This is a genomic window from Flavobacterium stagni (assembly GCF_004122105.1).
In the GTDB taxonomy this organism is placed as follows: domain Bacteria; phylum Bacteroidota; class Bacteroidia; order Flavobacteriales; family Flavobacteriaceae; genus Flavobacterium; species Flavobacterium stagni.
Genome location: NZ_SBKN01000009.1, coordinates 1 through 57,671, shown reverse-complemented (window position 1 = coordinate 57,671; position 57,671 = coordinate 1). Strand labels below are relative to the sequence as shown.

The 57,671-nt window shown below is 37.4% G+C and carries 59 protein-coding genes and 1 tRNA gene (1 of these 60 running past the window's edge); 15 read left to right on the top strand and 45 right to left on the bottom strand.

The window, feature by feature from the left end; all coding sequences use genetic code 11:
* Together EQG61_RS12845 and EQG61_RS12840 are read right to left on the bottom strand one after the other, a co-directional pair.
* Positions 1-1,036: the 5' portion of an FAD-binding oxidoreductase gene (locus EQG61_RS12845; RefSeq protein WP_129462352.1), read on the bottom strand. 368 nt of this gene lie to the left of the window's left edge; 1,036 of the gene's 1,404 nt are visible here — the first part of the coding sequence; it begins with the start codon at positions 1,034-1,036; the stop codon falls past the left edge of the window.
* A 63-nt stretch (positions 1,037-1,099) separates the two neighbouring features.
* Positions 1,100-2,005, bottom strand: a complete 906-nt coding sequence (locus tag EQG61_RS12840; RefSeq protein ID WP_129462351.1) for an AEC family transporter — start codon at positions 2,003-2,005, stop codon at positions 1,100-1,102.
* A 121-nt stretch (positions 2,006-2,126) separates the two neighbouring features.
* Between EQG61_RS12840 and meaB the strand changes: the two genes are divergently transcribed.
* On the top strand, positions 2,127-3,218 hold the full coding sequence (meaB, locus tag EQG61_RS12835) for a methylmalonyl Co-A mutase-associated GTPase MeaB (protein ID WP_164974941.1): 1,092 nt from the start codon (positions 2,127-2,129) through the stop codon (positions 3,216-3,218).
* 2 nt (positions 3,219-3,220) lie between these two features.
* Here meaB and EQG61_RS12830 read toward each other — a convergent pair whose 3' ends face one another.
* Together EQG61_RS12830 and EQG61_RS12825 are read right to left on the bottom strand one after the other, a co-directional pair.
* Positions 3,221-3,445 (bottom strand): hypothetical protein, encoded by a 225-nt coding sequence (locus tag EQG61_RS12830; RefSeq protein ID WP_129462349.1) that lies wholly within the window; start codon positions 3,443-3,445, stop codon positions 3,221-3,223.
* Positions 3,446-3,496: 51 nt separating this feature from the next.
* Complete coding sequence (locus EQG61_RS12825) at positions 3,497-4,873, bottom strand: MATE family efflux transporter (RefSeq protein ID WP_129462348.1); 1,377 nt, start codon at positions 4,871-4,873, stop codon at positions 3,497-3,499.
* 256 nt (positions 4,874-5,129) lie between these two features.
* Between EQG61_RS12825 and EQG61_RS12820 the strand changes: the two genes are divergently transcribed.
* From EQG61_RS12820 to EQG61_RS12805, 4 genes are all read left to right on the top strand, one after another.
* The gene (locus tag EQG61_RS12820; RefSeq protein WP_129462347.1) at positions 5,130-6,146 is read left to right on the top strand and encodes a T9SS type A sorting domain-containing protein; all 1,017 of its coding nucleotides are present in this window, start codon (positions 5,130-5,132) and stop codon (positions 6,144-6,146) included.
* Positions 6,147-6,307: 161 nt separating this feature from the next.
* Positions 6,308-6,808, top strand: a complete 501-nt coding sequence (locus EQG61_RS12815; protein WP_129462346.1) for an RNA polymerase sigma factor — start codon at positions 6,308-6,310, stop codon at positions 6,806-6,808.
* A gap of 2 nt (positions 6,809-6,810) precedes the next feature.
* Complete coding sequence (locus tag EQG61_RS12810) at positions 6,811-7,725, top strand: hypothetical protein (RefSeq protein ID WP_129462345.1); 915 nt, start codon at positions 6,811-6,813, stop codon at positions 7,723-7,725.
* Between the two features lie 37 nt (positions 7,726-7,762).
* Complete coding sequence (locus EQG61_RS12805; RefSeq protein WP_129462344.1) at positions 7,763-9,676, top strand: vWA domain-containing protein; 1,914 nt, start codon at positions 7,763-7,765, stop codon at positions 9,674-9,676.
* Between the two features lie 55 nt (positions 9,677-9,731).
* Here EQG61_RS12805 and EQG61_RS12800 read toward each other — a convergent pair whose 3' ends face one another.
* Complete coding sequence (locus EQG61_RS12800; protein WP_129462343.1) at positions 9,732-11,363, bottom strand: ABC-F family ATP-binding cassette domain-containing protein; 1,632 nt, start codon at positions 11,361-11,363, stop codon at positions 9,732-9,734.
* A 119-nt stretch (positions 11,364-11,482) separates the two neighbouring features.
* Between EQG61_RS12800 and EQG61_RS12795 the strand changes: the two genes are divergently transcribed.
* On the top strand, positions 11,483-12,670 hold the full coding sequence (locus EQG61_RS12795) for an MFS transporter (RefSeq protein WP_129462342.1): 1,188 nt from the start codon (positions 11,483-11,485) through the stop codon (positions 12,668-12,670).
* Between the two features lie 12 nt (positions 12,671-12,682).
* Here the strand turns inward: EQG61_RS12795 and EQG61_RS12790 are convergent, their stop codons facing one another.
* The 12 genes from EQG61_RS12790 to EQG61_RS12735 all read right to left on the bottom strand — a co-directional run bounded on the left by EQG61_RS12790 (position 12,683) and on the right by EQG61_RS12735 (position 24,508).
* Complete coding sequence (locus tag EQG61_RS12790) at positions 12,683-13,639, bottom strand: Fic family protein (RefSeq protein WP_129462341.1); 957 nt, start codon at positions 13,637-13,639, stop codon at positions 12,683-12,685.
* A 90-nt stretch (positions 13,640-13,729) separates the two neighbouring features.
* Positions 13,730-14,371 (bottom strand): DEAD/DEAH box helicase, encoded by a 642-nt coding sequence (locus EQG61_RS12785; protein WP_129462340.1) that lies wholly within the window; start codon positions 14,369-14,371, stop codon positions 13,730-13,732.
* Positions 14,372-14,395: 24 nt separating this feature from the next.
* Positions 14,396-15,559 (bottom strand): sigma-54-dependent transcriptional regulator, encoded by a 1,164-nt coding sequence (locus EQG61_RS12780; RefSeq protein WP_129462339.1) that lies wholly within the window; start codon positions 15,557-15,559, stop codon positions 14,396-14,398.
* A 52-nt stretch (positions 15,560-15,611) separates the two neighbouring features.
* Positions 15,612-16,913, bottom strand: coding sequence for an ABC transporter permease (locus EQG61_RS12775; RefSeq protein ID WP_129462338.1), 1,302 nt, complete (start codon positions 16,911-16,913; stop codon positions 15,612-15,614).
* 10 nt (positions 16,914-16,923) lie between these two features.
* Complete coding sequence (locus EQG61_RS12770; RefSeq protein WP_129462337.1) at positions 16,924-17,844, bottom strand: ABC transporter ATP-binding protein; 921 nt, start codon at positions 17,842-17,844, stop codon at positions 16,924-16,926.
* 164 nt (positions 17,845-18,008) lie between these two features.
* The gene (dnaJ, locus tag EQG61_RS12765; RefSeq protein ID WP_129462336.1) at positions 18,009-19,127 is read right to left on the bottom strand and encodes a molecular chaperone DnaJ; all 1,119 of its coding nucleotides are present in this window, start codon (positions 19,125-19,127) and stop codon (positions 18,009-18,011) included.
* 9 nt (positions 19,128-19,136) lie between these two features.
* The gene (locus EQG61_RS12760) at positions 19,137-19,727 is read right to left on the bottom strand and encodes a nucleotide exchange factor GrpE (RefSeq protein WP_129462335.1); all 591 of its coding nucleotides are present in this window, start codon (positions 19,725-19,727) and stop codon (positions 19,137-19,139) included.
* Between the two features lie 246 nt (positions 19,728-19,973).
* Complete coding sequence (locus tag EQG61_RS12755) at positions 19,974-20,882, bottom strand: TIGR01777 family oxidoreductase (protein ID WP_129462334.1); 909 nt, start codon at positions 20,880-20,882, stop codon at positions 19,974-19,976.
* Between the two features lie 224 nt (positions 20,883-21,106).
* Positions 21,107-21,844: a head GIN domain-containing protein gene (locus EQG61_RS12750; RefSeq protein ID WP_129462333.1), complete on the bottom strand. Its 738-nt coding sequence runs from the start codon at positions 21,842-21,844 to the stop codon at positions 21,107-21,109.
* Position 21,845: 1 nt separating this feature from the next.
* Complete coding sequence (locus EQG61_RS12745) at positions 21,846-23,594, bottom strand: PspC domain-containing protein (protein ID WP_129462332.1); 1,749 nt, start codon at positions 23,592-23,594, stop codon at positions 21,846-21,848.
* 2 nt (positions 23,595-23,596) lie between these two features.
* A complete protein-coding gene (locus tag EQG61_RS12740) occupies positions 23,597-23,929 on the bottom strand; it encodes a PadR family transcriptional regulator (protein WP_129462331.1) in 333 nt (110 codons plus the stop codon).
* 57 nt (positions 23,930-23,986) lie between these two features.
* Positions 23,987-24,508: a DUF4870 domain-containing protein gene (locus EQG61_RS12735; RefSeq protein WP_129462330.1), complete on the bottom strand. Its 522-nt coding sequence runs from the start codon at positions 24,506-24,508 to the stop codon at positions 23,987-23,989.
* A gap of 190 nt (positions 24,509-24,698) precedes the next feature.
* Between EQG61_RS12735 and EQG61_RS12730 the strand changes: the two genes are divergently transcribed.
* From EQG61_RS12730 to EQG61_RS12720, 3 genes are all read left to right on the top strand, one after another.
* On the top strand, positions 24,699-25,163 hold the full coding sequence (locus EQG61_RS12730; RefSeq protein ID WP_129462329.1) for a DUF4442 domain-containing protein: 465 nt from the start codon (positions 24,699-24,701) through the stop codon (positions 25,161-25,163).
* A gap of 33 nt (positions 25,164-25,196) precedes the next feature.
* Positions 25,197-26,030 (top strand): GIN domain-containing protein, encoded by an 834-nt coding sequence (locus EQG61_RS12725; protein ID WP_129462328.1) that lies wholly within the window; start codon positions 25,197-25,199, stop codon positions 26,028-26,030.
* Between the two features lie 62 nt (positions 26,031-26,092).
* Positions 26,093-26,170, top strand: a tRNA-Pro gene (locus EQG61_RS12720).
* 771 nt (positions 26,171-26,941) lie between these two features.
* Here the strand turns inward: EQG61_RS12720 and EQG61_RS12715 are convergent.
* Entirely contained in the window at positions 26,942-27,388 is a 447-nt protein-coding gene (locus EQG61_RS12715; RefSeq protein ID WP_129462327.1) for a hypothetical protein, read from the bottom strand.
* A gap of 121 nt (positions 27,389-27,509) precedes the next feature.
* On the opposite strand from EQG61_RS12715, the gene trxB reads away from it, so the two are divergent.
* The gene (gene trxB / locus EQG61_RS12710) at positions 27,510-28,457 is read left to right on the top strand and encodes a thioredoxin-disulfide reductase (RefSeq protein ID WP_129462326.1); all 948 of its coding nucleotides are present in this window, start codon (positions 27,510-27,512) and stop codon (positions 28,455-28,457) included.
* Positions 28,458-28,828: 371 nt separating this feature from the next.
* Here trxB and rho read toward each other — a convergent pair whose 3' ends face one another.
* Positions 28,829-30,697, bottom strand: a complete 1,869-nt coding sequence (gene rho / locus EQG61_RS12705) for a transcription termination factor Rho (RefSeq protein ID WP_129462325.1) — start codon at positions 30,695-30,697, stop codon at positions 28,829-28,831.
* A 190-nt stretch (positions 30,698-30,887) separates the two neighbouring features.
* Between rho and EQG61_RS12700 the strand changes: the two genes are divergently transcribed.
* On the top strand, positions 30,888-31,301 hold the full coding sequence (locus tag EQG61_RS12700) for a DUF4293 domain-containing protein (protein WP_129462324.1): 414 nt from the start codon (positions 30,888-30,890) through the stop codon (positions 31,299-31,301).
* 131 nt (positions 31,302-31,432) lie between these two features.
* Positions 31,433-31,984, top strand: a complete 552-nt coding sequence (locus EQG61_RS12695; RefSeq protein ID WP_129462323.1) for a porin family protein — start codon at positions 31,433-31,435, stop codon at positions 31,982-31,984.
* Between the two features lie 88 nt (positions 31,985-32,072).
* Here the strand turns inward: EQG61_RS12695 and EQG61_RS12690 are convergent, their stop codons facing one another.
* Positions 32,073-32,603, bottom strand: coding sequence for a metallophosphoesterase family protein (locus EQG61_RS12690; RefSeq protein WP_129462322.1), 531 nt, complete (start codon positions 32,601-32,603; stop codon positions 32,073-32,075).
* Between the two features lie 108 nt (positions 32,604-32,711).
* Between EQG61_RS12690 and truA the strand changes: the two genes are divergently transcribed.
* Both truA and EQG61_RS12680 read left to right on the top strand, forming a co-directional pair.
* Positions 32,712-33,470 carry a tRNA pseudouridine(38-40) synthase TruA gene (truA, locus tag EQG61_RS12685; RefSeq protein ID WP_129462321.1) on the top strand — a complete coding sequence of 253 codons (759 nt, stop codon included), beginning with the start codon at positions 32,712-32,714 and terminating at the stop codon, positions 33,468-33,470.
* Complete coding sequence (locus EQG61_RS12680) at positions 33,467-35,221, top strand: ABC transporter ATP-binding protein (RefSeq protein ID WP_129462320.1); 1,755 nt, start codon at positions 33,467-33,469, stop codon at positions 35,219-35,221. Before truA ends, EQG61_RS12680 begins: the two co-directional genes overlap by 4 nt.
* Positions 35,222-35,282: 61 nt before the next feature.
* Here the strand turns inward: EQG61_RS12680 and EQG61_RS12675 are convergent, their stop codons facing one another.
* From EQG61_RS12675 to EQG61_RS12660, 4 genes are all read right to left on the bottom strand, one after another.
* On the bottom strand, positions 35,283-35,849 hold the full coding sequence (locus EQG61_RS12675; RefSeq protein ID WP_129462319.1) for a tetratricopeptide repeat protein: 567 nt from the start codon (positions 35,847-35,849) through the stop codon (positions 35,283-35,285).
* A 33-nt stretch (positions 35,850-35,882) separates the two neighbouring features.
* The gene (locus EQG61_RS12670) at positions 35,883-36,380 is read right to left on the bottom strand and encodes a hypothetical protein (RefSeq protein ID WP_129462318.1); all 498 of its coding nucleotides are present in this window, start codon (positions 36,378-36,380) and stop codon (positions 35,883-35,885) included.
* A gap of 74 nt (positions 36,381-36,454) precedes the next feature.
* A complete protein-coding gene (locus tag EQG61_RS12665) occupies positions 36,455-36,871 on the bottom strand; it encodes a VOC family protein (protein ID WP_129462317.1) in 417 nt (138 codons plus the stop codon).
* 111 nt (positions 36,872-36,982) lie between these two features.
* Complete coding sequence (locus EQG61_RS12660; protein ID WP_129462316.1) at positions 36,983-37,534, bottom strand: hypothetical protein; 552 nt, start codon at positions 37,532-37,534, stop codon at positions 36,983-36,985.
* A 258-nt stretch (positions 37,535-37,792) separates the two neighbouring features.
* Between EQG61_RS12660 and EQG61_RS12655 the strand changes: the two genes are divergently transcribed.
* The gene (locus EQG61_RS12655) at positions 37,793-38,533 is read left to right on the top strand and encodes a winged helix-turn-helix domain-containing protein (protein ID WP_235829068.1); all 741 of its coding nucleotides are present in this window, start codon (positions 37,793-37,795) and stop codon (positions 38,531-38,533) included.
* Between the two features lie 86 nt (positions 38,534-38,619).
* Here EQG61_RS12655 and EQG61_RS12650 read toward each other — a convergent pair whose 3' ends face one another.
* From EQG61_RS12650 to EQG61_RS12550, 21 genes are all read right to left on the bottom strand, one after another.
* Positions 38,620-39,087 carry a DUF1572 family protein gene (locus tag EQG61_RS12650; RefSeq protein ID WP_129462315.1) on the bottom strand — a complete coding sequence of 156 codons (468 nt, stop codon included), beginning with the start codon at positions 39,085-39,087 and terminating at the stop codon, positions 38,620-38,622.
* 212 nt (positions 39,088-39,299) lie between these two features.
* On the bottom strand, positions 39,300-40,682 hold the full coding sequence (locus EQG61_RS12645) for an RCC1 domain-containing protein (RefSeq protein WP_129462314.1): 1,383 nt from the start codon (positions 40,680-40,682) through the stop codon (positions 39,300-39,302).
* Positions 40,683-41,015: 333 nt separating this feature from the next.
* The gene (locus tag EQG61_RS12640; RefSeq protein ID WP_129462313.1) at positions 41,016-41,549 is read right to left on the bottom strand and encodes an STM3941 family protein; all 534 of its coding nucleotides are present in this window, start codon (positions 41,547-41,549) and stop codon (positions 41,016-41,018) included.
* 152 nt (positions 41,550-41,701) lie between these two features.
* A complete protein-coding gene (locus tag EQG61_RS12635) occupies positions 41,702-42,244 on the bottom strand; it encodes a hypothetical protein (protein WP_129462312.1) in 543 nt (180 codons plus the stop codon).
* 155 nt (positions 42,245-42,399) lie between these two features.
* Positions 42,400-42,819, bottom strand: coding sequence for a DUF4288 domain-containing protein (locus EQG61_RS12630; RefSeq protein WP_129462311.1), 420 nt, complete (start codon positions 42,817-42,819; stop codon positions 42,400-42,402).
* Positions 42,820-43,003: 184 nt separating this feature from the next.
* Positions 43,004-44,149 (bottom strand): fibronectin type III domain-containing protein, encoded by a 1,146-nt coding sequence (locus EQG61_RS12625; RefSeq protein ID WP_129462310.1) that lies wholly within the window; start codon positions 44,147-44,149, stop codon positions 43,004-43,006.
* A gap of 14 nt (positions 44,150-44,163) precedes the next feature.
* A complete protein-coding gene (locus EQG61_RS12620; protein WP_129462309.1) occupies positions 44,164-44,706 on the bottom strand; it encodes a T9SS type A sorting domain-containing protein in 543 nt (180 codons plus the stop codon).
* Positions 44,707-45,002: 296 nt separating this feature from the next.
* Positions 45,003-45,404, bottom strand: coding sequence for a hypothetical protein (locus EQG61_RS12615; protein ID WP_129462308.1), 402 nt, complete (start codon positions 45,402-45,404; stop codon positions 45,003-45,005).
* Between the two features lie 194 nt (positions 45,405-45,598).
* Complete coding sequence (locus EQG61_RS12610; RefSeq protein ID WP_129462307.1) at positions 45,599-46,153, bottom strand: hypothetical protein; 555 nt, start codon at positions 46,151-46,153, stop codon at positions 45,599-45,601.
* 175 nt (positions 46,154-46,328) lie between these two features.
* Entirely contained in the window at positions 46,329-47,711 is a 1,383-nt protein-coding gene (locus EQG61_RS12605) for an RCC1 domain-containing protein (protein ID WP_129462306.1), read from the bottom strand.
* A gap of 176 nt (positions 47,712-47,887) precedes the next feature.
* Positions 47,888-49,021, bottom strand: coding sequence for a tetratricopeptide repeat protein (locus EQG61_RS12600; protein WP_129462305.1), 1,134 nt, complete (start codon positions 49,019-49,021; stop codon positions 47,888-47,890).
* Positions 49,022-49,085: 64 nt separating this feature from the next.
* Positions 49,086-49,664, bottom strand: a complete 579-nt coding sequence (locus tag EQG61_RS12595; protein WP_129462304.1) for a tetratricopeptide repeat protein — start codon at positions 49,662-49,664, stop codon at positions 49,086-49,088.
* Between the two features lie 157 nt (positions 49,665-49,821).
* Complete coding sequence (locus EQG61_RS12590; RefSeq protein ID WP_129462303.1) at positions 49,822-50,145, bottom strand: hypothetical protein; 324 nt, start codon at positions 50,143-50,145, stop codon at positions 49,822-49,824.
* A 173-nt stretch (positions 50,146-50,318) separates the two neighbouring features.
* Positions 50,319-50,873: a hypothetical protein gene (locus tag EQG61_RS12585; RefSeq protein WP_129462302.1), complete on the bottom strand. Its 555-nt coding sequence runs from the start codon at positions 50,871-50,873 to the stop codon at positions 50,319-50,321.
* A 167-nt stretch (positions 50,874-51,040) separates the two neighbouring features.
* Positions 51,041-51,403, bottom strand: a complete 363-nt coding sequence (locus tag EQG61_RS12580; RefSeq protein WP_129462301.1) for a hypothetical protein — start codon at positions 51,401-51,403, stop codon at positions 51,041-51,043.
* 173 nt (positions 51,404-51,576) lie between these two features.
* Positions 51,577-52,584 (bottom strand): STM3941 family protein, encoded by a 1,008-nt coding sequence (locus EQG61_RS12575; protein ID WP_129462300.1) that lies wholly within the window; start codon positions 52,582-52,584, stop codon positions 51,577-51,579.
* 167 nt (positions 52,585-52,751) lie between these two features.
* Complete coding sequence (locus tag EQG61_RS12570; RefSeq protein WP_129462299.1) at positions 52,752-54,029, bottom strand: hypothetical protein; 1,278 nt, start codon at positions 54,027-54,029, stop codon at positions 52,752-52,754.
* 185 nt (positions 54,030-54,214) lie between these two features.
* Positions 54,215-54,859, bottom strand: coding sequence for a dihydrofolate reductase family protein (locus tag EQG61_RS12565; RefSeq protein WP_206733891.1), 645 nt, complete (start codon positions 54,857-54,859; stop codon positions 54,215-54,217).
* Between the two features lie 254 nt (positions 54,860-55,113).
* Positions 55,114-55,611, bottom strand: a complete 498-nt coding sequence (locus tag EQG61_RS12560; protein WP_129462298.1) for a hypothetical protein — start codon at positions 55,609-55,611, stop codon at positions 55,114-55,116.
* A gap of 181 nt (positions 55,612-55,792) precedes the next feature.
* Positions 55,793-56,473, bottom strand: a complete 681-nt coding sequence (locus EQG61_RS12555) for a hypothetical protein (RefSeq protein ID WP_129462297.1) — start codon at positions 56,471-56,473, stop codon at positions 55,793-55,795.
* Between the two features lie 160 nt (positions 56,474-56,633).
* The gene (locus tag EQG61_RS12550) at positions 56,634-57,434 is read right to left on the bottom strand and encodes a hypothetical protein (RefSeq protein ID WP_129462296.1); all 801 of its coding nucleotides are present in this window, start codon (positions 57,432-57,434) and stop codon (positions 56,634-56,636) included.
* Positions 57,435-57,671 lie beyond the last annotated feature (237 nt).

The following is a 57,671-nucleotide window of genomic DNA, read 5'->3' as shown; positions in this document are numbered from 1 at the left end:
TATCTTCTTCTTTGTACACCGAATTGGCTTTTACGGCTTCAGCTACCGAACGACGCATTTTCCACAAAGCATTTTTTTGGTCTTCGGTATCTGCAAAAAGGACTTCATCGATTTCAAAATGTTCAACTACACTCAGAATTTTTTCGGCTTCCAACATAAGAATTTCGGGATAATTCCCGTCGACTTCAATCAACAAATGTGCTTGTACCTTTTCGGGAACTTGGACATTGATGCCTTCAACAAACTGGAGTGTCCAATCAATGGCGTCGCGCTCCATAAATTCCAAAGCACTCGGAACAATCCCTGCTCTAAAAATCGCCGAAACGGCTTCACAGGCTTCTTCCGCTTTGAAAAACGGCACCAACATGAGAACGTTATGACTGTTTTTGGGTAATAATTTCAAAACGATTTTGGTAATCACACCTAAAGTTCCCTCGCTTCCCACCATTAATTGGGTTAGGTTGTAACCAGTAGAGTTTTTCAGTGTATTAGCACCCGTCCAAATGATTTCACCGTTGGGCAATACCACTTCCAAATTGAGTACATAATCTTTGGTGACGCCATATTTTACAGCGCGTGCTCCTCCAGAATTCTCAGCGATATTTCCACCAATAAAACAACTGCCCATGCTGCTTGGATCTACGGGATAGAACAATCCTTTTTCAGCCACTGCCTCACGCAATACTTGGGTAATCACGGCGGGTTCAACGGTAACTTGTAAATTCTGTTCGTCGATTTCAAGGATCTGGTTCAATCGTTCTGTCGACAATCCAATTCCTTCATAAATACACAAAGCACCACCGCTTAAACCGGTTCGGCCCCCAATGGGTGTGGTGGGCATTTTATAATCATTGGCCGCTTTCAAAATTTCAGCAATTTCAAAAGCATTAGCCGGTTTTACGACAACATTGGGAGGGAAACTATAATCTTCGGTTTCATCATGTCCATAGGCTTTTAAAACCTCAACATCGGTCGAAATATAGGCACTTCCCACAATGGATTCTAAGCGGGAAAGTAATTCTAATGATAGCGCCATTTTTAATCTAATTATTCGTGTAAAAATAAAATTTTTGTTGGTAAAAAAGGTACTTTTTGGGGACTAAATCAGCAATAAATACCACAAATAAACGGTAATTAAGGAAACTGGAATTCCGATACCCACCATCAGATTACTCAATTTGGGTTTAAGCCCATAATTCGAAGCTAATATTGCCCCAGAAATCATGGGAGGCATGGCCGCTTCTAACAATGAAACATCGACGAGCAAACCGCTACCCGGAAACACTATTCGGTATAAAAAAACAAAAAGTAACGGTGTCAATACCAATTTAAAGACCAAACCCAGCGTTAGAAATCCCCAATGTTTGCTACGTTCGCCCAACTTTAACTGCAAACCCACCGATAATAATGCAACAGCAGAAACAGTGGCCCCTAATTGTTTGCAAACGCCTTGAAAGGAATCCGGAAAATCTACATGAAAAATTAATAATCCGACGGCAATCACAAAGGCGATGAACGGTGGGAAAAGGGCAACTTTATGCAAAATACTGCGTAAACTGGGTGCCCCAGATGAAAAGAAAGTGGCTGTAAATACACCCGCTGTAGATAGTACCACAAAAGTTCCTGGTTGATCAACCAAAATCGCTGCTTTTAAACCCGGTTCGCCAAAAAAAGCTTTCACCAACGGAAAGCCGACAAAAGAGGTATTTCCTAAACCTGCAGTTAAAATCAAAGCGCCAATGAGTTTTTTGGGCCAATGGAATAGTTTTCCCAATCCATAGAAAAAAAGGAAAGCGACCAAAAATCCAATCCACGGCACTAAAACCGGATACAATAACGATGCATTGAGTTCGATTTTAGGAATATAAAACAGCGTCATCGCTGGCAATGCTACATAGATGACATACTGATTTAAAGCTACATATCCGTTTTTGGGAAAGGCGGACACACGCTGCAATCCGATGCCAATACCGAGACAAATAAAAATGAGGAGAATATTTTCCAATTGCAAATCATTTGAAAGACAAAGTAACGGGAAAAAGGATAGAATTGAAATGAAAACTATCCTAAATTCGCGTTGCAAACCCGAAAGTGATTTTTGTATCTTTACGAAAAAGTTAGTCCCCTTGGCAAAATCGTCGAAACATACTTCAGCTTTACAGGAAGTGGATGGTATTCCTCAACCGGAATTCATCAGCCAAAGTGCCTTACAAAAGGCGATGGCTAAGCGTCGGATACAGCCCAGTGCCGACGAACTGTTAGCCGGAATTCTTGCTCATGATAAAACGGCGTTGAGTCGGGCCATCACTCTAATTGAAAGTACGAACCCCGACCATTTAACCAAAGCCAATACGGTAATCCAAGGTTGTTTGCCTCATGCTAATCGTTCGGTTCGCATCGGAATCACAGGTGTACCGGGTGTGGGAAAAAGTACGTTTATTGAAGCTTTCGGTTCGTATTTAACCCAATTAGGTAAAAAGGTGGCTGTGTTGGCTGTTGACCCCAGCAGTTCCATTTCTCACGGTAGTATTTTGGGGGATAAAACCCGTATGGAGGAATTGGTGAAAGATGAAAATGCATTCATCCGCCCCAGTGCTTCGGGAGATAGTTTGGGTGGCGTGGCCCGAAAAACAAGGGAATCGATTATTCTTTGTGAAGCGGCCGGATTTGACACAATCATTATCGAAACGGTGGGTGTGGGTCAGAGCGAAACTGCGGTTCACAGTATGGTCGACTTCTTTTTATTGTTAAAAATTGCGGGCGCTGGCGATGAATTACAAGGCATCAAACGCGGTATCATGGAAATGGCAGATGCAGTAGTGATTAATAAAGCGGATGGCGATAATGTGGCGAAGGCGAAATTGGCCAAAACCGAATTCAATCGTGCTTTGCATCTTTTTCCGGCCAAAAGTAGTGGCTGGACTCCGAAAGTTACGACTTGCAGTGCATTTGAAAAAACTGGAATTGATGCGATTTGGGAATTGATTTCCGACTATTTAACCTTAGTTCAATCCAATCAGTATTTTGATCAGCGCAGACAAGAACAAAATCAATATTGGTTAATGGAAACGATTAATGAACAATTGATGCAACGTTTCTATCATCATCCGGAAATTGCTCCTCTTTTGGAACAAAACAAAAAAGCGGTACAAAATCATGAGTTATCCCCTTTTGCAGCCGCTTCTATCGTTTTAAAAAAATATTTTAAAGAAGACTAATATTATTCAAATTCTTCCATTTCGCGATCGTAAAATTCGCCCGCTTGTTGGATTAAATCTTCCATTTCAGCTTCCAATTCGCTTTCGTCTTCATCATCAACATCATCAAAAATTTCGACCTCATCATTGGTCAAATTAATAATAAAACGGGGATAATCGAGGTGAATTACAAAAATATCATCTGGAAATTCGGAGTTGTCTGCGAGCACAAATTTGGGTAAATTCATGGTGAAAAGTTATAAATTATGAGTTATGAATTAAGAGTTGTAAAGACGGTTTTACTCGTTTTCACGAATTAACTTCTTGGTTAAATAATCGAAGCGAAGATACAAAAAAAGCGCTGCAAATGTGAGTCCGGCCAACAAACCAATCCACACCCCTACCGCTTTGAGTTCGGTATATTTCCCTAAATAATACGAAATCGGGAACCCCAAAACCCAATAGGCCACAAAGGTCATGTACATGGGGATTTTCACATCTTGCAATCCGCGTAATGCACCCAATACCACCACTTGGATTCCATCGGAAATTTGAAAAACGGCGGCTACTAGTAAGAGTTGGGAAGCAATTTTAATCACTTCTACCGTATCTTGAATTTGCATTTCATTCTCTAAATTCAGGAATAAATGGGGTAATACATTGTGAAAAATGACAAATAAAGTAGCAAAGATCATTTCGACCAAAAGCGTAAGCATAAAAACGGAGCGAGCGATAGAAAGTAACCCTTTATAGTCCTGCAATCCTTTTTGGTTGCCCACACGAATCATCGAAACTACACTAAGACCCATAGCAAACATAAACGTAAGCGAAGCCATACTTAAGGCAATTTGATTGGCGGCCTGACTTGTTTTTCCGATACTGCCGCACAACCAAATGGCAGCGGTAAAGAGTACTACTTCAAAGAGCATTTGTAAAGCGGAAGGAATTCCCAATTGAGCAATTTTCAGATACATTTCTTTTTTCAAGTTTTTCAATGAAAATTTTTGAAAATAAACCTTTAATTGCGGTTGACGAAGTAAAATGAAATGCATAAATACCACCATAGCAATACGGGATATTACGGTACCGAGTGCAGCACCAAGAATCCCTAACTTTGGAAAAATCCAAACCCCATAGATGAGTACATAATTAATTCCGATATGCAATATATTCGCCATAATGATGGCATACATGGAGTATTGGGTCATGGATAAACCGTCCGCAAATTGTTTGTATGCTTGATAAATGATTAAAGGTACTAAAGAAAAAGCGACCCATGTAAGAAACGGTTTTGCCAAAACAATCACTTCACGGGGTTGATCCAAAAGCTCCATAATCGGTTGTGCGAAAACGACCAATGCAAAAAGTGCCAAACCAATTCCGGCACACAATACCAAACCATGGTGAAAAACTGACCGAATATGATCGGTATCTTTTTCAGTATCTGCTTCAGCGATTAATGGTGTGAGCGCAGTAGAAAATCCGATACCCAATGACATGGCAATAAATACCAAACTATTACCCAAAGATACAGCCGCTAATTCTGTACTTCCCAAACGGCCCACCATAATGTTATCGACAATAGCAATCAATGTATGTCCGACCATACCCATAATTACGGGTAAGGCCAATCGAATGTTGTAATTAAATTCCTTGATAAACGTTTGTAAACTCATTTTGTTCAGTAATGGGTACAAAAGTACGTTGGATTGTGTTAGAGAAAAAATGGTTTACAAAAAAACACCTAATAAAAACTCGACCAAATGCAGGAAAAACATTATTTTATGTATTATTTTTCCTACAATTATGCAATTTCGACTTTAAATACTCGACAAACTACACTTTTGTAAGGTTATTCGTCTAATTTAAACATCATTTGTAAGATTATATTTATCTTTTAATATAATTTAGTCGTACCAAATCATCAAAATTATGCGAAAATTTACTTTACTTATCAGTTTTTGCTGTGCTATTTATGTACAGGCACAGAACATTTTTAGAGAAGACATGGGTACCTACACCACGAATGTCAGTTTATCAGGACAAGGCGGTTGGACCAATTCAGAAGATACTTACGGACTTGGATCGTGTACAACTACCAGTTGTACCAATTCAACAGTAGTGCAACAGACGGTTGGCTATTTAAATTGGGGTACAGCTAACCGATCTGTTGTATTAACTCCAAACGGTGATGGCTGTGGTATGCCTTTTACTAGTCAGTCAACTGGCTATGTTTATTTAGGTTTCGTATTGCGCTTAACTGATTGTTCGACAACGAATTATGAGTTTATGCGACTATGTGGCGGAAATTTGCAGACTGTTGCCATGAAAATCTATGTCAAAAAATTATCTTCGACACAATATAATGTAGGCATTTCAAAGAATGCAGGAAATATTGTTTGGTCCTCTACCAATTACAGTTTTAACACAAATCAGCTTATCGTTCTTAAGTATGGATTTATGAGTGGTGTTTCTGATGACTTATTAATGATGTATGCCAATCCAAACATTAACAATACCGAACCCTCACTTCCCAATGCAATCACAAACATTGGTGATGATGCAACATCCCATTTTGATCATCTGATTATTAATCAATTGAGTCCGAATGCCCCTTCAGGACGCATTGGTTTAATCAGTATGGCACGCAGTTGGACCACATTGAAATTTAGTGCGCTAGAAAATGAGTCGTTTACTGCCAATCAATTTATTATCAATCAAAATCCGATTGATCACACCATAACTATTCAAAACGGTGCTGAAAGCGATACGTATTCTTTGGAGTTTTATAATTCCATAGGACAACGAGTATATACTACAAGTGTTGAACTGTCGAGTGGAAGTGTAACACCCATCGATGTTAATACTCCGTTAGCAACTGGAATGTACCTTGTTCAAATCATAAATAAAGAAAAAAAGAAAGTAATTAAAAAATTGATGGTTAATTAAGAAAACCTCCTTCGGGAGGTTTTTTTTTGTTCCTACCTGATTGATTTTAAATATTTTTGAAAAAAAATCAAATCGTTTCCAACCTTTTGAAAAAGATTTGCCTCTTTATTTAAAAAGACACCCTTGTGATTGAAGAAAAATTAATAATAGGTTGCAAAAAGATGCATCGTGATGCCCAGCGTCAAGTCTATGATTTGTTGGGGCCTCGCTTATATCGCCTTTGCAAACGCTATCTCAAAAAAGAGGAGGAAATTGAAGAAGTATTGGCCGATGCCTTTTACATCATTTTCACCAAAATAGATCAGTTGAAAGAAAATAAAGCTTTTGAAGGTTGGGCCAAACGCATAACCGTTAATGAATGTTTGCACCAACTCAAACGCAACGTTAATTTTAATTTATACTTGGAAGATAGTGTTCAGCATCCTGCTGTGGAAGCCTTACAAGAACAGGCTTTACTGGAAGAAGATTTGCTAAAACTATTAGCGTTACTGCCAGAAGGGAGTCGGACCATTTTTAACCTTTTTGTTATTGAAGGCTACGGGCACAAAGAAATTGCCGAAATGCTGAAAATTTCAGAGGGAACCTCAAAATCACAATTGAATTTCGCCAAATCCAAATTAAAGGAATTGGTTAACCTACATTACTATCAACAGGCAAAATAATCATGGAGAATAACGATAAATTTTTCGAACAATATAAATCACTAGCTGATACTCCAGAAGACAATTCTTTTCCAGGAAAGGAATCGATTTGGGATCGTGTCGAATCAAAACTCGATCAAAAAGCGCTTACCAAGGAAAATAAAACGTGGAAGAAAATTGCGGTGGCGGCATCGGTCCTTTTGGTAGTTTCCTTGGGGATTCTGACCTACAATCAATCCTCGACATCGTTACAACCGGTTTCTAATCAACCAATACTGCCAGAAAATCAAACGGTAGTGCATCAAGAAAAACAGGATGTTGAATCTTCAAGGGAGTCAGATGATAAAAATTCAGTCATTGTAAATGATAAAGACAATGTTTTAGATCAACAATTGCGTCATCCAGAATCTGTGGCCTTAAGCGCATCACCTACTGCAGAAATGAGTGCGCCCACTGTTTCTAATGAATCTGTTCAACTACCTACTACGCCAAAATTTGAAATTCAAAATGCAAAATCGTTGGCCAATCAAGGCTATTTTAACAGTGCGAGCAGTGTTGATTTTGCATACAAAGACGATCGAAAATTTGTAGCCAGTTTGAAAGAACAGGATTCCAAATTTGTTATTCAAGGTAAGTCCAAAAAAGACGATCCCTTGGTGGTTGTCGATGGAAAAGCAGTTGCCGATTACAATGCGGAAGATGCAGAATCCATTGTGTATTTAAAAAATCCGCTCTATATCATTAACGGTACAGAATATACGGAGCAAGAAGTTTTTGGTCCCAATCCCTCTTGTCCGTATGCCCCAATCAAAAATCAAGAAATCGAAAGTGTAACGGTACTGCAGGCCGACAAAGCTGTCGATACGTATGGTAAAAAAGGAGAAAACGGTGTCGTAATTATCACAACTAAAGACGGGAAACCCAACCCCAAGAAATAGCCGTATTCCCCAATTGTTTAACTAAAAATCTAACGCCATGAAACATGTAAAACATCTTTCATTAGCCCTTGCTATGCTTATTAATTTCGTAGCGGTTGGGCAATTAAAAACGATCACTGGAGTAGTAACCGATGGCAAAAATTCGTTGCCAATGGCGAATATTCAAATTAAAGGTACCCGTGTTGGGACCCAAACCGACTTAGATGGAAAATTCAGTCTTCAAGTCAGTGAAGGCGCTACCCTAGTTGCTTTCTTTTTGGGCTATACGTCCAACGAAGTGACTATTGGAAAAGCCAATCATTATGTAATCGTATTAAAAGAAGAGGCAAAAGTATTGGAAGAAGTCGTGGTGCAAGGGTATCGAAAGGTATCTAAGAAAAAAACAGTATCCGCATGTACTACTCTAGTTTCGAGTAAAACTATTGAAAACCGTCCCAATGCCAATAGGATGATTCCTTTACAAGGGCAACTTGCGGGTGATTCTGCACAATCCACTGATCCGAATAGGGATATAAAAGATAGAAAAGGTATCAACACCAACCCCGATGAATCTTATGGCGCTTTAATAGAAAATGTATTTGAAAGTCCGGTAGCCAACCCGCTTTCCACCTTTTCCATTGATGTCGATAATGCTTCGTACACTAACATTCGCCGAATGATAAACAACGGACAAAAAGTACCCAAAGATGCCGTTCGTGTGGAAGAAATGGTCAACTTTTTTAAATACAATTATAGCCAACCCACGGGCGAACATCCATTTGCGATTCATACCGAATACAGTGCATGTCCCTGGAATACCAACTCCAAACTATTGCGTATCGCCTTACAAGGAAAAACGATTGAAAGTCAGTCCCTACCCGCTTCCAACTTGGTATTCTTAGTGGATGTCTCGGGTTCGATGAATGATGCCAATAAATTGCCTTTGGTTAAACAATCGTTGAAAGCTTTGACATCGCAATTACGTAGTGATGATAAAATTGCCATCGTGGTTTATGCAGGTGCGGCTGGATTGGTTTTGCCTCCAACGTCGGGAAAAGAAAAAAATAAAATCATTGAGGCCTTAGACCAACTTTCCGCTGGGGGAAGTACGGCGGGAGGTGCCGGAATTGAATTGGCGTATAAAGTAGCGCAAGAGAATTATATCAAAGGTGGCAATAACCGTGTCATTATCACAACCGATGGCGATTTTAATGTGGGCTATAATTCAACCAGCGACTTGGGACAATTGATTGAAGAAAAACGCAAAACGGGAGTATTTCTCACCTGTTTGGGCTTCGGCATGGGGAATTATAAAGACACAACTTTGGAAACGTTGGCCGACAAAGGGAATGGCAATTATGCGTATATCGATACAGCTCAAGAAGCCAATCGATTTTTGGTAAAAGAATTCAAAGGATCCCTGTTTGCGATTGCTAAAGATGTGAAAATTCAAATCGAATTCAATCCCGCCTTGGTGCAAGCCTACCGTTTAATCGGCTATGAAAACCGAAAATTGCGCCCCGAAGATTTTAAAAATGATGCGATTGATGCGGGTGAATTGGGCAGTGGACACACCGTTACAGCCTTTTACGAAATCATCCCTACTGGAGTAAGCTCTAGCTTTTACACCGCAGCAGATCCGTTGAAATATGCTTCAAAAGTCGAAGTAGATACCCAATTGCATCAAGAATTGGCTACGGTGAAATTTCGCTATAAAAAACCAGAAGAAGAGAAAAGTATCGAAATGACGCGCGTGATTCAAAACAATCCGGGCAACTTATATAATTCATCTACTGACTTCCGTTTTGCCACAGCAGTAGCTTGGTTTGGATTGTATTTGAGAGATTCGAAATTGATTCAAAACAATACCGTTGCCGACATTTTAGACTTAGCCAATAATGCTATTGGAACCGATAAAGAAGGCTATCGCTATGAATTTATCCGATTGATGGAGAGCCAACAAAATAATTAGTTAGGGTTAATTTTTGGTTAGTAAAAAGGCCGGGAGCAAAACTTCCGGCCTTTTTTTATTTTTCAATTTCTTTCAAATTTTCCATTTTCTTGAAAGCTAAGAATCCTTTGATGTCTTCAAAATGTTCGCGAACGCGTTTGTTTCCAAATTCGAAAACTTTGGTTACTAATCCGTCCAAGAAATCACGGTCGTGGGATACTAAGATCAACGTACCATCAAAATCCTTTAAAGCATCTTTGATAATGTCCTTGGTTTTCATATCCAAGTGGTTAGTAGGCTCATCCAGAATCAAGACATTCACGGGTTCTAACAACAGCTTAATCATCGCTAAACGCGTACGTTCACCACCTGACAATACTTTTACTTTTTTATGTACATCATCACCTCCAAACATAAAAGCACCCAAGATATCTTTTATTTTGGTTCGTATCTCTCCCACAGCAATGCGGTCAATGGTTTCAAAAACCGTCAATTCACCATCCAATAAAGCCGCTTGATTTTGGGCAAAATAACCTACTTGAACATTGTGTCCAATTTCTAATTTCCCTTCAAAATCAATTTCTTTCATAATGGCTTTGATCATGGTGGACTTTCCTTCCCCATTTTTACCCACAAAAGCCACTTTTTGTCCGCGTTCAATTACCATATTGGCATCATTAAACACGACATGATCGTCGTATTTTTTGGAAAGATGTTCGACCACTACTGGATATTGTCCACTTCGCGGCGATGGTGGAAATTTCAAGCGTAAAGCCGAAGTATCCACTTCATCCACTTCGACCAACTCCAGTTTTTCCAACATTTTTACTCGTGATTGCACTTGTAAGGTTTTCGAATAGGTTCCTTTAAAACGCTCAATAAACTCGGTAGTTTCGGCAATCATTTTTTGTTGCTCATCATAGGCTTTTTGTTGGTGTGCACGACGGTCTTTTCGTAATTCCAAATAATGAGAATATTTGGCACGGTAATCATAAATGCGACCCATCGTCACTTCAATCGTACGGTTGGTGATATTGTCCACAAAAGCACGGTCGTGGGAAATCACCATTACGGCTTTGGCTTGGTTTAACAAAAAGTCTTCCAACCATTGAATACTGTCCATATCCAAGTGATTAGTGGGCTCATCCAATAAAATCAAATCGGGTTTTTTCAATAAGATTTTTGCCAATTCAATGCGCATCCGCCATCCTCCCGAAAATTCAGAAGTCGAACGGTGAAAATCCTCGCGTTCAAATCCGAGACCTTTTAAAACTTTCTCTACTTCCGCTTCGTAATTGACTTCTTCAATGGAATAAAACTTCTCACTCAATTCCGATACACGCTCGATCAATTTCATATAATCATCACTTTCATAATCGGTGCGAACGGTAAGCTGCTCATTGATTTCGTCGATTTCGGCTTTCATTTGAAAAATTTCTGCAAAAGCTTTGGAAGTTTCTTCAAAAACGGTCACATCATCTTGCGTTAACAAATGCTGTGGCAAATAAGCAATTACCGCTTCTTTAGGTGCTGATACGGCTCCTCGAGAGGGTTTGTTTTGTCCGGCAACAATCTTTAATAAGGTTGATTTTCCGGCACCATTCTTACCCATTAAGGCAATTTTATCGGTTTCGTTGATGGCAAAAGTCACATCACTGAACAAGGTAGTTCCTCCAAATTCAACAGCGATATCGTTTACGGTAATCATGTGAGCTAACGATTTTAAAATGAAGCGGCAAATATAGTTCAAAATCATAAGCCATCAAGGAATTTAAAGGATTCCTGTAAAGAAAATAAATACCTTTGCAACGGTCTATTTTGAAAATAATGCAATCGACAGTTTCAACTCCATCTTTCCAAAAATTGCGCAGCCGTTACCGCAATCGCGTCCGACTTGCCACTGCCCTCTTCTTTTTTGGTATGGGATTTAGTTTTGCCACCTGGGCGAGTCGGATTCCGAGTATTAAAAGTCAGTTGCATTTAACCGAAGCCGACCTAGGAACCTTGCTTTTGGCGTTGCCACTGGGACAATTATTGGCTATGACATTTTCAGGAAAATTAGTCACCCACTATGGAAGTCGGTGGATTTGTACGATTGGCTTGTTGTTATACGCGGGTTGCTTGCCCTTTATCGGATTGTCTCATAATAAATGGGAATTGGCGATTGCGCTTACGAGCTTTGGGTTCTTTGGGAATTTGTGCAATATCGCCGTCAACACCCAAGGAGTGTATACCCAAAGTTTTTTTGAAAAACCGATTATGGGATCGTTTCACGGTTCGTGGAGTTTGGCCGGATTTGCAGGCGCACTCACGGGCTTGGTGATGCTTTCTTTTCAAATGAGTGTACTGCATCATTTCTTGATTGCGCTGGGTTTTGTAACTGTACTAGTTGTAACAAACACCAAATATTTAGTCAAAACCCAAACGTCAAAACCCGAAGAAAAACAATCGTATAATTTCTTTAAAAATCCGGATAAAACCCTGCTTTGGTTAGGAATAATCTGTTTTTGCGGTATGGCCAGCGAAGGAATCATGTTTGATTGGAGTGGCGTCTATTTCAAAGAAATTGTAAAAGCACCGGGAGCATTAGTCGTTTTGGGCTATACCACATTTATGATAAGTATGGCGGCAGGGCGTTTTTTAAGTGATCTTTTTGTTGCCCAACTCGGTTATCGAAAAGTCTTGCTTTTGAGTGGTTTTGTTATCTCGATCGGATTATACACTGCGGTTATTTTTCCTTACCTTATCCCTTCAACCATAGCCTTTATGTTGGTCGGTATTGGCGTTTCAAATGTCATTCCTATTATTTTTAATACAGCTGGAAATCACCCTACAATCCCCACAGGAATTGCGTTAACGGTGGTAACCAGTATTAGTTTTTTGGGCTTTTTGATTGGTCCACCGATAATCGGTTACATCGCCGAACTTACGAATTTGCGCTATTCGTTTGCTGTAATTGGGGTTTTTGGATTAATTATAGCTGGGTTAGTCAATCAGTTGAATATTTTTAAATAAAAAAAGACAACCCTAAAGTTGTCTTTTTCGTTGTCTATTTTCAATATAATCCTCAATGGCTTTGCGAGTGGTGAACCAATTTCTACCTTCTTTGTAGGCATCTATCTTGCCTTGTCGCGCCAATAAACTTACATATTCTTGACCATAACTAACGCCTGGCTCACTCACAATAGTTGCAATCGATTCATAGGATTCTTGACCGGGCAAGGCATTCAAATAGATATTCAAAGAACGCTCAACCGCTTGACACATCAATAATAGTAATTTTTGATAATTGCCATTATTGGCCTGATTTAACGCTTCATAGTATTTTTTGCGGTCATTTTTTAAAATGATGGCCGGAGGAAAACCCGCTTGCATCAAAATCAAATTCATCGCCAAACGAACGGTTCTACCATTGCCATCAAAAAAGGGATGAATCCAAACGAATTTATGATGAAATACCGTTGCCAACTCTATAGTATTCAAACCTAAAGGATTATTCAAAACAAAGGCAATTAGTTCATCGATCAAATCGGGAACTTTCTGGGCATTGGGCGGAATAAAATTGGCTCCCGAAATACGTACACCGCCGTTGCGTAACCGACCCGCAAACTCTTCTTCAATGGAACGTAAAACATAACCATGTAAATTTAAAATGTCCCGACTTTGTAGTTGATAATTTTCATGAATAATCGAGTACAAATAATCGATAGCGACTTCATGGTTTTTAACTTCAAAATGCTCCCGTAACGATTTGCCTTTGATCGTGATTCCTTCTTGTATAACCATTTGTGTTTCTCGAAGACTTAAGGTATTGCCCTCAATGCTATTGGAGTTGTAGGTCCATTCTATCGTTAAGGCTTCTTTGATTTTGTGAAGGGCACTTTGCGGCAATGGACGTCCTTTATCCAACACTTGTTTTTTTTCAATCAAACGCTGAAAGGTAGTCTCAAATCCATCATAATATGTTCTGTCAATCTCCCACACCCCACAAAAGTATCGTTTTATATTCAAAATTACACTATCCGATATTAATTTTAACACCATAAAAAAATCCCGAGGCTATCGGGAATTTAATTATTCTTCTTCAAAATAGGTTTCTTCATCTTCATCCATCTCAAAAAACAAAGGCTCTATCATGATATTTTCGGCAATCATTTCTGTTCGTTCCGTGATTTGAGAACAGAAAAATAAGCGCTGTACTTTTTCAATACTTTCCGATAAACGAAGTATTTTGGGTTCATACCGATTTTTGAAAATTAAATCTGCATCATCCAAAATAAATAACTTCAACTGATTGACATCAAAACCCGCCGAACCAAACATAGCAGTAAGCTGGTTAGGCGTTCCTATCAACACATCAATTCCTAATGAAATTTGATTTTTATCTTCATCTAAATTCGTTTTATCATGCACATAATACACCCGCAATTGATTGAATTTATTTAAGGAATCGAAAATTTCAACCATTTCCAAGACCTTTGCTTTGTCCAAACAAATAATCAAAGCTCTTGGAGACAATTGAAACGGCTTGTCCAACCGCTGAATGACGTTTAGTGCGATTGTCGTCGATTTTCCTGATCCTTCCGGACTTTGAATGACAGCATCTACACCACTTTTTATTGTTGAAAATGTTTCTTGTTGCAATTCATTCGCTTCGGTTAGTCCTAACGCAACCAATGCTTGTTGTAACGCTGTATTTATCTTTTTTAATTGCATCTTTCTTTTTGGCTTTCGCCGAATTTATTTACTCGCGAATAGTTTCACATCACTTTCAGAAATCTCTTGTCCCCCCAAAATGATTAATCGCTCCACTACATTGCGTAATTCCCGTATATTCCCCGTCCAATCGTATTCTTGCAATAATTGAATGGCTGGTTTTGAAAATGATTTTCTAGCATTCCCTTGCTCTTCGGCGATCTTGGTCGCAAAATGTTCCACCAACAAAGGAATATCTTCACGACGATCGTTTAAGGCCGGAACTTTAATCAAAATAACCGCTAAACGGTGGTATAAATCTTCCCGAAAGCGGCCTTCTGCGATTTCTTTTTTCAAATCTTTATTCGTAGCAGCAATGACACGCACATTCACTTTGATGTCTTTATCGGCACCTACACGTTGAATCAAATTTTCTTGTAAAGCTCGTAAAACTTTGGCTTGTGCCGCCAAACTCATATCGCCAATTTCATCCAAGAAAATCGTTCCTCCATCGGCAGCTTCAAACTTACCCGCACGATCTTTAACAGCAGAAGTAAAAGCGCCTTTGACATGACCAAATAACTCACTTTCAATCAATTCAGCTGGAATAGCCGCACAATTGACTTCGATGATTGGCGCTTCTGAACGTTCACTTTTTTGGTGTAATTGATGGGCAACCAATTCTTTTCCGGTACCATTCGGACCCGTAATCAAAACTCTCGCATCGGTTTTGGCGACCTTTTCAATCATTTCTTTGATTTGATTGATAGGTTCACTTTCCCCTACAATTTCATAGTTTTTGGAAACTTTCTTTTTCAAGATTTTATTTTCCACAACCAATTGTTTGCGGTCCAAAGCATTGCGAACGGTATTCAATAATCGATTCAAATCAGGTGGTTTCGAAATATAATCGAAAGCCCCCAAACGCATCGTATTAATTGCGGTTTCCATATCACCATGACCCGAAATCATTACAATCGGAATTTCTGGTTTTATTTTTTTGACGGCTTCCAAGACTTCTTCACCGTCCATTTTAGGCATTTTGATATCACAAAGCACCAAATCGTAATCGGTTGCTTTTATTTTTTCTAAACCTTGAGCGCCATCCTCCGCTTCTTCCACTTGATAAGCGTCACTTTCTTCTGAAAGTATTCGAGTCAAAACTCTACGGATTGAAGCTTCATCTTCAATAATTAATATTTTGGCCATAAAATCTATTTTTCGCGACGGGTACAAACCCTATGCCATTTATGCTATGCTTTTAGTATTTCATCCAACGTACTAATTCTTTCCAGGTTGGACGCTTTCCATACATCAAAATTCCGACACGATAAATTTTAGAAGCAAACCAAACTACCAAAAAGAACGTTCCAAACAATAATACCATGGAAATCACTATTTGCCACCATGGCACTCCAAATGGAATTCGCATCATCATTACGATAGGTGAAGTCAACGGAATCATCGAAAAAGTCGTAGCAATAGTTCCGTGTGGATCATTCATTACCGTAAAAAACCCAATATAAACACCTAAAATTAGAGGCATGATGATTGGCAATAAGAATTGTTGGGAGTCGGTTTCGTTGTCAACAGCTGCACCAATTGAAGCATAAAACGAACTGTACAAAAAGTAACCGCCAATGAAATAAATGATAAATGAACAAAGAATCGTTCCTATCGGTAAATTCCATAGTTCGTTCAAATACAAGGCAATTTTACTCATATCTTTTCCGGCAGTTTGTGCCAATTCTTGTGCTTGACCCGCAGCGGCTCCCACTTGAACGCCAAATACCGATGATAAAATAAACATCGCACTCAAACCAAGAATCGCCCAAATCAAAAATTGGAGAATTCCAGCCAATGATGTTCCAATGATTTTCCCCATCATCAACTGAAAGGGTTTCACCGACGAAATAATCACTTCGATAATACGCGAGGTTTTTTCTTCAATCACACTGCGCATTACCATATTGCCGTAAATCACAATAAACATCATGATTAAATACCCGAAAGCACCGCCAATTGCAATTTTTATTTCATTCAATCCTTTTAACGATTCTTCTCCCGAAGCTTTGGCCAAATGAATGGAAACATCCGCTTTTGCTGAATTGATTTTTAATGTATCCAATCCCACGGCGTTGAAGTTTTCAGCCGTCATTTTCTTGGCGATAACTTCTTCCAAATCTTCAATAAAAAGTACGCCCGGACTATCATTGGAAACGTATTCAATCTTCTTCTCCAATTGTTTATTGTCCAAAATTTTAGGAATCAATAACAATCCTTCGTAATGTTCCGATTGGATACTATCTTTTAAAACCGAAATAGGCAACTGCGAAACATCCAAATAGTGGTATTCCTCGTCGCTTTTAAATTCTTTGGCAAATCGACCCGTTTCATCGTGAATGGCAATGGTTTTCAATTCGGCTTTCATCGTACTCAAATATCCCACAAACACGCCTATTCCGACAAAAAGGAGCGGACTCAAAAACGTCATGACAATGAAAGATTTATTGCGGACCTTGGCAATAAATTCACGTTTGATAATTAAAAGTAGCTTACTCATAATTGCTTATTTATTGCGTTACCGTTTGGATAAAAATATCATTCACACTCGGAATTTTCTCTGCGAAATGGGTTACTTGACCACGTTGCATAATCGTTTGCAACAATTCATTGGCCGTATGCGTACCCAAATGAATTTGGAGTTTTAATTCGTCATTCAACGATTTAAAATCGGTTTGTTGCATCGTAAACTTCTGCGATAAATCATACATCAATCCTTCGACATTATTCGTTAAGATTCCCACATCATAAGCATTTGTTCGGTATTCTTTTTTGACATCTGCCAATTTCCCTTCAATCAATTTATTCGACTTGTGAATCAGTGCAATGTAATCACACATTTCCTCCACCGTTTCCATGCGATGCGTCGAGAAAATAATGGACGTTCCTTTGCGATTCAATTCAATAATCTCATCTTTAATCAAATTGGCATTCACAGGATCAAATCCAGAAAAAGGTTCGTCTAAAATCAACAGCTTGGGTTGGTGCAATACCGTAACAATAAATTGTACTTTCTGCGCCATCCCTTTGGACAACTCCTGAATCTTCTTATCCCACCACGCCTCGATTTCAAACTTTTCAAACCAATATTTCAGTTGTGCTTTGGCGTCTTGTTTGGACAAGCCTTTTAATTGGGCCAAATACAAACATTGCTCCCCAACTTTCATGGTTTTGTACAACCCACGTTCTTCGGGCATGTATCCAATCACATGAACATGATCTGGCTGTAAGGGTTCGCCATCCAATAATACCACGCCGCTATCAGGCATAGTGATTTGATTGATGATTCGAATCAGCGAGGTTTTACCTGCGCCATTCGGTCCCAATAAACCATAAATACTTCCTTTAGGAACAGTTAGTGAAACGGAATTTAATGCGGTATAATCGCCGTATTGTTTGACCACATTTTGGACTTCTAAAATCGAACTCATAGGATTCAAAAATTCTTCGGGTAAAAATACGCAATTCCGCGAATAATCAGTAGTTATAAAAGAAAAAACCCACCCTTATGGTGACACAAGGATGGGAAAAATTGCTATGAAAAAGAAATTACCTGTTTCCAAGTAATACCTCAAAAGTAAAATTATTTTTTTAACTACGAAAACATATCTTTAACTTTTTCAAAAAAAGATTTTTCACTCTTTTCGGGCTTCGGAATGAAGTTTTCGTCGGTTAACGATTTTTCAAAAAATTGACGCTGTTCTTTCGTTAATGATTTTGGCGTCCAGACATTTACATGCACCAATAAATCGCCATTACCATAACTATTTAAGCTCGGAATCCCTTTTCCTTTTAAGCGCAAAATTTTACCCGATTGGATGCCTTCGTCCAACTTGATACGCACCTTTCCATTCACCGCTTCGAGTTCTTTAGAAACCCCTAAAGCCGCTTCCGCAAAGCTGATATACAAATCGTAATGTAAATTTTCGCCCTCACGCTTCAAGAATTCGTGTTCCACTTCTTCAATGACCACAATTAAATCTCCGGGAATACCATTTCCTGGAGCATCGTTTCCTTTGCCAGAAACTTTCAATTGCATGCCATCAGCCACACCTGCCGGAATTTTGATCGATACGGTTTCGTCTTCCATGAGCATTCCGTGGGCATCGGCATTGGTGGGCTTACTTTCAATCGTTTGTCCAGAACCGCCGCATACATGACAGGTGGTTGCCGTTTGCATGCGCCCTAAAATCGTATTGGTCACTTTCAACACTTGACCCGCTCCATTACAGGTGGGACAGGTTTTGTAACGCACACCCGGTGCTTGTATTTTACGCTTTACTTTTACTTTTTTCTCAACGCCATTCACAATTTCGTCCAAAGTCAATTTCACTTTGATACGCAAATTGCTTCCTTTCATTCTTCGGGTTCCGCCACCGCCGAATCCGCCGCCGAATCCGCCGCCAAATGCCCCACCGAAAATATCCCCAAACTGACTGAAGATATCATCCATGTTCATGTGATGACCGCCACCAAATCCGCCCGCACCATCAAATGCGGCGTGACCGTATTGATCATAACGCGCCTTTTTATCGGGATCACTCAATACTTCATAGGCTTCTGCGGCTAACTTAAAGTTTTCTTCAGCCTCTTTGTTATCAGGATTTTTATCCGGGTGAAATTCGATTGCTTTCTTGCGGTAAGCTTTTTTAATTTCCTCTGCCGAGGCGCCTTTGCTGATGCCTAATATTTCGTAAAAGTCTTTTTTGCTCATAATTCTCTATTATTGTCCAATTACCACTTTCGGGAATCGGATAATTTTATCGCCTAATTTATAGCCTTTTTCAATCACATCGACAATCTTCCCTTTCAAATCCGCAGAGGGTGCAGGAATCTGCGTGATTGCTTCTGCAAAATCAGCATTAAAATCATCGCCGGCTTTTAATTCCACATGTTCCAATCCTTTGGCTACCAATGTCGATTTCAATTTTTCATGAATCAATTCGACACCTTTTACCAATGCTTCATCTTCCGATTTGCTGATTTGTTGCATCGCTCGGTCAAAATCGTCCAAAACGGGTAACATCGCTTGCAACACTTCTTGATTGGCCGTTTTAAACAAATCAATACGCTCTTTGGTGGTGCGTTTTTTGTAATTTTCAAACTCGGCAAACAAACGCAAAAATTTATCTTTTTCTTGCGCCAATTGCTCTTCCAATTGTTGTTCCACTGTCAATTCTTCAGCAGCCTCCACTTCAGGAGTGTCAGTTGTAGGCGTTTCCGGATTAAGTTCGTTTTCCAATTCCGGATTTTGGTTTCCGGTATTTTCAGTATTCATCGTATTTTTTCCTTTAAATGGGTTGTTGAATTTCATGGTAAGCGTTTGCTACGCAAATTGCCGTGCAAAAGTACTGCCATTTCTTGAAAAATGTCAAATTGTCACGCAATAAAAATTTAAGTATTGCAATAGGTTCAAACCGTGTATTCAAATTTTAATACTTTTTTAAGAGGAAACCCAGCGGGAAAAATGTAAATTTGAATACAACAACACGAAAAATCATCTTTAATTATTAATTCACCACATACAAAAAAGCCCCACTTCAAATTCGTGGGGCTTTTTTTATTTTAATAAATCTTCCATCGCACTTTGCAAGTCGGGAAAGTCAAATGCAAATCCCATCTGTAAGGCCCGCTCGGGTTGAATCGCTTTATCGTTAAACAACAATTCATGCATTTCTCCCAACACCATCCGCATCACAAAACGCGGTACAGCGGGTAAAAAAACAGGTTTTCCCAAAACTTTTGCAATACAACGTGTTTGCTCATGTTGGGTCACCGCATCCGGAGCTACACCATTAAAAACCCCTGTATGTGCGTATTCTATAATCCAAGTATATAAACGAACAATATCCGTCAAATGAATCCACGATTGGCGCTGTTTCCCCGAACCAAAGTCAGAACCCAAACCCCATTTAATCGGTTTAACAATGGGTTCCAATGCGCCTCCTTTTTTGGCGTAAACCACTCCGGTTCGCACTTTGGCAACTAACAATCCTAAGGCTTCAAATTGATGGGCACTTTCCTCCCACCGACTGACTAATGTTCCTAAAAATCCGCGATCGATTGCCGTCGAAGATTCGGTGTAGGTCTCGGTTGGGGAATCCGGATAAATCGCAACACCTGAAGCGGAAATATAATGCCGAACTTGGTGCTCTGGGTATTTTTTTAATGCCGAAAACAACAAATTAGCACTCAACACTCTACTTTCCAATAATTCTTGTTTATATGCGGCAGTCCAGCGTTTGGCTATACTCGCTCCGGCCAAATGGACAATGGTCGTTACTCCTTCAAAACAAGCCGTATCAATTTTCCCTTCGGCGGGATTCCAATAAAATCCTTTCAAAGTAGACGATTGCGGCAAATTACTTTTTCGCGTAGACAACCAATGTACGGTATGCCCATTTGCCTGTAAAACCCGCGTCAATTCGCTTCCTATGAGTCCGGTACCGCCCGTAATCAAAATGGTCATGATTCTTATTTTTTATCAAAATTACCGAAACCATTCCAAAACACTCGCTTTCCTACCAAAGGTTTAACGAATGTTTAGGCTTGGGCGATCCCCTTCGGGTCGGGCTTTCGGCCGTCGCTGCCTTCGTGCCTCCGGCGAGCTCCAACAAGGCCTCAATCCCTATCGCAGTTGGTGCAAAAAAAAAGTCCCAGCCGTAGCCAGGACCTTTTACGCAAAAAAACAAATTATTCGATTTTACTAACACTTCCACCCGATGATTCGTCTTTGGTGATGGAAGTCGCTTTTCCAGTATAGTTCACCGAGGCACCACTAGAAGCGGAAGCATTCAACTTCAAACTCGCTTGCACTCGAATACTGCTGCCGCTCGACGCGTCGGCTCTAACTTCATTCGCGACCAAATTATTGGCTTCCAACGTACTGCCGCTCGAACTCGACGTATTCAGTTTCAAAGCAATGCCTTTCAAGTCCATCGAACTCCCGCTGGTCGTTTCTGCATCGACAGCATCATACTCTACTTTTCCTTCCAAATGCGAACCGCTGCTCGCATTAAGACGAAGATTTATGCCTTTCATCACCGTATTAAAATGAACATTGGAACCACTGTTACAATCCACTTTTTTTAAATCCGGTAAAGTGACATACACTTTTAAAATCTCTGCATTATTGATACTGTGATCCACATACAATTTTAAATCAGATCCTTCTACTTTGGCTACCACATATTGTTGCAAGTTGGAATCGGTTTCTACTTCAACTTTAATAGAATCACCTTGTGAAATCTCGACTTCTAGTCCGGTACTCGCTTCAATCCCGGTAAATTTTGCTTTGATATCCCGCTTTTCAGTGGTTACATTTCCATTCCCTTGCACTCCGTTTAAAAACGAAGAGTTACAAGAAGCCATCAACAAAACTGTGATTAAGGCTACGATAAATTTTGTGCAATACACGACAACTCGTACCATATTAGTTGGATTTTTTAATTACTATTCCGTCTTTATTGATGGTCAAACTTCCTTTTTCGCCTGACTTTTGTTCCTTAATAATTTCAACCCCGTTCACTTTTACAGTGACACGATCCGTAGAATCATTCACTTGCTCAACTTCTTCGGTATCAATGACATCATTAAACTCATTTTCTTCGGGAGGACAATTCACACAACGAATTTTATGTTCGTCCACACGGTATAAATAATCGTCAGAGCTGTAATGCAAGTTGAAATACTCATCGTCACTCCAATCGTAATGGCGCACAGTACCGTCGGCTTTAAACAAGGTTCCTTTGGGCAAATAGATGTAAATTTCTACTTTTTGCTTTCTGAATTTGTTGTTGATTTCGGTGATCCAGTAGTTGTCCAACAACAATTGATTGCCTTGAATTTTATACCCATAATCAATCTTGTGTGCTCTAGAATTGGCTTCACCAGCCGATTTACCTACCGCCAATTTCTCGATGCGTAAATACGCTTGGGCTTCGTCAGTTTCCATAACATGCATACGGATTTCGTTGGAATAGATCACCTCTTTATTTTTTTCATTGGTCAACAAACAAAAGTCATTGTGTCTCGGACTCGCGTCTTTGTCATAAAACTCGTTGTTCACAAATTTGATGGTTAATGTATCGTTGGGTTGTAAAGCGATTTGTTCTTTAATCACATCTTTTCCTTCAAAAGCTGTTTGCGTCACTTCATTGATGATAATCGAGATCAACACCCCAACGGCTACAATCCAAACCGCTAGTAAAGTATACTTAATTCCGTTATTCATCGGACGCATATTGGTTACTAATAACTTCATCCCCAACATCATCAAGAAGAAAAATGGAATGCCAAAACACAAGAACAATAAAATCCCTTGCAACCAAAAAGGCGTTTCTAAACCTAACGGCGTCACGATCATATTAATGGCTGCATTTTGAGGCAATTGGGAAGTAAAAATTAAGATAACCGAAGCCACACAAAAACCAAAGAAAGCCAAGGAAGAGAAAATCAAGATAAATGCACCTATGATTTTAGCGAAGACTTTGAAAAACGATTGAAATACGTTTCCCAAGCGATCCCCGATATCTTCGGCACCGTGTTTTACCTTTTGCCCCAATTCGTTATAATCGGCGTTTTGAAATTTTTGAGAAACACTCTCAAACTCTTCACGCACTTTCTTTTCAATATTGGTAATAGTCACCGGTTCGCCCGTCATTTCTAGTTTTTCAGAAGTAGTTACGGCTTTAGGCATCGCAATCCAAAGGATGATGTAGGCCAAGAAACCGGTACCAAATCCAAAGGCAAGGATTAAGAAAAACAATTTAAACCAAACAGCATCTACGCCAAAATAATGCCCCAAACCGGTACACACACCGCCCAATAAACCGCGGTCTTTATCCCGGTATAATTTTTTACGTTTGGGAGGTAACGGATATTTAAATTCAGGTTCCGACTTGGTTTTTTCTTCGTTATCCAAGCGGTAATCTTCGGGTTGTCCCATCACATTAACCACTTCATCAACATCTTTTGAGTTGATTACATGTTTATCCGATTGTTGACGTTCGGCAAATAATTCAGCTACACGCATTTCAATATCTTTCATGATTTCATCTTTGCCGGTAGCATCAGTCAACGAATTCTTGATGGCGTCAAAATAGCGTGAAAGCTTTTGATACGCATCTTCATCGATGTGGAAGAATAACCCTCCTATATTGATATTTACTGTCTTGTTCATGATTATTGGTTTTGTTTAGTGATAATGTTTACAGCATCGGACAATTCGGTCCAGGTACCGTTTAATTCGTTTAAAAATGTTTTTCCTAATTCGGTCAGCTCGTAGTATTTACGCGGTGGCCCTGAAGTAGATTCCTCCCAACGGTAGTTGAGTAAGCCGTCGTTTTTTAATCGGGTCAACAGCGGATACACTGTCCCCTCTACCACCAGTAATCTGGCTTCTTTTAGCGTGTCTAGAATTTCGGAGGTGTATGCTTCTTTATCTTTTAAAACCGATAAAATGCAGAACTCCAAAACCCCTTTACGCATTTGCGCTTTTGTGTTCTCGATGTTCATAGTGAAAACTAAATTTTAATACCCATAGGGCGTTCGTTTTTTGATTGATGATTGTGATTATGATTGATGATGATTTTCTAGATTGGTTTCATCTGAAGATTCCATTTTCTCATCCTCTTTTATCGAATCCACTTTAAAAAATGGAATGGAAAGTGGATACGAATACAATAAACCATTGGATGCTTTTACGGCTCCATAGATGATTAAGACGAACTCAGCGAATTTCAGAATTCCCAAAAGCACGAAGGAAACAATACCTGTAACAAACCATGCTGTCCATTCTTGGGCCATAAAATTCCCGATGTGAATTTCGTCACTATCAATGGTAAATTCTCCGCCGTGGTTAATTAATGCACCCAATACTAAAAATACACCTACGATTCCTAAAAGAAACATGTAGACCAAAATGCTCAATTGAAAATTCATTACGCGACGACCCGTTTGATCGATGAATGTCGAATTTTCTTTTTTAGATGACCAAATAACGGTAGGAATTATATAATTAGCCAAGGGAAATAAATACTGCGTCAATGCACTCAAGTGCAGTAATGTTGCGGTGTTACGTTCGTTCGTTGTCATGTGATTTGATTTTTGATGATGATTGAAACTCTATAATACTTTTGATAAGCTATTATTTTCTTTAGCAAAGATACAACCAAAAACTAGTATTATGTATTGCAAAGTACTATGATTTAACAAAATATTAACAAATAACAAAAAGTGATAAATCCTCTCATAATCGCTATATTTACTGAAAAATAAGGGCTTTATGCAATTTACACCTCGAAAACTAAACCTCTTTTTAGCGTTTAAACTCCCCTCCGCCTTTTTATGTGGGGTGCGCAGTACGGTTATTAATGAAAAAGAATGTGTGGCTACTGTACGACACCGTTGGATCTCTCAAAATCCTTTTCAATCCATGTATTTTGCTGTGCAAGCCATGGCGGCTGAACTGACTACTGGCGCACTTGTGATGCTTCAAATAAAAAAAAGCGGTCAGTCCATTTCGATGTTGGTTCTCAATAATAAAGCGACGTACACCAAAAAAGCGACGGGAAAAATCACCTTCACTTGTGATCAAGGCGACCAAATTGAACAAGCGATTGTCCGAACAATTGCCACTGGAGAAGGGCAAACGATTTGGCTACAATCGACAGGCCGTGATGAAAAAGGCGATGTAGTCTCGGTGATGGACTTTGAATGGACGTTAAAATTAAAATCGAAAAAATCATAAGTTTTTATAATTTTGGGGGCAAAATCAACAAATATGAAACGCATAGTCTTCTTTATATTTCTAAGTGTATCCTTAACTACATTCGCACAAAAAAAGGAAAAAGTGAAAGGTTCGAAAATTGTCACTATCGAACAAAAGAAAATTGAAAACTTCACTTCGCTTGAAGTCTCCGATAATTTGGAAGTCACTTTAATCAAAGGCAATGAATGCGGTTTAGAAATTGAAGCTGACGATAATTTACACGATGCCATTGGAATCAGTGTCGTGGGGAGTCAGTTACGATTATCGACACTTAAAAGTGCTTTTGGGTATAAAAAATTAAGTATTCGTGTCATCTACACCGATGAGTTTAAAGAAGTCGCGACCAAGAATGACGCTTCTGTAAGTGCTTTAGCAGAAATGAATTTGGATGAAATTAGCTTCAATAGTTTTGACGATTCAAAAGTGTATATCAATGCGAAATGTAAAAAATTCAACTTGATAGCCAACGATCAATCCAAATCGGAATTGAATATTAAAACCGAAAATACACGTATCAACCTCAGCAAAAATGCAACTTCCAAAGCATTGATTGTGTCCAATGAATTGACTTTTGACTTGTACCAAAAATCTAGTGCAGAGGTAGAAGGTGATATTGAAGAAATGAAATTGCGCATCGACAACAATGCCAATTTTACAGGAAAAAACTTGGTAGCCAAAATCGCCGATGTCACCACTGAATCCTACTCCAGAGCATCTGTTCATGTTTCCAAAGAACTTACCTTGTCATGTGCAGGGAAATCGCACTTGGATTTGTATGGCGATCAAAAGATTGATTTAAAAGTATTTACAGATAGCGCGGTATTGTCCAAAAAGCCTTTGAAATAATTTCTGACATTTCCTAACAACAATCTCAAAAAAAAGTCTATATTTGCACCGCAATACGCCATCGGGGTGTAGCGTAGCCCGGTTATCGCGCCTGCTTTGGGAGCAGGAGGCCGCAGGTTCGAATCCTGCCACCCCGACCAAGAAAAGTGGAACTCTCGTTCCACTTTTTTTTTTGCGTGAAACGCAGCCAAAAGTTTACTTTTGAGCGAAGTGAAAAGCAAAAAAAAAGTGTAGACATAGTCTCACTTTTCTTGAGCAACTTACCTCTAACAGGATATTCAATCCTGCCACCCCGACTGAAGAAAAACCGGACAATGTCCGGTTTTTTTGTTTGTAGACTGAGCGCAAAGTTCACTTTGTAGCGAAGAATACAAACAAAAAAATTGCTACGAAGTAGCTGTTTTTCTTCGAGCAACATACCTCCTCCAGGATCTTTAATCCTGCCATCGCAGCCAAAAGTTTACTTTTGAGCGAAGTGAAAAGCAAAAAAAAGTGTAGACGTAGTCGCACTTTTCTTGAGCAACAAACCACCTACAGGATCTTTAATCCTGCCATCGCAGCCAAAAGTTTACTTAAAAAAAAACATATCAGACAAATAACTTCCAAAAAGGAATAACAATACTAAAGAATGCTAGTAAGCGTGTGAAATTCAACCAAGAAACTGGCAATCGAAATTCAGAATGTAATCTGTAAACCCCAAATGAAGTTAGGATTAAAGGCAGCAGGAATAAATACCGATATTCATACCCCATTTCAATGAGTCCGAACAGCGCTCTTGTCTTACCCGTGGATTCAATAAACTTGTAATACAAAACGAATTGAATACGAATACACTCCGACAAAATAGCCAAATGTATAATTTGGATGCACCACAATTTTGTTCGCAATTTCACTACTAATCAAATTTAAATTTATTCAATTCGTGTTAAATGAACAAATTCATAAAAATAAGTATCCTCAGGAAATGTAAACGAATGAAGTCCGACCATATTCAAACCTGTTGTAGTCCCATTTAAAAAGAAATAATACCCAAAAACTTTAGAATTTCCATTGGTAAATGTCAATTCCAAATTTTTACTGCTAACATTGACAAACTTATAGGTTCCGCCTGTGTATCCAGGTAATATAGCCGTTTCAAAAGTACCGTTTTCATGAAATGTAATTTCATAACCATCGGTAATGTAAATGGGATCAAACGCATCTGTAGTGGGATCAGCATCTACATCTGACCATGCTTCTGTTAATTTCCATTTTCCAACAAGCGTTTTTAATTCAGGATGATAACTGATGGGATCGTCAGAAGTACACCCAACAAATAATCCAACTAACAATAAGACTAGACAAAATTTAAATTTCATTTCGCGATTTATTAGGCATTTATAAAAAGTTTTTATCACTAAATTGTTAATTACAATTTCATTTCAGTGTAAATCAAAGATAGAAAAAAGTAACTTTGTGTCGCTTAAAATTAATTCAATCATGTCAGATACAATAGAAAAAGTAAAATGCCTTATTATTGGCTCCGGACCTGCGGGATATACCGCGGCTATTTACGCGTCTCGTGCCAATATGAATCCCGTTCTTTATCAAGGAACACAACCCGGTGGTCAGCTGACGACAACCAACGAAGTAGAGAATTTCCCTGGCTATCCTGAGGGAGTAACCGGACCCGAAATGATGGTACAATTGCAAGAACAAGCCAAACGTTTTGGTGCCGATATCCGCGACGGTTGGGTAACAAAAGTAGATTTCAGCGGACCCACACACAAAGTATGGATCCACGACAACAAAGAAATTCATTGTGAAACGGTAATCATCTCTACCGGTGCTTCAGCCAAATATTTAGGTTTACCTTCAGAACAACACTATTTGCAAATGGGTGGTGGTGTTTCCGCTTGCGCCGTGTGCGACGGATTCTTTTACCGCAACCAAGAAGTAGTGATTGTCGGAGCAGGTGACTCCGCTTGTGAAGAAGCGCACTACCTTTCTAAAATGTGTAAAAAAGTAACCATGTTGGTGCGTAGCGAGAAATTCCGCGCCTCTCGTATCATGGAAGAGCGCGTACGCAAAACTGAGAATATTGAAATTTTAATGCATACCGAAACTGTTGAAGTATTAGGTGACGGCCAAGTGGTGCATGCCGTAAAAGTAGCCAACCGAACTACAGGGGAAGAACGCGAAATTCCGGCTACCGGATTCTTCGTTGCCATCGGTCACCAACCCAATACCGAAATTTTCAAAGACTATATCACCTTGGATGAAACCGGTTATATCGTAAATACTCCAGGAACTTCAAAAACCAATGTACCCGGTGTATTCGTTGCTGGAGATGCTGCCGACCACGTGTATCGTCAAGCGATTACCGCCGCCGGAACGGGCTGTATGGCCGCCCTTGACGCGGAGCGCTACCTAGCCGCCATGGAATAATCAACATAAAAATAAGAATGAGAGTCGCACACGCGGCTCTTTTTTTTGCTTCTAATCAGTGCCCACTGATCACTACTTACTGCATACTGATCAATGCCCACTGATCACTACATACTTCAAAATGATCAGTGCCCACTGATCACTACATACTGAATACTGTATACTGATTACTGTATACTGATTACTGTTTACTGCTCTTGGCGATCCCCTCCGGGTCGGGCTTTCGGCCGTCGCTGCCTTCGTGCCTCCGGCGAGCTCCAACAAGGCCTCAATCCCTATCGCAAATCCCGAGAAACCTCACGTAATTGCATAAAAAAACCTAACAAGTTTGAAAACTTGTTAGGTTTACCCGAATCTACTCGGAAATACTATTAATCGTTCATCGAAATCAAAAACTCATCATTCGAACGCGTTTTTTTAATTTTATCATTAATCGTATCCATCGCCTCCACCGGATTCATATCCGCTAAGAACTTGCGAAGGATCCACATGCGTTGTAACGTTTTCTCATCCAATAACAAGTCGTCACGACGCGTACTCGAAGAAGTAAGATCAATCGCTGGGAATATACGACGGTTGGCAATTTTACGATCCAACTGCAATTCCATATTACCCGTTCCCTTAAATTCTTCAAAGATTACCTCATCCATTTTCGAACCGGTTTCTGTTAACGCCGTAGCAATGATACTCAACGACCCGCCATTTTCAACATTACGAGCCGCACCAAAGAAACGTTTTGGTTTTTGTAGCGCATTGGCATCCACCCCACCACTCAAGACTTTTCCTGAAGCGGGTTGAACCGTATTGTAGGCACGTGCTAAACGTGTAATCGAATCCAAAAGAATCACCACATCATGCCCACACTCTACCAAACGCTTTGCTTTTTCCAAAACGATGTTGGCAATTTTTACGTGCTCTTGGGGTTCGCGGTCAAACGTAGAAGCAATTACTTCCCCGCGTACACTGCGTTGCATATCAGTCACCTCTTCTGGACGTTCGTCGATCAACAACACCAACAAATACACTTCGGGATGGTTGGCAGCAATGGCATTAGCAATGTCTTTCAACAACATCGTTTTACCCGTTTTCGGTTGGGCCACAATCATACCGCGTTGTCCTTTTCCAATTGGAGAAAACAAATCGATAATACGTGTAGAAACCGAAGCTTGCTTCGCATCCATCTTGAATTTCTCTTGTGGGAAAATCGGAGTCAAGTGGTCAAACGACACACGGTCACGCACTACTTGCGGATCATGACCGTTAATTTTTAACACTTTCACCAACGGGAAGAATTTTTCACTTTCCTTCGGTGGACGCACCACTCCTTTTACGGTATCTCCTGTTTTTAATCCAAACAAACGAATTTGGGAAGTCGATAAATAAATATCATCGGGAGAAGCTAAATAGTTATAATCCGAAGAGCGCAAGAAACCATAGCCATCGGGCATCATTTCCAACACGCCTTCACATTCGATAATACCATCAAATTCATAATCGGCATCGCGAACGTTTTGTGTCTTTTTAAACTTATTATTTTGATTCTGGTAATTGGGATTGTTCCCATTGCCATTTTGATTAGCATTTCCATTACCATGAGGCATTGCCGACTCTTGAATCGGGGGTAAATCAGCACTCGGCCCTGGTGGCACAAACTGAGGTCTAACCTTCTGTGGTGCATTATCTTGTGGCCCTTTTCGGTTCTCTTGTCGCGGATTACGAGAATTATCTGTAAAATCTGTTGGAAGCGATTCCGTCGTGATTTGCGGAGGCATAAACGGTTCATACTCTACAGGAGCATTGGGTCGTTGCTCTCGTGACCGATTAAATTCGGGGCGATTATTGCGATCCCGCTGTTGAAAACGACCTTCTTTTTTGGCAGGTTCTTCTACAGCTTGGGTTTCATTTTTTGTTTCAGGTGCTGGCGTTTCAGCAACCACTTTGGGCTTACGTCCACGCTTTTTCCCTTCGCTTTCAACAACAGGAGTTGCATCATCAGGAGCTGTAAATAAATCTTGGGGCGTTTCTTGTGGTGTTTCTGCCGACTGCATGCGCGGTCGACGACCTCTTTTCTCAGTACTTTCTACAGGCGAAGCACCGGACTCACTCGCATTTTGATGGGCTATAATTCGATCGATAAGTTCCTCTTTTTTTACTCCGGCGAATTTGATCGTTTGGGCCAATTTGGCAATCTCCTGAAGCTCAGAAAGCTTCATGGTTTTTAACTTTGAAATGTCAAACATAAATAGTTACAAAGCATTTAAATTAGTAGATTATCTGGTGTTAGATAAAGGTGTGGAGTTTTTGTTAGAATAAATTCCGTGAGCATGAAGTATTTACGGAATTGCAATGCAATAATACGAATAAAAATTAAGCGTGCAATAGTTTTTTAAAAAAAGAAATACTATTTTTGGACCACTTAAAAATTAAAAAATGTTTCAACGAATTCAAACGGTTTACATGTCATTGTCGGTTATCCTCACCGGATTTCTAGGTTATGTATTCCCGCTATGGACGTTGGATAATGGCAAACCGTTCTACTTCGCTATGGATTTCAAATACTTAGCTTTATCAGGAGCAGCAACTGCTGTGGTCGCCATGAGTTTAATTAGTTTCAAAAATCGTAAACAACAGTTTGTTTTTAACAGACTGGCCATGATATTAAATTTAATTTTATTAGGATTATTGATTTACCGTTCGCTTAACGTATCCGGAGAAACGCCTGCCGTTTCTGAGAAGGGTATTGGGATGTTACTTCCTATTTTTTCTATCGTCATGCTGGTTTTAGCGAATAAAGCCATCAAAAAGGATGAAGATCTCGTAAAATCAGTGGACCGTATCCGATAAACCTGTAAACTTAGTTTATTAGTGCGTTAAAAATCCGTTTCCTTGTCGAAACGGATTTTTTTATTCCTACTATTCCACTTTGGCACAATTATTTCTAGACCCTTTTCGTTTTAATTCCATAAATGAAACCTATGAAAAAAATAATTGTTATGCTCGTATTCGCTTTGGGAGGGAGTTCCTTACAAGCGCAAGTGGTGAAGTTCGGACTCAAAGCCGGTGTCAATTTTGCCAATTATCAAGGCGGAAATATCCAAAATGTGGATTTCAATACGTTAACCAGTTACCACGCCGGTTTGGTCACTGAAATTAAAGTTTTCGAAAACTTATCGTTCCAACCCGAATTGCTCTACTCAACACAAGGATCAGAACTCAAAGGCTTGGGCACGCAAATCAAAAATGAACTGGGCTATTTGTCCGTTCCTGTATTGGCTAAATTTTACCTCACAAAAAATCGACTAAGCCTCGAATTAGGACCCCAAGCGTCGGTATTAGTGAGTCAACGGAACAATGTAAGCCTCGGCGACTCGAATACGTTTGACTTTGCTGTGGCGGGTGGATTAAGTTATAAAATCACCAACGGACTCTTCGTATCCGGGCGTTATGCGGCCGGACTCACCGAACCCAAACGCGATGCCGATGTAAAAAATGCCGTGGTCCAATTTTCTCTGGGTTATTTATTTTAAACAAAACGCCTTTCTCCGGAAAGGCGTTTTTTATTATTATGAATTGTAAATTGTAAATTTTGAATTAACTAAAAACACGAAATACTGTTCACTGATCACTGTTCACTGAATACTGCTCACTGCCACCCCGCTTCCCTAACTCCACTATCTCCATATCCTTGATTTTATCGCCGTCAATCACAAAACGTAACATCGTGCGCACTTGATGAAAACCGTGTACACCGGCAGCTCCCGGATTAAGATGAAGTAAATTCAATGTTTTATCAAATTGTACTTTCAAAATATGGGAATGCCCACAAATAAAAAGTTGGGGTGGATTGGTCAAAATTTCTTGTCGAATCGCGGGATTGTATTTGCCGGGATAGCCGCCAATATGTGTTATCCAAACAGCAACTTGTTCACACCAAAACCTATTGTGTAACGGAAATTCCGCTCGGGCTTGATGGTCGTCAATATTTCCATAAACCGCTCGTAAGGGACGAACTGCCTTCAGTGAATCTGTGACTTTTAAATTTCCAATATCACCGGCATGCCAAACTTCATCCGACCACATTACATGCTTCATGATGCGCTCGTCGATATGACTGTGGGTATCCGATAATAAGAGAATTTTCCGCATACGATAGATTTCAAAAAGGATGCAATTTACATTCTTTTCTTAAGAAATGATTCACTTTTAGCTACACAAATCTTCGTACCTTTGCTCCCGTTAAACCCAAGTTGAATTTTGAGATATTTCATCGAATTTGCATACAAAGGCACGGCGTACCACGGATGGCAATACCAACCCAATGCAGCTTCTGTTCAGGAAACCTTGAACAAGGCGTTGTCGCTTCTTTTGCGCACTCCCATTGATGCTACAGGTGCAGGTCGAACTGACACCGGAGTACACGCACGGCAAATGTTTGCGCATTTTGATTATGAGGGCGAATTAGATATTCCTATGCTTCTCAAAAAATTAAATGCTTATCTTCCCAAAGATATTGCCTTATTCGATTTGTATCCCGTTCATTCCGATGCCCATGCCCGTTTTGATGCTACGCGTCGCACCTATGAATACCATATCCATACCCGTAAAAGCGCTTTTGAATGCGAAGACAGTTGGTACTATCCACACGCGTTAAATTTGAAGGCCATGAATGAAGGTTGTGCGGTATTGAAAACCCATACCGACTTTGAATGTTTTTCCAAAGTACATACCGATGTGAAAACATTTAACTGTGTCATCGAACATGCAGAATGGCAACAACAGGGCAATCAGCTTATTTTTACCATTTCAGCGGATCGGTTTTTACGTAATATGGTGCGTGCCATCGTGGGAACTTTGGTAGATTTGGGTTTAGGTAAAATAAGTCTAACCGATTTAGAAACGATAATAGCGAGTAAAAATCGTAGCAAAGCCGGATTTTCTGTCCCTGCACACGGTTTATACCTTACTGAAGTTCATTATCCCTATATTCCTTTTCAGGAACGATTGAAACTATGAAAGCCAAAGCCTTTGACTCCCAATTATTCCGGAGAATTTTGAAATTCACTCAGCCCTATCGCCTGTTGTTTCGCGGTGTGATTGCAGCTGCGATTTTATTATCTATTGTCACAGCTCTCCGCCCCTTTTTATTAAAAAAGACAGTCGATTTATACATTGACCCCAAAGACGCACAGGGCTTACTCTTGTACGTTTGTTTAATGGGGGTTGTTTTAATCTTAGAAGGGTTATTTCAATTCTATTTTGTGTATTGGGCCAATATTTTAGGCCAAAATATCATTCGGGATATCCGCCTAAAATTATTCCACCATTTGTTGCGCTTCCGAATGAAATATTTCGATACGGCACCTGTGGGACAATTGGTAACTCGAACGGTTTCGGATATTGAACAAATAGCCCGTATCTTCAGTCAAGGATTGTTCATGATCATCAGTGATTTGTTGAAAATGGTAGTGGTGCTCGGATTTATGTTTTACATGAATTGGCGCCTTACACTCATTGTGGTCGCTGCTATGCCTATCTTGGTGTATGTAACCCGCGTTTTTCAACGCAAAATGCAGGTAGCCTTCGAAGAAGTTAGAACCCAAGTCGCCAACATGAATACTTTTGTTCAAGAGCGCGTGACCGGGATGAAGATTGTACAGTTATTCAACCGCGAGGATATTGAGTACCAAAAATTCAAAGAGATTAATGAAAAGCACAATAAAGCATGGATAAAGACCATTTTGTACAACTCCATCTTCTTTCCTATTGCAGATATCATCTCTTCACTTTGTTTGGCTTTTGTTGTATTGTACGGTGGTATACGCATTTTAGACGGCGATAAGTTCACCACCTTCGGGGACTTGTTTTCCTACACCATGTTCATTGGGATGCTTTTCAATCCGTTGCGCCAAATTGCCGATAAATTCAATGAAATGCAAATGGGTATGATTTCAGCCAATCGCGTGTTTGATGTCTTGGATTTACAAGAAGAAAAACAAGTGGACGGGACTGTTGTTGCCGAACATTTCAAGGGAGAAATCGAACTCAAAGCCGTGCGATTCAGTTATATTCCGGGAGAAGAAGTATTAAAAGGCATTGATTTAAAAGTACAACCGGGTCAGACCATCGCCATTGTAGGTGCTACCGGTGCTGGAAAATCGACCATCATCAATTTATTGAATCGTTTTTATGAAATCGACTCCGGTTCGATTACCATTGACGGCACCAATATCGATGCGTTTACCTTAGAAAGTTTGCGTCGCCAAATTGGGGTCGTACTTCAAGATGTATTTTTATTTGCTGATTCTATTTACAACAACATTACGTTGGGGAATCCAGAAATCAGTCGGGAATCGGTGATTGCTGCTGCCAAGAAAATTGGAGTTCACGAATTCATCATGTCGTTACCCGGGAATTACAATCACGATGTCAAAGAACGCGGTGTGATGTTGTCATCGGGTCAGCGCCAATTGATTGCTTTTCTTCGTGCCTATGTGAGCAATCCGAGTATATTAATCATGGATGAAGCAACTTCTTCTATTGACACCCATTCCGAGGAATTGATTCAAAAAGCAACCGATACGATAACAGAAGGTCGAACCTCCATAGTAATTGCCCATCGTTTGGCCACTATCGTAAATGCCGACAAAATTATCGTGATGGAACGCGGACAAATTGTAGAGTCGGGCAATCATGCCACCTTACTGCAATTGGAAAACGGGTATTATAAAAAACTCTACGAATCCCAATTTTCAGAAACTGCATAAAAAAATCCCTTACTTTCACGTAAGGGATTCTTGTTTATAAACGGTCTTTTGCCTTTTCGATTTAATCAAATTCGCATACTTTATTTTCAAGATGCGCTTTAGCATCTGAATCTCCCAATTCAGCAGCACGATTCAAATCTTCACAAGCACCTTGAAAATCATGCAATTGCGTATATTTTAATAACGCCCGTTGGGTGAAAGCATACGCAAAATTTGGATTGATTTGAAGGGATAAATTATAATCCTTTAGGGCTGCTTTATTATTTTTTATTTCATAAAAAGCCCTACCTCTGTAGGCATACGCTTCTTCATTTTGAGGTTGCAATTGTAAAGCGTGAGAATAATCGATAATGGCTTGCTTATATTTTTTCTGATCCAAAAATAAACTTCCTCTAGAAATATAACCGTTAATGTAATTTTTATCGCGACGAATAACTTCATTATAATTATGTAAAGCGTCTGATAAATCACCCCTTTTATGCGCAAAACTAGCCTGCAAATAGTAGTATTTTACAATTGGATATTGAGATCCATAAAACATCATAGAAATAAGTACAAGCAGCACACAAGGAAAAAAAGCGCCCACTATAGCTATTCCAAAAATTTTATATTTAGGCAGTTTATTCATTTTATGGGTTTGGCAAACAACTGAGCAAAATACTTATTTCGTATTCAAGGCATACCATTCCTCCAGAAAGCTTATTTTTTTTGATTCCTCCCAAAGGTCCGTGTAAACCATTAAATTGAGAAAATAGTTTCCTTTGGAACCAAACAAAAATACATTATCCCGTCTTTTATCATTAAATTTCCAAATAATAGAAATTTTGGATTCATTGACTTTTAATAAAGCTGTATCATATTTATTCTCCTTGTAATAGTCGGAATCCCATTGGTGAAACAATTGTACATTTTCAAAATCTGAAACCCCACTTTTGTAACAGGGATACGCCTTTTTTAGATTGTAAGCTACAGCAATAATCACACCTTCATCGTTTTTTAAATAGGTCTGACCCGAACTCGCTTCTGTATGAAATTCGGTCCACTTACCTGGGATATCAACAGTACCATTCTTTGTATTCACTGCAGTAGTCGTCGGACTCTGTGACCAAGAAATGGAAGAAAAACTAAGTACTAAAATAAGATAATGAATGGTTCTCATGGTATGTATTTAATATTAACTATTATTTTGAATTTGAAAATTTGGAATTGCTAACTATTTTAAAAAAATGAAAATCATGAAGCCACCTCAATGATCCATTCAATTCCAAAGCGGTCGCGAAACATTCCAAATACTACCTCCCCTTGAATATCCATAGGTACTTCAATCGTTCCTTCCTGTGATAATCCCGTGTAAAGTTGGATGGCCTCTTCCCTACTTTCCGCTTGTACAACAATTTTTGAACGGTGTTCTAATTCGTTTACATTCCCCATAAACTCCGGCACATCATTCCCCATCAATGCCGTTGACCCAATGGGAAGAGCGATGTGCATTATTTTATCCAATTCCGATTCGGGAACAGGAAAAGTGGCACTTGCAATTTCTCTGAAATACACAATTTTAGAAAATGAACCGCCAAAAACCGATTGATAAAAATCGAAGGCTTCAGCGGCATTGCCATTGAAATTGATATGCGGATTGATTTGTGCCATACCGTAATGCTAATTTGGTTCCTAAAGTTGAAATGTTCTGATTTCCTAAAAGTACGAAATAATTGGTACAATAAGCATTAGTTTCTGAATGCTCAAAATCAAACTCGCCAACTAACACTTTTTATCCTTTGATGTATCGCGCTTGAATAACACCTTATCGCCTTTGGCAATATAATCGCTGGACAAAATTAAATAGGGATGATTGGGTGAAAAACTCCCGTACCGACTTTTGATAATGAGGCTATCCTGAACGTTCAAACTTTTCAATCGCTGAAAATCTTTCAAACTGAATTGCAACATATACGTATCACCGTCAATGGCAACCAATAGCCATTTTGGACCCGATTTTTGTCCTTTTACACGTTCAAACGTTAGAGAAGTAACCACGGCTTTTAAGGGAGCAAAAGTTTTTAAACGGGGCTGAATTTTTGTTAAACTGGCGTGAATTTTCTTCCCTTCTGGCGAGGCTTCCCATTTTTTGTATTGGATACCCTCTGGAGACGCTTCCCATTTTTTGCGTTGTGCCTTAGCGCTTTCTTTTTGCTGTATTCCGTCAACTTTAGCAGACGTTTTTCGTTCGGCTTGATTTTCTTTACAAGCTACAATCCCTAAACTCATGATGGCAAGCATCACTACGATTCCTTTGTTAATTCTTCTTTTCATCATTTTTATTTTTAAATTCAGGGCGAAATTACACGGCTAATTTAAGAGGAACCTCAACGAAATTGTAAATAAAATTGTAAACTTTGTAAAAATTGTATTTACGTAGTGAATTATAACTCAATCCTTGCGCTTTTTACTATTACTAAAAGAACTGTACTCTTTCTCTTGTTCGTCAGTTGTCTATGTATTTGCTTGGCATTTGTGCCTCAAGAGGACACTTCGTTTGAAAAGGCCAAACGAGAAGTACTATTGCGTCGAATGGGCCACGAATTGTTATTACTTTCAGGTGATTCAATATCAAGAGTGGCGCCGATTCAAACAATTCATGAAAATGAATACCAAATTCAGTTTGAAAATCAACTGACTTTCACTTCGGATTCCTTGGTGGCTCTTGCCCAACGATTATTGAATAAAGATCCTCATTTTACAGAATGCATCATTAAAGTGTACCGCTGTGACTCCAATACCATTGTGTATAGTTTTGCCATTTCGAAAAAAAATAAAAACGACCTCATCACCTGCCTTGGCAGAAAACAACCCAAAGCCTGTTACACGATAAATGTGCAATTCAAACCTGAAAATAAAGCGTATTCTTCATTCATTATTTGGGGAAGTATCGGTTTCTTCATAAGTCTCGTATTACTTATAATGATTCGAAAACGACACCACCAAAAGCAAGTAGTCCCTAATTCAAATAGTAATTCCTATACACTAGGTTTATTCGAATTTAAAGTACCGGAACAACAATTGCTTTTTCAGGAATCCATTATTGAATTGACGGGAACCGAAACACGATTACTTCGCCTGTTTGCGACTGCACCCAATAAAACCATAGCACGAAGCGTATTACAAAAGGAAATTTGGGAAGACGAAGGTGTAATTGTGAGTCGGAGTTTGGATATGTTTATTTCAAAATTGAGGAAAAAACTCGAAAACGATCCTGCAACAAACATTGTAGTTGTTCGAAGCAAAGGATACCGTCTCGAAATCCCGCAGTAAGAAAAGGTGCTCTTGCTTTTTCTAACCCAAAGGAGAAAATCGGCACCTTCCCCAACTGATTTGTATTCTACAGGACTTTTTCAGAATCACAATGGGGATTGCACTAATTTTTTAAGCAACACAATTTGTCCCAAATGGTAATAGGCATGTTCGATCATTCCGTCAATATTGCGTTGGTAAGTTCCGTATTTTTCATCCACAAACGGCGCATGCAGTTGGGCATCATCCATTTCCTCGATACATTGTGCAAAGGCTTCGGCATCTTCCCAAAAATTGTTCAGAATCAGTTCCCATTCCGCTTGTGAATGAATCGCCGGGAAATCAAAACTGAATCGGTCACTAATTTCTAATTTTCCACCCAAAAACACCTGCTTCACCCCTTTGATGTAATAATGAATATGTTGGGTCAAAAGTGCAATCGTATTTAAACCTTGAATTTTTGTGGTAGCAGTGACCCAATCTACCGTAGTAAGTTCATTTTTATAATTGGTATTGGCAATCCAAGTTCCGTTAAGAATCACTTCGCGAAAACGGTTGGCTAATGTAGTGTTCATGGAGAAACTAATTCGTTTGATAATTTTTTGCTGTAATTACCCAAATTAATGAGTTAATTTCTAGACGAATTTACACTTTATCACGAAATAATCGCAAACCCGCTTTACTATTAGAGGCAAAAAAGCATCCCATATAAAAGGGAGATATTACCTTAACTTAACGTTCATTACTGTTTGCTCCCTACATTACCGCACCATTGCGCAGTGTTAAGTTATATTTTTACCAGTTTTTCAAAATAACGGGCTCCTTTGTCAGTGGTTAATTGAATACAATAATTCCCACTTGCTAAACTTTCTACAGTGATGGTTTCACCAAATGCTGCCCGTCCATGTATTACCGTTCTTCCACTCAAATCCGAAATAGTAAAATTAAACTGCTCCGTTGATTCTTCTCTATTTTGAATAACAATAAACTGACTTGAAGGATTCGGAATACATTCAATTGTTAGTGAAACTAGTACATTTGAAGTATTCTGTAATGAAGCACAATCGATATACTTCAGCGGACTGCTATTGGAAGTTGTTGTACCATTGCCAAACTGCCCCGAAGTATTCGACCCAAAAGAAAGGATATTCGAATCCGCATCGAGCAATGAATTGTGGTGCGAGCCACTTGACATTGAAGTGATACTATTGGAAAGCGCGATGGGCATTAACGAGGTATTAGGATTGCTATTTAATGCACCATACCCCAGTTGTCCAGTATTATTCAATCCACAACTCCAAACAGTACCTGATGTGTCTAACGCCAACGTATGCGCAAGACCAACAGCAATAGATGACCAAACGGTTCCCGTTCCTATTGGTGTGGGAAGCAATTGGTCTACGGTTGTGCCATCGCCTAGTTGACCAAAACTATTCCAGCCCCAGCCCCAAAGTGAACCATCGTTTTTCAAGGCTATGGTATGACCATTTCCTCCTTGGGCCATCAACCACGATTGGCTAGTGCCCACTTGAATAGGCACAGATTGAGACACTGTTGTTCCGTCACCCAATTGACCAAATTCATTCCATCCCCAACTCCATAATGTTCCGTTGGTTTTCAATGCTATGGAATGATAATAGCCCATACTTATGGCACTCCAGTCGGAATCAACGCCAACTTGAACCGGACTTAAATACGTGTTGGTATTCCCTACTCCCAGATCACCGTCGCCATTATACCCCCAAGCCCATAATGTTCCGTCTGTTTTTATAGCCGTCGAATGTCTTCTACCTGTAGCTATTTCGGCCCAATTCGTATCCGTTCCTATTTGTACCGGACTATTTCTGTCTAGCAAAGTACCATCACCCAATTGTCCCATAAAATTTTGCCCCCAACCCCATAATGTTCCGTCTGATTTAATGGCTAATACATGATAATCACCGACAGCAAATTTTACAAACCCCGAAAGGTTCATCGCGGTAAGTTGCGAAGTGCCTGTAGTAGTTCCCAATCCCAACTGACCAAAGTTATTTAGACCTGTAATCCAAGTCGAACCATCATTTTTGAGAAAAATAGAATTCCCTCGACCTGAAAAGGTTTCTGTCCAACATCCATTTTGAGCGAAAATGAGGAAGGGTAAAATCAATACGGTAATAACAATTTTGTTCATACTTAAAAATTTAAATTGGACTTACTTTATATTTAAGTAGAAAATTGTTTAAAAAGGTTGCGTCAAGGTAGGTCGATTTTCGATCTATCGCTTAAGCTGATGAGTAATCGTTTTAAAATGAAACACTTATGAATGGGAATCCTAAATTGTGGTGTGCAGCAATTGCTTTTTTAAAATTTCATTTTCACTATAATCTTTTTTACAGTTAAAAATCCTGCCTCTACCCGACAATAACGATCAAAGTGAAACGTTTATTTCTTACTAAGGTAAATGTTTTTTGCTTCTCACAGTTCGGGTCGTGTAAACCAAACTCCAACTTTATACATTCGAGCCCTAGCGACTGTTATACGACGTTTCTTTTATTTTTCCATTTAATATTTCGAGTAATTTCTGTTGCTTTATATTTAGAAAATCTGTTTGGATAGAATATTGAGAGTTCGCTAATGGTTTACTTATTTTGCTGAGAAATTTATAGAACCACATTTTTGTATAATTTTCTGTTGGCTTTTTCAGTTCGATAAATATTTGTTTGTTTGTCTTTATTCCTCGTGTATAATTATTAACGATAAAAAATGATTTGACATTCTCTATTTCTATGGTTTTAGATGAAGTTAAAACACTATGAATAATAATTTGTTTATCTGTAATTGTTAAAAGCGGTTTTCTTCTTGTCAACAATAAAATTGATAAAACAATTCCAAATATAAATAAGAAAAAAACTAAAATAAGAATTATGCTTTCAAAAGTCTTTTCTTCAAAATCAAGCATTTTGTCTCCGAGAAATATTCCGATAAAAACAAAAGTTGAAGCTATAAATAATAGTAAAAATGATGATAATTTGTTTGTATAAAAGTTTAATTCTTCCAAGTCGAATTTTGGTTTAATTATTTAATAGTTGAATTTTACAGTTGTCCCAAAATGTCATATAACGGCCCGCAAGCAGGCTTCGTTTTTTGCTAAGTCTGGTTACTGCATTTGAGCATTACTGTGCAAAAAATGGAGCTTGCTTGCTGTTAGCACTAGTTGTTTTTGCTATGCGTTTTTAATATAGTGTTTTCGTAAATTCCTCCTGCGTCAACGCGAGTAATGTCGGAAATGGAAAACATTATAGTTCCTCTGTCTAAAGATTTTTTGGTCCCAAATTCATGGACCACGATTGTCGATTTGTCCATTTCTTTTATTTCGCCAATAATGCACATACCGTCATCAATATTTTGAATATTAATAGTCACGTGCTTGTAGGTTTTATTTATTGTTTTTAGAACACTTTGAAGTGAATCGATTTTAATTGACGCAATCTTTTTTTCGTCCGAGTGCTTGTTTAATAATTTTTGTGTGCTATTTATTTCATTGTTGTCCCACTTAATTCTAGTAATGTCTGAACGTTTGAAAACAATAATACCATTGTAAAGCCCATCGTCGTTGTAATGTTCTAGTAGAAGGAAGTCCTTATTGAATTGCCTAATGAAACCATAAAATGATTCTTCAAACAGGTCTGTGTATATGTCGACGAAAATATTTTCCGTCTCAAGTCTTTTTAGTGTTTTAGTCTCTATACTCATATGTGTGTCTACAATTAGTGCTAACATTCCGCCGCTAGCCGACTGTAGCGGTCAAAGTGAAACGTTTATTTCTTACTAAGGTAAATGTTTTTTGCTTCGCACGATCGCTTCTTTCGAGTTGTGTAAACTAAACGCCAAACTATCACAATCGAGCCTTAGAGGCAGTTAGTGGTAGTGCATTTATTCATTTTCAACTTTACATTTTCTAGAAGTTCCTTTTCACTGAGAGCAAATCTTTCTGCTCTTCTGTTACTTATGAATCCATAATCTTCCCACATTATTTCACTTCCATCTTGGATATCTTCATATATTGGAATCAAATTCCCTATTCCAACAAAGATCCATTCCATTTCGACCTTATCGGAATTAATGAATTTAAATTCTGCGTCTTTTCCGATTTTCACAGCTTTTTCATAAGCTATTTTTGGTGTTTCGGCTTTTACGATATGGAAATTTCCCCAAGTACTCACACGACGCAAATCTTGATTTTCATTTCGGATTACTGGCTCACATTTTTCAATTATCTCGACGATATACCAATTATTGTTTTTAATTGCTATTTTTTCTTTTTCCATAGGGTGTTTTTGCATTAACGCTAACGTTTCGGGCTTTGCGTTTGGGTTTCGGAGCACAAATATTCATTTGAAAAACTAAATTTGAACTTTGCACTAATCTTTCATAATAGCACAAACCCCCCGCCTTTGCAAATATGAGGTTGGCAGAAGATGTATTTACTTTTTTAATTTACTCTTGTTAAATTTAAGGAAGTGTTGTAAAACTAACTTCATTTCCATACGTATTTCCTGAAAAAGCTCTAACATAATAAGTAGTGTTAGGTGTTAATCCAGTTAAATTTGCTGTGAAATTTGTTCCCGAACCTGAACTATTGGATACAAAATCATTTGATGTAGGATTTGGACTAGTACTCCAACATAAACTACCCATAGGAAAACCGCAAGAATTTGTAAATGTACCTCCTCCAATTGCAGTGTTTTGCGAGATTTGAGTAATTGGTGCAGTCGTCAATGTTGTACCATAGATTGTGGGTGTAAAACATTGTTGATTATTATCAATAACTGTATTGTTATTTGCTATATGTATATACGGTTCTTGACTTGAACAAGTAATACTAGTTAAATTACATAAATTTAATTCTTGAAGAAAACTGTTTCCATATACATATAAATAATCAACAATAGCATTAAGGTTTGGAGCATTAATTTTCATCATTGATAAATTTTGATGAAAATAAACATGACCTCCCGTATTCGTAAGTAATGGGAATTCTACTTCTACAATATTATTTGTTTGATGGAAATAAATATTCCCACTAACACTAGTCAAATTTGAAAACACTAATTTAGTAGGGTTCAAATAGCTTGTTTGATGATAATAAACATTATTCAAAGTTGTATCTGTAATGTATACAATATCTGGTTGAACAGGTGTCGTGTTAGAAGTTGTGAAAGTCAACTCATTTCCATAACTCGTTCCCGCACTATTGGTAGCAAAAGCACGAACGTAATAATTAGTGTTTGCTGTTAATCCAGTTAAGCTACTTACAAAAGTTCCATTACCACTGCCACTAAAGATCGTTGTATTGGCTGTAGTTGGTGCAGGGCTTGTATTATAGCAAATTCCACGATGAGTAACTGGTGATCCACCATTATTCGTAATATTTCCACCTGAAAAAGCAGCATTGTTTGAAATAAAACTTATCGGTGAGGTTGTGATTGTTGCTAAATTATTTGGAGTGGTAACTGTATAGGTTATACTGTCAATGGTTTGCATTGGAATTTGAAGAACAACCCCATTGTTTTGGTGAATGTTCATAATTGTTTGGGCTTGTACCAAAATTGAATTCATTAATAAAAATGCAATTACAAATATATTTTTTGCTTTCATCTTTTTTTAATTTTCTATTGTTTAATAATTTTTTTTGTTAAAGAATAGTGGTATCCTGAAATTTTACAAATATATGTGCCCGGAGAAACGTTTGTTAAGTCAATTGTTTCTAGGAACTCACCCGAGTTCATTTTTCCTAAACTCTTTTCTAAAACTAACTTGCCCTGAATATCAAATAAATGAAGTTGAATATCATCATCTTTTGGAAGATTAATTTTAATATTCAAAGAACTATTTGTAGGGTTTGGATAAACAAAAACTTGCCATGCATTATTTGTAGGTAGTTCTGTATTGAGTGAATTGTTATCGTACGAATATTTATTGATAATACTAACATTCCAAGTGTAAATATTACCATTTAACAAATGAAGATTCATAACATCATCAGTAAAGGTAATTTTTTCAACTTCAGTTACATTATACGATGCGTTTGTTCCATCACTAAAATTAAAATTAATACTTTGAGCCTTAATGCTCATGGAAAATAAAAAGACGACTCCAAACAATAGTAAATGTTTAAGTTTTATGTCAGGCTTTAAAAAACAGATTGGTTTCATATTTTACATTTTAAATTTTATCGCTCTCTTAAAAAACGAAGTGGTTTGGCCTATTTATGTATGGGTTAATTTCATCTACAAGTAATCTTTATCGTGTGTACTATTTACATTTTAAATATATTTTAGTTAGGTATTAAACGAAAACGCTTATCAAAATTTTCTGCCAACGTTCCGCCCCTACCCGACTCTGGCGAAAAAGCGAAACGCTAATTTTCTTATCCAGACAAACGATTTTGCTTCGAACCGTTCAGGTCGTGATATCCTAACGCCAAACTAGCCCATTCGAGCCATAACTACTAGTGGCTTTTATTCGGTATTTTCTTATAGAACGTATTCTTTTCAAATAAATTTTCTTCACCCTTTAATTTTTCAATTTTTGAATTGAGAATAGTAAAAATATAGGAAGCAACTATCCAAAAAATCAACAAAATCCAAATATTTGTATTGAAACTAAATCCTTCATTTTCAATATTGTAATCTAAAAAAACATCACTTACTTTAATAATTTTTAATAATTCCTGTTTGGCTTGAGGATCTCTTATTATTTCCTCGTAAGTCTTTTTTTGTTCTAATAAGATTTTATGATTTGCTTCTATTGTCTTGTAGGTATCTGTGATATTTCCAAGAAGATAAACTGAACAAAAGAAAGTTATTAATAAAGTTACAAATTTTAAAAGGATTAGATTTTTCAGTTTCATTTTATACGAAAGTTGATTTAAATTGGCGCATTACGTTCCGCCTTTAGCCAACTGTGGCAATAAAGCGAAATGATTATTTCTTACTAAGATAAATATTTTTTGCTTCGCATCGTTCGCAAAGCTCGGGTCGTGTAAACCAAACGCCAAACTAGTACATTCGAGGCATAATAGCTAGCAGCTGTCATAAGCCTTTTTTAATTTAGTTTTATAATTCCAATTTCGTTTGACTTTTTATCTTTTTCGTTGCAATACTCAGTCCTATTAAGGTTCAACAGTTTAATGTCTAAATCATTAACAAGAACTAAATTCTCTGTATTGCTTTTAAAGACGTCATATTGAAAAGGCATTTCAGCCCATTCTAAAGTATATTGATATGCATCAACGATTACGTTTTTATCGTTTGTTTTTATTATTAAAATATCGTGAAAAGTTTTGCAATATTCTCCTGAATCTCCAGGCGCCAAATATGATTGACCTATAAATGTTGCTATAAACTTATAATAAGTAAAATTTCCATCAATTGGTTCAAAGCTTTCAACTTTATTTTGCTTGTCTATATTGTCAAGTTTTGAATAATTAAAATCAGAATTTAAAGATTTCTGTTTTAAAATATATTTTTTTAGTTCTTTGAGTTTTGATGGACTTTCTATAGAATTGTTTTCATATATAGTTTTAGCCTTTATATTCTGACATGAAATTTGTAGAGTTGAAATAAGTGCTAATAAAAATAAAACTTCAATTTTTCTCATTTTCTTCAATAAAATATCGGTGATTTAATATGGCTTATAACGTTCCAGCGCTTGGCGAGGTTGCGAAGTTCGGAACCGATTAATTTCTGTTAAAGATAAAACTCCGAACGAAACGCAAACGTGAAATCACAAAAAATATCGCAATTGCTTGAAAAGGCTGTTGGTGGTAGTGTTTTTATACTTTAATAAATTTAAAACTAAATGCTTTTTCTCCAACTGTTAAATTAATAAAATACAAACCATTTGCTAAATCTGAAACATCTATTTTATTGAAAGATTTATTTTGTACTTTAAGTATTTGACCATTTATGTTACAAATAGTAATGGTATCAATTATTTTATCTGTTGCATTAGATATATAAATAAAATATGAAGATGGATTTGGATATATTTTAATTTCATTTTCGTACGCTATATTTTCTGAATTTATTAAAACCGAACATGTATTGAGTATAGGATTTAATATATTTTGAAATTCTGTTGTTAAACCATAAATGTTTCCTATTAATAATTGACCATTTACATTACTCCCCCAACCCCACAAAGTTTTATCTTGTTTTATAACAAAAGATGTGTAGTAAGGATAATCAACAATTTTATCACAATCACTCAGGCTTGTAATTTGCGTAGGTATATTTTTGTTAATTTGTGTGCCATCACCTAATTGACCGCGGCTATTATCTCCCCAAGACCATAATGTATGATCAGCTTTTAATGCCAATGAAAAACTTGCTCCAACCGAAAGGTCTCTCCAATCATCACCATTCCCAATTTGTGTTGGAAAATTTAAATTGATATTGGTGCCATTTCCTAATTCACCATATGTATTATTACCCCAAGCCCATAAAGTATTATCATTTTTTAATGCTATACAATGATTATTACTTGTTCTAACAATTTTCCAATCAGAAGAATTATTGCCAATTTGTATAGGGGAATTTACAGTAACATTGTTTCCATTCCCTAATTGACTTAAATTATTCTTACCCCATCCCCAAATTGTATTATTAGTTTTAATTGCTATTGTTGTTCTATATTTTGATTCAACATCTCTCCAATCTGTATCTACTCCAACTTGTGTTGGTAAATGATTTTCAGACCATGTACCATTTCCTAATTGACCATAATCATTATACCCCCAAGTCCATAAAGTACCATTACTTTTTATTGCACAAGAATGAGTTGATGCAGCAGATATATCTATCCAATCATTGTCTGTTCCAACTTGAATAGGTAAAGATAAATTATCATTTGGATTATAAGGAATGCCAAGTTGACCAAAATAATTATTACCCCAAGCCCATAAAGTACCGTCAGATTTAATCGCTAAATAATGAGAATCCCCAACGCTTAATTTTAACCAATTTGAATCATTCCCAATTTGAACAGGTTCTACAACTCCATTTATATAGCCTCCATCCAGTAGCCCCCATGTCCATATAGTATTGTCATCTTTTATTCCAGTCACTCTGTAAGGACTTTCATGAATAGATTTCCATAAACATTGTGCATTAACATGAAAACTAATAATGAATAAAAGCATAAATATTTTTTTCATAATAGTATTTGATTTATTCTTTTTAACATTACCACCAACGTTCCCAGGCTTTACGGCTGTTGCGACTAAATATGCCGAAATTTTGGTTTTGCACTGTAATCAAATATAAAGAAAAAACTTTAAATTTAGCCTAAAATCAACACTAGCGTAAAACCTGTGTTGGCAGTAGTTATTTATTAGTTACAATTATTCTGATATAATTCTTTTCCGTTAACTTGACCAAGTTCCGAAATCTCTTTCCATACAATACAAGCATTTTCTTTATCTCCAGATTCAAAATAAATAGCTGCTTTGTTATAAAGTGCATCAATATTTTTTGGGTCAATTCTATAAGATTCTGTAAAGAATTCTATCGCTTTAAGATATTTTTTTTCTTGATATGATTTGATTCCTTTTTCAAATAATTCAGAAGATTTTCTCATGTCTTCTAATTTTCCACCATAAACTATCTCGAACTCATTCAAATCGTTTGTGAAAAATAGTACTTTAATTCCCCAATATCTATTAGTTATTTCGCTTTTTAAAATAATTGGTAATTCGATTGATTCAAATCCATTAAAATTTGTCAAGTCCCATTTTTCAAAAGAACTATCGATAATTTTCTTAATAGTTCTTATCCTCGATGAATCTTTTTGTGTTGAAAATGTAATTTGAGTTTTTACACTTTTCTCTTTCGGATAAATTTTAAGATTACCGATTAATTCAAAATTTGAAAAGTTATTCTTAAAAGCTTTATTTAATTCTATTTCAATTGTCGAATTAGTTTTTGGTGTAAATAATTTTGAAGCAATTATGTTTTTTTTGTTTTTATTTTCTTCATTAAACTTAGAGAGTACAAGTTCTTGTCTTTTAAAATAAAATCTTTTAAGCTTGTCATTCGTTAAGCCATCAATTTTCTCACTAAAAATTAAAGTATCATTTGTTATTTTTTCAATTAAAAGTCCTGAATATTGAGACGTCTTTATGAAGTTATTTATCAATGTATAATCTAAACAGCTTTCATTTGTTTTATGAATTGGATTTGAATTTAAACATAGTTTTTGTTTGTCAATAGAGTATTCGATATAAGTTGAATCTTCTATAAATCTATCAAAAAGTTTACTTCCATCTTTCATTTCAACTTTATATTTTATCCAATTTCCATATATTTCAGAGAGATTATTTTGTCCAAAATTTAAATTAAAAGAAAATATTGTTATTAAAAAAAGTAGTCTTTTCATTTTCTGATTTATAATTACTGCCAACGCTTTGCCGCTTGCCGCAGTGGGTGATTTCGGAGCACTTACTTTCAATTTAGCATTAAACTTCATTTGAAACCCAAAAATTCAATTTATCACTGAACCCTCCTTTTTGCCAAACTGCTGTTGGCGGTAGTCATTCACAATTTTCTTGTTCTAATTCTTCAATATCTTTTTCAAATTTTTTTTCTATGTCTTTTTGTTTAGCTTTTAATAAATCTTTACATGCTAATTCACGATTATTCATTTTAGAGTAAATAAATGCTCGATTTAAATAACCTATTGGATATTCAGAATTTAATTCAATTGCTTTATTTAAATCTTTTATAGCTTTGTCAAAATTTTCTAAATTTCCATTTAGAATGCCACGATTTATCAATGCAGGATAATAATTCGGATTAATTTTCAAGCATAAAGTATAATCTTTAATTGCCAAATCATAATCTCCAAGTTCTTTAAATATTATTCCTCTGTTAAGTGCAATAATCACTGATTGTCCATATTCATTCTCTGCTTCATTGAATTTATCAATTGCCTCTTCTCGTCTTTCAGCATAACCTAATTCAATAGCAGTCTGAATTTTAGGGTATTTATTTGAGTCAAAATCGCCCACTATATTACTACTTGCAATTGTCTTAATATTTACTTTTTCTTTCTTTTGACAAGAATACATTACTATTAATAAAACAAAACCGATTAAAATATTTCTTTTCATTAAGTGTTTTTTTATGATTACCGACAATGTTCCGCGGCCCACGCAGTGGAGGAACTTTAATAATTAATTCGAAAGATAAGCAAAATTTGATTTAGCAGATTATTTTCCAAGAAAGAGAAACGAGCCATTCGTGAAACCGCTGTTAGCAGTCGTAGCGTTACTTTTCTATATATAACACCATTTTCTTTCTCGTTTTGTCATACATATAGAGATTTCCAAAATAACAACCGACAAAATAAAATTTATGTTTTCTATTTTCCGCTATTTCTGGCCAATCAAGTGAATCCTTTTCCTTTTCAAATGTTATTTCGCTTCCGTGGATTTTAAAGTCATAATCATAACTAATAGGATCCCCTAATCCAGTTCCGCTTTCCCATAAAAATAGGCGTTTAGCTCTATCTTCCATCCATAAGTTTCTGTCCATTACAATGAAAAGAATCAATGCAATAGCTAAGTATAATATTTGGTTTCTTTTTTTCAATTTTCTCTTTTCTATTGCGGTTCTTAGCTATGACCGCCAACGTTTCGCGGCAAGCCGACTGTGGCGAAAAAGCGAAACGATTATTTCTTACTAAGATAAACTTTTTTTCGCACCGTTTGCCTCACTCGGGTTGTGTAAACTAAACACCAACATTATACCATTAGTCATAGCGGCTAGTAGCTGTTAGCGGCTGTTTGAATTGGTAACCATAGATAATTCTCTTTAAATTTTTTGAATTCTGGATATTTAATCTTCAGTCTTTCGTATTCATTTTTTGATAGAATAAGACCATCAAAATATCTCTTAGGATATGGATTTTCAGGATTTAAGTAAATATCGATATTTTCCGAACTTAGATATTCTTCAATACCATTTTCATTTATACAATTTATAAGATTTGTATGAGTAACTCTATCAGCTCCTTCACATTCACAAAAAGCTATTTCAAAATTTAATTTTAAATCTCTAACGAATTGTAATAATTGATTTCTGATTTCATCAAAAAATGGATATTCTAAATTTTTTCTTCTACCATCGATTTCCATCTCTTCTGGATAAATTTCAAGAACATAATTAGGTTCAATATCGAAATCAGTTTGTGGTAATATATAACAACTAAAATTTACCAACCTTCCATCTGAAAGTTTGATTTCTTTTAATTCGGCTTGACAATTTTCGGCAATTTGTTTGTCTCGAAAACTAATCCCCATTGACCAGAAATATCCCATTTGTAGTTGATTTTTGGTTAAATAGCAACTAACGGCTCGCAGCTTGATGTAGTGACGCTAAATCGTATAGGCTAATTTTCTTACTAAGATAAACTTTTTTTTCGCACCGTTTGCTTCACTCAGGTTGTGTAAACCAAACACCAACTTTATACCATTAGCCATAGCGGCTAGCAGCTGTTACCGGTAGCTTTGTTTTCAGTTACTATAATTGAATCTAAAATTTTTTCTAATTCTTGCTGCGGAGAATTTTCATTCCCTACTACTTCATAAATCTTAATTATTGACTCTAATGATTCTATTTTCCATGCATCATGGACAACATTCAATCTTTTCGAGAATAATTTTAAATCGTTCAAAGTTAAACTTGGCCCCACTTCATCTTTCAGTTTTCCAATAAACTCGTCGGGTTCTTTTAAATTTAAAGTTGGCCAATCATTCATAGCATCAAGAAATAATTGAGAAATCAATATTGATCTCTCATCTACTGTCTTTTGTTTAAGAACTTGATTTAATTTATTGGCTGATATCATTCTGATCTTTCTTCGTTTGCTTGGTTAAAGTTACCGGTAACGGTTTCGGACTTGGCGAAGGTGGCGATTTTCACCACAAATGTTGATGCGTAGAACCAAATTTTGATTAACCACAAATGTGTCTCAGGAGCACTGAACCGCCACTTTTGCCAAACCCGTGTTAGCGGTAGTATTTATTCCCACTCGCTGTTGTTTTTGTCATAAGTCCTTCGTTTTCCAAATAGCATATTCGCTTCTAATTCATAGTCATTGTCGTATGTCCTATAGTCTATTTGGTTTGCAAAATAACGTTCTATGAAATTAAGCTCTAATTTTTCATTGATTGATTTAATGTCAGTTGGTAAAGTAGTATTTAGCTTTTGGAACTCTTCAATTTCAATTGCGACTTGTTCAGCCACATCTTCGGTTATATTATCGTAAACTTTAATTACCGCTATACAGAGAACCATATTAATAAGTCCAAACCAAGTTGCAATTCCTGCATATTTCCTTAAAATTGCATTGTCTGGTCGCCACCGTGCAATAAATGCTGAAATCCCCATCACAATCATAATTGTCATAAATACCACAAAACTTGATAGTGATAAAAAAAGCATTGCTAAAGAAATTAAAACGTAAACAACTATTTTTTGAAAATAAGAAACAGAAGATTTGGTTTCCTTATTTTCAAATGTTTTAATCAATTTTCTTCTTTCTTCAATTTTCTGCTTGCTAAGTCGATTAATAAAATCAGTCAGTTCAAGTTCGTTAATGTTTATTTGTCCTAAATGCAGGTTGAGATTTTGTGCACCTATTTCTTTATTGATTTTCTCAGCCCATTTGTATGGTTTCTTCTTAAAAACATATGTGTCGTCAGTTACTAAGGAGATAAATTTCTGTTCAAATAGGTCAAGCGGATAAGCTTCAATGATTTGTTCCCATTTTATTTCGTCTTGGTTTGTTGTCCTGTCCCAAATACCAGTTTCAGTAATAATTATTTGTGGTCGTCTGTCAAAAGTGTGAAAAAGTCCAACTAGAATACCAAGTCCAAAGAAGCATATACAAAGCCAACTCTTTACATAATTAGTTGTCCCATATGTGGTGTCAGATAATAAAAAAAGTTCTAATACCACAAACGGTAAACACATACCGATAATTTTTAGCCCTTTCGTTGACGTCTTGTATAGTTTTATTTCTGTCATTAAATGTTTTTATGTCGTGACGGTCGGTTCTGTAATATTACCGGTAACGTTAGGCCGCTATACGAAGCGGCGACAAAGCGGACTGCGTTCGCTCTGCCGAAGATATAGCTTTTTCGTGAAGAAAAAGCGCTGAGCCACCTAAAACCAGCCGTTTCGATTAGCGGCGGTTAGTGGCTGGTGTTCTCATTTGCCCACTTTACTATTTGTTCAATTCTATCAAGTTTGGCTTGTTTGTTCAAATTGTGTGAGGCATTATACCAAGAAATCCGTTTCGTGCTGTTTGTCATTTCGTAACAACTTAAGATATCATATTCAGAAAGGGTCTCGTCATTTGTTCCTGCCTGAAAGTAAAAATCCAGGTCATTTTTCTTGTTCAAGTACAAACTTGCATCATAACCTGCAATTGTGGAAATATACTTGTTAAAGTCTTGAGGAGAAATTACTTTTCTCAATTCAGTTATTTGATTTACCGTGGTAGTTTGAAGCCATTCAGCATAATTATGAATGCCACTCACAACGATAACTTTTTTGAAACGAGCATCTAAATAGGGCATAAAGGCCGCAACTCTTGCTCCATAACTTTGTCCAACGAAAATTATATTTTTTGAGCGAATATTAAAATCAGGTAAAATATCAATTGCTTGTAACCATTCCACACAGTTGTTTTCAAATATTTCAGCATCTTTCATACCGCCACTCTCAATAAAACTATCTCCTTTTCTTATAAACGGTGCATCTATTACAAGGGTTGCGATTCCATGCTCTGCTAATGCTTTAGCTTCATCTAAAAAGTATTCTTTATTATATTCATCGCCAATTCCGTGCTGATAAAAAGCAACTGCTTTGATCTCTTTTCCGTTAGGTTTTACAATAATGGCAGGTACAAAGCCCTTTCTGTCACTTTCAAAGGTTAAGTATACAGTGGTCCATTTTTTATCCTTTATCGTTTTGGAAATAGAGCTATTTACTCTTTTTGAGATTTTAAAATTATTCTTGGAAACTAAAGAATGACTTTTCAACGATATTTCGCTACCAATATCTGTAGTTACTTTCCATTGGCCTGCATCATCTTTAATCCAATTTGTATTGTATACATAATATGAGCAGGCTAAACTGTCATCAATCCGATATATCCATTTGGACAGTCCGTAGGTATATCCACTGGTTGCAGATTTGTCTTTGAATGATCCTGTTGGCTGCCAGATCACGGTGGACTTTGTTTTGGCAAACATTTTCATAAAATTGTTCTTTCCTTCTACAGGCAACGGTGTTGAAGATAAAAATACTGCGTCTTCTGCAAGAAACTTTTCAAAAGCATTCGCTACGCCGAGTTTGTAGCTCATAGCTGCAAATTCTTTGTCTACATTTAACAGTTCGCCGTCGTTCTTTTGTGCAAATGATTTATGGCATATTAAAATTGAAAGTATGTAAATAATTTTTTTCATGGTTTAGTTTGATTTGTTGATGTAGGGATGTTTTACACTTGCCACTAACGTTTTGCAGCTTGGCGAAGTGGTGGAAATCGAACCACAATTGTTCAGTTTTGCACAAAAGTTCAATCGAAGAACTGCCCATGAAATTTGCACTGAACCCGCCATTTTGCCAAACTGCTGTTAGTGGTTCGTTGTTACTATTTTTTAGTCAGTTTGTACCTTAAATGTGTTGTCAAGTCAGAAGGTATGACTTCTGTAATTTGTAAGTCATATTTGTCTTTGTCTAAACCGTCAAAAAGCCGAATTCCGTTACCTAAAAAAACAGGTGCAATGTGAATGAAAAACTCGTCCACAAGTCCTGCATTTAGAAACTGTTGTATTGTGTTTGCCCCACCTTGTATTCTTATGTCTTTACCTTTTGCGGATTTTTTTGCCTTGCTTAAAGCACTTTCAATCCCGTCATTTATAAAGTAAAAAGTTGTCGTGCCTTCTTGAACCCAAGGCTCTCGCTTTTCGTGTGTTAATACATATACGTCTGCTTTATACAAGTCATTTGGCCAACTCGCTTCGCCTTCTTCAAACATTCGTTTGCCCATTATGAATGCACCCGTTCTTGCGATTGTTTCTCGAATATATTTTCCATCAGCACTGTCTTCTTTTCCACCTTCAAATCCAAGGTATTCCCAAAAAGCTTTCTGATTAAACATCCACGAATGAATTTGTCCTGAAACTCCGCCCATAGGATTTTTTGGTCCTCTGTTTTCACCTGCAAAAAAGCCGTCAAGTGATATTCCGCTGTCAAAGATTATTTTGCTCATTATTAATTGTTTGTCAAATTTCATTTTTTATCTGTTGGTTCTAGTCTGCACTGTCATCCTACAATGACCGCTAACGTTCCGCCGCTACCCGAAGGTGGCGATTTCGAAGCACTTCACTGTCAACCAAGCATAAACTTTGATAGAAGCACAAAGCTTGACTTAACCACTGAGCCGCCACTTTTGGGTAGGTGCTGTTACCTGCTGCCCGACAGTCCGCGCCCAACGATATCAGTTCAAGCTTACAGAGAGTTTGTCCAAACCTGATTAAATACATGCCGTCAATTCTTATTTGTCAATTCTTTGATACTCCAATCAAGTCCATTGAATAGAGCGTCTTCATCAATCAGCCATTCTGTTTGTTCTTCTTCAATGAAGTGCACACTATTGTCAGCAATTTGTTTGTCCAAGTTTGATTTACCAATACTATAGCCCTGAATTTTGTCGGTATAAACTCTCTTAGTTCTAAAACCCAGTTTCGTCCTTTTAAGCAGTAACCCCCCAACATACTCATCCCACAAGTCAAATGGTATAAATGTCTGCTGACCTTTTGCAATTTTCCTAATTCTCTCTACCCAGTATTGAAGCAACTCAATTGTTCCGTATTTTAATGCTTCACCCTCTTTTAAATTGAGCTCCTCAATGTCGGAGTCACTTATTTCAAGAAAGTCAAATAAGTAATAACTGTCCGCTGTTGCGGAATAGTCAGGCATTGCGTCAATCTTTAAAAATATATCACTATGTCCGCTACCAAGCTTGTCAATAATTACTCGTATCATTTTTCTATTTTCTTTTTGCAGTCAGTTTGATGTTAGCTCGATCGTCACGGGTTGCAGGTAACGTTCCGCCGCTAGCCGACTGTGGCGGAAAAGCGAAACGATTTTTCCTTACTAAGATAAACGTTTTTCGTGTAAATCAAAAGCCAAACTAGCACTTACCAGCCATAGCGGCTAGCGGCTGTTAGCCGGCGTTTTTCTTTCGGAATTTACGTTTCTTTTTTTTGTACTCTCTAGACTCTTTCTTTGTCATTGCTCGGCTTACACAAACTCCATTACAAGACCATGAACGAAAAGGAATTTCATTTTGAAAAATCTTGCTTAACTTTTCAGATTCTACAATTTCATTAACGACTTCCACAAAGTTTTGGATTCTCACAGCTTCTTCTAAATTTTCTTGTTTTTTTGGTGTCCAATAGTTTTTGAAAGAATGTTGAATAGAGTCTTTATATTCAAATCTGTATGTTATTCCATCAAATCCTTGATGCCATTTTGGAATGAATTTATCACTTGGAATTGAATTTATTTTTAGACTATCAATGAGCTTAAAAATCCTTAAGGTTTTGTCGCTATCAAAATTAAATTTTCTTTTAAAAACTCCTGTTGAATCTTTAAATTCATCTATTTCTTTAGCAAAAAATTCAACTGTTCCTTTCAAATCACCTTTTCGCTTTGAAACCTCAATGGAAACGCATGGAGTTTGTAATCTAAAGAAAATATCTTTATCATTGACTGTTTCATAAGTTTTATTTCGGTATTCCATCCAATAAGCTGAATCACTATCTTTTGTGATAGGAAGTTCTCTTCTCAATTGAGCGAATGTAAAGAATGAAATTAAAAGTACTATTAAAGTTATACGTTTCATAAAATGACAGCTAACGTTCCGCCGCTAGCCGACTGTGGCGGTCAAAGCGAAACGATTTTTTCTTACTAAGATAAATGTTTTTCGTGTAATCCAAACACCAATCGAGCACATACCAGCCATAGCGGCTAGCGGCTGTTAGCTGCCGTATTTCTGTCTGTCGTTATTGCCACGCTAAATTAATTAAGCTGTCAAGTTTAAAATGTGGTTGCGGTGTGCCTCGTCTGTTGTTGTATTTTGTGCTGTCTTCCACAAACTCACAATATTTTATTTTTCCGTCAAACTCGTTAGAGTAGTAAAATTTGTCTTTCCCGAGAAGTTTGTATCTGAGTTTAGTTTTATAATCGCCTTCTTCAGGCAGTTTAGTAATGAAAGAGTTTGCTGTCTTTGGAAGAAAATGTTTAAAGTAATAGCTATTACCACAAGTGCTAAAACGCCAATATTGTATTGGATACCATTGCCCACTTTTTGTTTTAGCTTGTAAGACACAAATAAAGCTCCAGTCTTGCATTTGAATTGTAACGGTGTCTTTTGAGTTGTTAATTATCCAAACTTGTTGTTGTCCTTGATTATTTAATATGTGAGTAGAGTCAGCATGAATTAGATAAGATTTTCTTTCTTGCTTTACTTTTTCAAGTTTTTGCTTAGTTGTCAATTTCTCCCAACCATCAGTCCAATCAAGGTCAGATGTATCGAGTTCTGTCGAACGTCTTCTTGAATAGTCTTCGTCATACGAAATAAAGTTTGTCGCTTTGTTACTTGTGTCCACAACAATAATAAACCCATTTTGAAGTCCTTGTATACTTGGAATTGGTTCGTCAATTCCGTGCTCATACCAAGCTGGTGTCATTTCTCCTTTGTTACATTCAAAAATTTCTTCAACGACTTTTTTGTTGTCTGATGAATTGTTCTTACAGCCAGTCAATAAAAATAGAAGTATCAATATGTTAATGAAGTGTCTCATAATATGGCAGCTAACGTTCCGCCGCTAGCCGACTGTGGCGGTCAAAGCGAAACGATTTTTCCTTACTAAGATAAACGTTTTTCGTGTAAACCAAACACCGAACTAGCACATACCAGCCATAGCGGCTAGCGGCTGTTATGCGTTCGGGCTTTTATCTACACTATCGTTCAATTTTAGTCAATTTTATACTATCTGTTGAGTTTCTGAATCCAAATAAGTATTCATTTCTGATTTTAT

Coding starts and splice junctions, on each gene's coding strand:
- EQG61_RS12830 (WP_129462349.1), bottom strand. CDS start 3,445: ATGAATTTACCCAAATTTGTGCTCGCAGACAACTCCGAATTTCCAGAT.
- EQG61_RS12825 (WP_129462348.1), bottom strand. CDS start 4,873: ATGAGTTTACAAACGTTTATCAAGGAATTTAATTACAACATTCGATTG.
- EQG61_RS12820 (WP_129462347.1), top strand. CDS start 5,130: ATGCGAAAATTTACTTTACTTATCAGTTTTTGCTGTGCTATTTATGTA.
- EQG61_RS12815 (WP_129462346.1), top strand. CDS start 6,308: ATGCATCGTGATGCCCAGCGTCAAGTCTATGATTTGTTGGGGCCTCGC.
- EQG61_RS12810 (WP_129462345.1), top strand. CDS start 6,811: ATGGAGAATAACGATAAATTTTTCGAACAATATAAATCACTAGCTGAT.
- EQG61_RS12805 (WP_129462344.1), top strand. CDS start 7,763: ATGAAACATGTAAAACATCTTTCATTAGCCCTTGCTATGCTTATTAAT.
- EQG61_RS12800 (WP_129462343.1), bottom strand. CDS start 11,363: ATGATTACCGTAAACGATATCGCTGTTGAATTTGGAGGAACTACCTTG.
- EQG61_RS12795 (WP_129462342.1), top strand. CDS start 11,483: ATGCAATCGACAGTTTCAACTCCATCTTTCCAAAAATTGCGCAGCCGT.
- EQG61_RS12785 (WP_129462340.1), bottom strand. CDS start 14,371: ATGCAATTAAAAAAGATAAATACAGCGTTACAACAAGCATTGGTTGCG.
- EQG61_RS12780 (WP_129462339.1), bottom strand. CDS start 15,559: ATGGCCAAAATATTAATTATTGAAGATGAAGCTTCAATCCGTAGAGTT.
- EQG61_RS12775 (WP_129462338.1), bottom strand. CDS start 16,913: ATGAGTAAGCTACTTTTAATTATCAAACGTGAATTTATTGCCAAGGTC.
- EQG61_RS12770 (WP_129462337.1), bottom strand. CDS start 17,844: ATGAGTTCGATTTTAGAAGTCCAAAATGTGGTCAAACAATACGGCGAT.
- dnaJ (WP_129462336.1), bottom strand. CDS start 19,127: ATGAGCAAAAAAGACTTTTACGAAATATTAGGCATCAGCAAAGGCGCC.
- EQG61_RS12760 (WP_129462335.1), bottom strand. CDS start 19,727: ATGAAATTCAACAACCCATTTAAAGGAAAAAATACGATGAATACTGAA.
- EQG61_RS12755 (WP_129462334.1), bottom strand. CDS start 20,882: ATGACCATTTTGATTACGGGCGGTACCGGACTCATAGGAAGCGAATTG.
- EQG61_RS12750 (WP_129462333.1), bottom strand. CDS start 21,844: ATGGTACGAGTTGTCGTGTATTGCACAAAATTTATCGTAGCCTTAATC.
- EQG61_RS12745 (WP_129462332.1), bottom strand. CDS start 23,594: ATGAACAAGACAGTAAATATCAATATAGGAGGGTTATTCTTCCACATC.
- EQG61_RS12740 (WP_129462331.1), bottom strand. CDS start 23,929: ATGAACATCGAGAACACAAAAGCGCAAATGCGTAAAGGGGTTTTGGAG.
- EQG61_RS12735 (WP_129462330.1), bottom strand. CDS start 24,508: ATGACAACGAACGAACGTAACACCGCAACATTACTGCACTTGAGTGCA.
- EQG61_RS12730 (WP_129462329.1), top strand. CDS start 24,699: ATGCAATTTACACCTCGAAAACTAAACCTCTTTTTAGCGTTTAAACTC.
- EQG61_RS12725 (WP_129462328.1), top strand. CDS start 25,197: ATGAAACGCATAGTCTTCTTTATATTTCTAAGTGTATCCTTAACTACA.
- EQG61_RS12715 (WP_129462327.1), bottom strand. CDS start 27,388: ATGAAATTTAAATTTTGTCTAGTCTTATTGTTAGTTGGATTATTTGTT.
- trxB (WP_129462326.1), top strand. CDS start 27,510: ATGTCAGATACAATAGAAAAAGTAAAATGCCTTATTATTGGCTCCGGA.
- rho (WP_129462325.1), bottom strand. CDS start 30,697: ATGTTTGACATTTCAAAGTTAAAAACCATGAAGCTTTCTGAGCTTCAG.
- EQG61_RS12700 (WP_129462324.1), top strand. CDS start 30,888: ATGTTTCAACGAATTCAAACGGTTTACATGTCATTGTCGGTTATCCTC.
- EQG61_RS12695 (WP_129462323.1), top strand. CDS start 31,433: ATGAAAAAAATAATTGTTATGCTCGTATTCGCTTTGGGAGGGAGTTCC.
- EQG61_RS12690 (WP_129462322.1), bottom strand. CDS start 32,603: ATGCGGAAAATTCTCTTATTATCGGATACCCACAGTCATATCGACGAG.
- EQG61_RS12680 (WP_129462320.1), top strand. CDS start 33,467: ATGAAAGCCAAAGCCTTTGACTCCCAATTATTCCGGAGAATTTTGAAA.
- EQG61_RS12675 (WP_129462319.1), bottom strand. CDS start 35,849: ATGAATAAACTGCCTAAATATAAAATTTTTGGAATAGCTATAGTGGGC.
- EQG61_RS12670 (WP_129462318.1), bottom strand. CDS start 36,380: ATGAGAACCATTCATTATCTTATTTTAGTACTTAGTTTTTCTTCCATT.
- EQG61_RS12665 (WP_129462317.1), bottom strand. CDS start 36,871: ATGGCACAAATCAATCCGCATATCAATTTCAATGGCAATGCCGCTGAA.
- EQG61_RS12660 (WP_129462316.1), bottom strand. CDS start 37,534: ATGAAAAGAAGAATTAACAAAGGAATCGTAGTGATGCTTGCCATCATG.
- EQG61_RS12655 (WP_235829068.1), top strand. CDS start 37,793: ATGGGCCACGAATTGTTATTACTTTCAGGTGATTCAATATCAAGAGTG.
- EQG61_RS12650 (WP_129462315.1), bottom strand. CDS start 39,087: ATGAACACTACATTAGCCAACCGTTTTCGCGAAGTGATTCTTAACGGA.
- EQG61_RS12645 (WP_129462314.1), bottom strand. CDS start 40,682: ATGAACAAAATTGTTATTACCGTATTGATTTTACCCTTCCTCATTTTC.
- EQG61_RS12635 (WP_129462312.1), bottom strand. CDS start 42,244: ATGAGTATAGAGACTAAAACACTAAAAAGACTTGAGACGGAAAATATT.
- EQG61_RS12630 (WP_129462311.1), bottom strand. CDS start 42,819: ATGGAAAAAGAAAAAATAGCAATTAAAAACAATAATTGGTATATCGTC.
- EQG61_RS12625 (WP_129462310.1), bottom strand. CDS start 44,149: ATGAAAGCAAAAAATATATTTGTAATTGCATTTTTATTAATGAATTCA.
- EQG61_RS12620 (WP_129462309.1), bottom strand. CDS start 44,706: ATGAAACCAATCTGTTTTTTAAAGCCTGACATAAAACTTAAACATTTA.
- EQG61_RS12615 (WP_129462308.1), bottom strand. CDS start 45,404: ATGAAACTGAAAAATCTAATCCTTTTAAAATTTGTAACTTTATTAATA.
- EQG61_RS12610 (WP_129462307.1), bottom strand. CDS start 46,153: ATGAGAAAAATTGAAGTTTTATTTTTATTAGCACTTATTTCAACTCTA.
- EQG61_RS12605 (WP_129462306.1), bottom strand. CDS start 47,711: ATGAAAAAAATATTTATGCTTTTATTCATTATTAGTTTTCATGTTAAT.
- EQG61_RS12600 (WP_129462305.1), bottom strand. CDS start 49,021: ATGAAGTTTAATGCTAAATTGAAAGTAAGTGCTCCGAAATCACCCACT.
- EQG61_RS12595 (WP_129462304.1), bottom strand. CDS start 49,664: ATGAAAAGAAATATTTTAATCGGTTTTGTTTTATTAATAGTAATGTAT.
- EQG61_RS12585 (WP_129462302.1), bottom strand. CDS start 50,873: ATGGGATATTTCTGGTCAATGGGGATTAGTTTTCGAGACAAACAAATT.
- EQG61_RS12580 (WP_129462301.1), bottom strand. CDS start 51,403: ATGATATCAGCCAATAAATTAAATCAAGTTCTTAAACAAAAGACAGTA.
- EQG61_RS12575 (WP_129462300.1), bottom strand. CDS start 52,584: ATGACAGAAATAAAACTATACAAGACGTCAACGAAAGGGCTAAAAATT.
- EQG61_RS12570 (WP_129462299.1), bottom strand. CDS start 54,029: ATGAAAAAAATTATTTACATACTTTCAATTTTAATATGCCATAAATCA.
- EQG61_RS12565 (WP_206733891.1), bottom strand. CDS start 54,859: ATGAAATTTGACAAACAATTAATAATGAGCAAAATAATCTTTGACAGC.
- EQG61_RS12560 (WP_129462298.1), bottom strand. CDS start 55,611: ATGATACGAGTAATTATTGACAAGCTTGGTAGCGGACATAGTGATATA.
- EQG61_RS12555 (WP_129462297.1), bottom strand. CDS start 56,473: ATGAAACGTATAACTTTAATAGTACTTTTAATTTCATTCTTTACATTC.
- EQG61_RS12550 (WP_129462296.1), bottom strand. CDS start 57,434: ATGAGACACTTCATTAACATATTGATACTTCTATTTTTATTGACTGGC.